We start from the raw sequence: 57,671 nt of genomic DNA on the forward strand, positions 1-57,671 counted from the left end.
GCCTCCGCGTGCAAACGATCGTAGGCGAGCTGAAGGGCGAAAAAATCGATATCGTCCGCTGGTCGGAAAATATCGACGAATACGTGGCCAACGCGCTCAGCCCTTCGAAAGTGCTGGAAGTAATTGTTTTTGAACAAGAAAAAATGGCCCGCGTTATCGTGCCGGACTACCAGTTGTCTCTTGCGATTGGCATCAAGGGCCAAAACGCGCGTCTGGCAGCCAAGCTGACCGGCTGGAAAATTGATATTAAAAGCGAAACGCAAGCCGAGCAGGAATTTGGCAGACCAAAATCAACGACCGGCATGATGCATCAAGACTCTGTCTCTATCGATTAACCGAGGGCGGCAGCAGGTCTATTCGCTGTCGGAAGAGGAGGAGATGCAGCGGTGAAGCCTAGGAAAATACCGCTTCGCAAATGCGTGGCATGTCAGGAAATGAAGCCGAAAAAAGAATTGATACGGATCGTCCGCACGCCGGACGATCAAGTGTTAATTGACTTGACCGGCAAAAAGGCCGGCCGGGGCGCTTATTTATGCGGCAAGCTCAGCTGCTTCCAGCTGGCCAAAAAAACAAAAGCATTCGACCGGGCGCTCAAGCAGCAGGTCGATGCGGCGATCTACGATCAGCTTGAACAAGATTTCATTGCAGTTGAAGAACAATTTCTGGCCGGCAAGGAGCTTGCTGATGACGAAGCAGAATAAAAGCTTGCTGCAGCTTGGAATGGCAACTCGCGCCGGTAAGCTCATTACCGGGGATGAAATTGTGCTCAAGGCTGTTCGTAAAGGTCAGGCGCACCTCGTTATTTTAGCCGGGGATGCCTCTGATAACACGAAGAAAAAATTCCGCGATAAATGCAGTACTTACGGCGTACAACTTGTAGAAGCTTTTGACCGCATTCAACTGGGCAATGCAATTGGCAAATCGGAACGAGTTGTGCTCGCGGTCACCGACGCAAAGTTTGGACAAATGATTGCTGGACATCTGAGTCAAAATTCGGAGGTGGAATATATTGAGCATGAGCAAGGACAATAAATTGCGCGTATACGAATACGCCAAATCGCTCAACATGAGCAGTAAAGAAATTATTACGATTCTTAAACGGCTTAATTTGCCCGTGAACAATCATATGAGCGTTATGGAGAATGAAATGGTATCCAAGGTGGAAGGCTTTTTCCGGGATATCAAATCGAATGCAGCAGCCAAACGCGCACAGGAATCCAGCGCGGCTGTTTCCGCGGCTGCCCAGCCGGCAAGCAAACCAACCGACCGCAATGTTCAGCAAGCTGCTACAGACAACAAAAATCTAACACAGGATAGACAGGTGCTTATGAATTCAAATAATACGAAAACCAATACTTCTACCGATCAACGATCATCCCAGTCCCAAGATAACCGCCCTGAACGTCAAGGCGGCGGCCAAAACCGCGGCCCGCAAGGCGGAACAGGCGGCGGTCAAAACCGCAGCCCGCAAGGCGGAACAGGCGGCGGCCAAAACCGCAGCTCGCAAGGCGGAACAGGCGGCGGCCAAAACCGCAGCTCGCAAGGCGGAACAGGCGGCGGCCAAAACCGCAGCTCGCAAGGCGGAACAGGCGGCGGCTACAACCGCAGCTCGCAAGGCGGAACAGGCGGCGGCTACAACCGCAGCTCGCAAGGCGGAACAGGCGGCGGCCAGAACCGCGGCCCGCAAGGCGGAGCAGGCGGCAGCCAAAACCGCGGCCCGCAAGGCGGAGCAGGCGGCGGCCAAAACCGCGGCCCGCAAGGAACGTCGCGCGCGCAATTTTCCCAGCCGTCCGGCGGCAGCCAAGGACGTTCGTTTGATTCGAAGCCGGTTGCGCCAGCCCGCAGCGGAGATGACCGCTTTGATCGCAACCGTAACGGCAGTGGCAGCAGCAATAGCGGCGGCAGAAAATCGAACCAAAACGGCCCGCAAAAGCGTTTTGACGACAACCGCACCGGCGGTAATTTCCGCGGCAACAATCGCGGCGGCAAAGGTAAAGGCAGAGGCGGCCAGCAACAGCCGCCACGCGAGAAAATCGACAATACGCCAAAGAAAATTATTGTGCGCGGCACAATGACCGTTGGCGATTTGGCTAAGCTGCTTCATAAAGACGCATCCGAAGTCATTAAGAAGCTTATCTCGCTTGGCATTATGGCGACGATCAACCAGGAAATCGAGATGGAAGCTATTCTTCTTATCGCAGCAGAGTATGGCAGCGAGGTGGAAGTGAAAATTCCGGTCGAAGAAGATGACTTCGAGAAAGACGAAGAAAAAGACGAAGAAGCGGATCTGTTGCCTCGTCCGCCAGTTGTAACCATCATGGGCCACGTTGACCATGGTAAAACGACTTTGCTTGACGCCATTCGTAAAACAAACGTAACCGGCGGAGAAGCAGGCGGCATTACGCAGCACATCGGCGCTTACCAAGTTGAAATTAACCAGAAAAAAATTACGTTCCTGGATACGCCGGGTCACGAAGCGTTTACGCTTATGCGTGCCCGCGGCGCACAGGTTACCGATATTACGATCATCGTAGTGGCTGCGGATGACGGCGTTATGCCTCAAACCGTGGAAGCAGTCAACCATGCGAAAGCGGCTGGCGTGCCAATTATCGTTGCAGTCAACAAAATTGATAAGCCGGAAGCAAATCCGGACAAAATCAAACAAGAGCTGACGGAATACGGTCTGGTGCCGGAAGAGTGGGGCGGCGACACGATTTTCGTAAATGTGTCCGCTAAACAGCGCATCGGCCTTGAAGGCTTGCTCGAAATGATTTTGCTCGTGGCAGAAGTAAACGACTATAAAGCTAACCCTGACAAACGTGCGCGCGGTACGGTAATCGAAGCCGAACTCGACAAAGGTAAAGGCCCTGTGGCTCGTATCCTTGTTCAGCACGGTACGCTCAAAATCGGCGACGCGTTTGTAGCGGGCAACTGCTTTGGCCGTGTACGCGCCATGGTGAACGACCGTGGACGCCGCATCAAAGAAGCCGGTCCTTCGACGCCGGTTGAAATTACCGGCCTTACCGAAGTGCCGCAAGCAGGCGATCCGTTTATGGCGTTTGAAGACGAGCGCAAAGCGCGCGCTATTGCAGAACGCCGCGCCATCAAGCATCGTCAATCCGAGCTTGGCGCCAATACGCGCGTTACGCTGGATGACTTGTACAAGCACATTAAAGACGGCGAAATTAAAGACTTGAACGTCATTATTAAAGCGGACGTACAAGGCTCTAACGAAGCCCTCAAAGGCTCGCTCGCCAAAATCGACATTGAAGGCGTACGTGTCAAAATTATTCATAACGGCGTAGGTGCCATCACCGAATCCGATATTATTTTGGCATCGGCATCCAATGCCATTGTCATCGGCTTTAACGTTCGTCCGGAGCCGCAAGCGATGGCAACTGCCGAGCAGGAGAAAGTGGACATTCGTCTGCACAATATTATCTACAACGTAATCGACGAAATCGAGCAAGCAATGAAAGGCATGCTGGATCCAGTCTTTAAAGAAGTAATCATCGGTCATGCCGAAGTCCGCAACATTTTCAAAGTAAGCAAAGTAGGCGCAATTGCGGGCTGCATGATTACAGACGGCAAAGTGACCCGTTCGGCTGAAGCCCGTGTAATCCGCGGCGGCATTGTTGTACATGAAGGCAAGGTCGATACGCTGAAACGGTACAAAGACGATGCCAAAGAAGTTGCGCAAGGCTACGAATGCGGCATTACGCTTCAAAGCTTTACTGACTTCAAAGAAGGCGACGTGATCGAAGCGTTCGTTATGGAATCGGTTGAGAGGTAGAGGTGATCGTAGATGGCAAAAGTTCGCGTAGGACGCGTTGGCGAGCAGATTAAAAAAGAGCTCAGCCAAATTATTCAAACGGAATTAAAAGATCCTCGCGTCGGCTTCATTACGGTGACCGGTGTTGAAGCTACAAGCGATTTATCTCAAGCACGCATCTATTTGAGCGTACTTGGCAGCGATGAACAAAAAGAGGAAACGCTGAAGGCGCTGGGCAGAGCGAACGGATTTATCCGTTCCGAGCTCGGCAAGCGGATCCGTCTTCGCCACACGCCGGAGTTGATCTTCAAGTTCGACAGCAGCATTGAGTACGGAAGCCGGATCGAATCGCTTCTGGAGCAGCTTAACCGCGGGAATGATCGCGTATGACGGCTGCCGCTTATTTGCAGCAGTTGGATGATGCCCTTGCATTTATTCGGAAGCATAACCGTTTTTTCGTTGTTTCCCATGTCCAGCCGGACGGCGACGCCATAAGCTCGACGCTCGCTGTCGGCTGGCTGCTCGGGCAGCTAGGTAAGGAGGCCGTTCTCATGAATGAGAACGTGCCTCCAAGCCGTTTAAGCTACCTGTGGGGATATGACGGCATCAAGGTGTTGGAGGGCAGTCATGCCGACGAACGGTTTGATGCCGTTATTTCCGTGGATTGCGCGGATTTTTCGCGGATCGGGAAAGTGGCTGCTCTGTTTGCGGAAGGAGCAGCTCTTCTGAATATCGACCATCATCCGACCAATGACGGATTCGGGACGGTCAATATCGTGAAGCCGGATGCCGCTGCAACGGTTCAAATTTTATATGATTTGATCCGGCAGTCAGGCGTAACGATCAATTTGGATTGTGCAACTTGTATTTATACCGGCTTGCTGACCGATACCGGCGGCTTCCGTTATTCCAATACAAGCCCGCAGGTGATGGAGATTGCTTCGGTGATGCTAGGAATCGGAGTTTCCGGGCACTGGATCGCCGATCATATGCTGGAGAAGATGAGCATGGCCAAGCTTAAATTGCTCCGGCTCAGCCTGAACCGGCTTGAATTTACCGAAGACGGACAGATCGGCTGGCTGTATATCGGCAAGGATGATATGAAGCAGACGAATGCTTCGGCGGAGGATTTGGAGGGGCTTGTCAACTATGCCTTGAATGTCGAAGGCGTAGAGGCGGGTATTTTGTTTAAGGAAACGGAAGACGGAAGCGTAAAAGCAAGCCTTAGATCCGCCGGCCGTGTGGACGTGTCAGCCATTGCGCAATCGTTTGGCGGCGGCGGGCATGTAAGGGCAGCGGGCTGCAGGCTGCAAGGTCCTGTGACGCAAGCGGCTGCTCAACTGGTGGAAGCTGTTAGAAAGGCGCTGATTTAACAGATGGACGGTATTTTGCCCGTATGGAAGCCGGCAGGCTGGACTTCACATGATGTTGTGGCTAAAGTACGGGGCATTACAAAAATAAAGCGAATCGGCCATGCGGGTACATTGGACCCTATGGTCACAGGCGTGCTGCCGCTTTGTATCGGCAGAGCTACAAGAGTTGTAGAGTATTTGCAGGATCGCCCCAAAGCGTATGAAGCGGTGCTGAAGCTTGGAATTGCGACCGATACGGAAGATATGACGGGCACTGTGCTGAAGCAAGAACCTCATATTCAAGTAACGGAAGCTGAAGTAACAGAGGCGCTGAATCGTTTTGTCGGGCAGATCGAGCAGATTCCGCCGATGTTCTCGGCCGTAAAGGTAGACGGTAAGCGGCTTTACGAGCTTGCTAGAGAAGGCAAAACCGTAGAGCGGAAATCGCGTACCGTTACCATTTACGGCATTCAGCTGCTGCAAGCTGCGCTGGATCAGGAATATCCGGAAATCCGTTTTTCCGCCGTTTGTTCCAAAGGGACGTATATCCGGACGTTATGCGTTGATATTGGACAAGCATTAGGGGTGCCCGCTGTAATGGCCGAGCTTGTTCGTACGATGTCAGGCGGCATTACGAAAGAGGACTGCTTGACGCTGGAGGAGATTGCAGATCGGCAGCAGCAAGGGACGCTTTCGGATGTTTTGCTGCCGTCCGACACGGCGCTTTCGCATATGGAACGGATTGACGTTAACGAGGAAACGGCTGACAAAGGGCTGAAGGGGCAAAAGATTTCGCTTGCACGTTTGCCGGTGAAGCTGGCCCCTGACAAACTTGTCACGCTTTATGCGCCTGACGACAAATTTGTTGGCGTTTTTCGGGCAGATCCGGCTGCCGGCGCGTTGAGGCCGGAAAAAGTATTTAATTAACTAGCAGTTGTCAATCAATAGCAAAAGCCATACTAGAAATGCAGGTGTGATCCTTGGAAATAATCTCATTAACCTATCCGCTCGATCGTATGCCCGCGTTGCTGCAGGGCAAATCGCTGGCGGTTGCTATCGGCCATTTTGACGGTGTTCATCTCGGGCATCAAGATGTGATTCGCACAGCGGTCGCAACGGCAAAGCAAGAGGGCATTTTGTCTGCAGTGATGACGTTCCACCCTCATCCAAAAGAAGTGCTGGGACAAGGGGATTACTATCACAGAAGCTTGACGCCGCTGCAGGATAAAACCGCATTGTTTGAAAGGCTGGGCGTCGATATTGCGTTTGTTGTTGCGTTTGATACTACGTTTGCCTCGGTCATGCCGGAGCAATTCGTTAACGAGATCCTAAGGCCGCTCCATGCCAAGCATGTTGTGGTAGGTTTTGATTTTACGTTTGGACACAAAGGACAAGGCAACGCGAAGCATATGCTGGAACTTTGCAAGCCGGATATCACAGTCCAAATCGTGGAACCGCTTTGCTTGAAGGGAAGTAAAGTAAGCAGTTCTTCTGTCCGTGCGGCACTCGCCGAAGGGAATGTTACGGAAGCGGCTGAGCTGCTTGGCCGTCCTTATGAGGTAACCGGGATTGTCGTAGACGGAGACAAGCGCGGCCGGACGATCGGTTTCCCGACCGCCAACGTATCGCCGTCCAGCCCGTATGTGCTGCCTGCGTATGGCGTATACGCCATATCGGTTGACCGGAATGGCGAAACTTATTACGGTGTGCTTAATTTAGGGTTTAAGCCGACCTTTAACGCACCGGGCGGGGAAGCCACGCTCGAAGCTCATCTGTTTGATTTTGCCGGCAATTTGTATGGAGAGCGCCTGACCGTCCGGTTCCATTCCTTTATCCGGAATGAACAGAAGTTTAACTCTATCCACGAGCTTGTCGAACAGATTCACCGGGATTCGGAGACAGCAAGACAGCTGTTTCAGCTGAAATCATAAGCTTTGGACGATGGGCATTTACTTTGTATCCTTCATTATGCTATAATTCATAACGTTGCTGTCCGCTATGCGCGGCGGCAAACTTAACCTCGGCTTGGCACATCGCTCTCACCGGCGTTGGCGAGGCTGCAGGCGATTATTCAGATAACAGGAGGTGAATTAGGATGGCAATGACGCAAGAACGCAAACAAGAGCTGATTGAAACGCATAAAACGCACGCGAACGATACGGGATCTCCGGAAGTTCAAATCGCTATCCTGACGGAAAACATCACGAACTTGACGCAGCATTTGCGGGAGCACAAGAAAGATCACCACTCCCGTCGCGGTCTTCTGAAGATGGTAGGCCAACGCCGTAAGCTTCTGGCATACCTCAAGAACAAAGATGTTAAACGTTATAGCGTATTGATCGAAAAACTCGGCATTCGCCGTTAAAACATGCGTAACGAGAAGCAACCTGGTCATCTGGCCGTCCGGGCGTACCGGACGCCGGAGGCGGGTTGCTTTTTGTAATAGCATTGATTTTAATAGAGGAGATTTAAAGGCCTCTAGAGAATGGTTTTTAAGAATAGGAGGGAATACATAATGACACATAGCGTTTCGATGATGCTTGGCGGCAGGCCGCTTGTATTGGAAACAGGGCGCCTGGCGAAACAAGCAAACGCAGCGGTAACGGTACGTTACGGTGAAACCGTCATCCTTTGTACGGTTACGGCGTCCAACGAGCCTAAAGATCTCGATTTTTTCCCGCTGACCGTTAACTATGAAGAGCGTTTGTACGCCGTCGGCAAAATTCCTGGCGGATTTATTAAACGGGAAGGCCGTCCAAGCGAAAAGGCGATTTTGGCGAGCCGTCTGACGGACCGTCCAATCCGTCCGTTGTTCCCGGATGGCTTCCGCAACGACGTGCAGATCGCTAACCTTGTGATGAGCGTGGATCAAGACTGCTCGCCGGAAATTGCGGCGATGATCGGCACATCCGCTGCGCTGACGATTTCCAACGTACCGTTCAACGGGCCTATCGGCGGCGTTGTAGTCGGCCGCATCAACGGGGAGTTTATTATTAACCCGACCGTTGAGCAGGAGAAGGAATCGGATATCCATCTGGTGGTTGCAGGCACAGCCGGCGCAATTATGATGGTTGAGGCTGAAGCGAACGAAGTTCCGGAAACCGTTATGCTGGAAGCGATTATGTTCGGCCATGAAGAAATTAAGAAGATCGTCCAGTCGATTGAAGAGCTGCAGTCGATTGCCGGCAAAGAAAAAATGGATGTTGTTCTGCACGCGGTAAATGCCGAAGTGAATGCAGCAGTCCGTGCTTATGCTTCGGACAAGCTGGTGGAAGCTATCCGCATTCCGGAGAAGCATGCACGCCAGGAAGCGATCGATGCGGTTAACGCCGACACGGTTGCACATTTCGAGCAAGTGTATGCTGAAACGCCTGAACTGCTTGCTGATGTCAAAGAAGTATTGTACGACATCGTGAAAGAAGAAGTCCGCCGTCTCATTACAGTTGATAAAGTCCGTCCTGACGGCCGCGCGCTGAATGAAATCCGCCCGATCGAATGCGATGTTGCTTTGCTGCCACGCACGCACGGTTCCGGTTTGTTTACACGCGGACAGACGCAAGCGCTTAGCATTTGTACGCTTGGTGCGCTTGGCGACGTTCAAATTTTGGACGGCATCGACCTGGAAGAAACGAAACGTTTCATGCACCATTACAACTTCCCGCCGTTTAGCGTAGGGGAAGCTCGTCCGCTCCGTCCTCCGGGCCGCCGCGAAATCGGTCATGGTGCGCTTGGCGAACGGGCGCTGTCGAAAGTGATTCCTTCGGAAGCGGAATTCCCGTATACGATTCGTCTCGTATCCGAGGTGCTCGAATCCAACGGTTCCACTTCCCAGGCAAGTATTTGCGCAAGCACACTGGCTATGATGGATGCCGGCGTACCGATCAAAGCTCCGGTAGCGGGTATCGCAATGGGTCTTATTAAAGACGGCGACCATTTCTCCATCTTGTCGGACATCCAAGGGATGGAAGACCATCTTGGCGATATGGACTTTAAAGTTGCAGGTACGGCGCAAGGCGTAACCGCAATCCAAATGGATATTAAAATTGACGGCATCGACCGTTCGATTTTGTCTCAAGCTTTGGAGCAGGCACGTGAAGGCCGTATGTTCATCCTCGGCAAAATGCTGGAAGTGATGAAAGAATCGCGCCCTAACTTGTCCAAATACGCTCCGAAAATTATGACGCTTCGCATCAACCCGGACAAAATCCGCGACGTTATCGGTGCAGGCGGCAAAATCATTAACAAAATCATTGAAGAAACCGGCGTAAAAATCGATATCGAGCAAGACGGTATGGTTTACATTGCTTCCAGCAATGAAGAAATGAACCAGCGTGCCCGTGCGATTATCGAAGGCATCGTCAAAGAAGTCGTGGTCGGCGAGATTTATCTCGGAACGGTCAAACGGGTTGAGAAGTTTGGCGCATTCGTCGAAATTTTGCCTAACAAAGACGGACTTGTCCACATCTCGCAGCTTTCGAACGAACGTGTTGCGAAAACGGAAGATGTGGTTAACGTTGGCGATCAAATTACGGTAAAAGTAACGGAAATCGACCAGCAGGGCAGAATCAACTTGTCCCGCAAAGCAGTTCTTGCTGAACAGGCATCGGCGCAATCTTAATGATCTCGCCGATCCTTCCTTCAGCTTCATATTTACGACCGAAGAGCCAGATTTGATCTGACTCTTTTTTTGTCTTCGCATAAACTCGTCCTGCAACTCATAGACTGGGTACAAAGGTATGCCGATGGACAAACGTTCAAATGTTATTCAGGCAGCCGTATCCGGCATCATGCAGTGGAGGCGAAAGCATGCACATTCGCAAAATAGGGCTTGCTGCTGCAACCGTGGCAGCTTTGCTGCTGTTTATCGGTTTGGGCGGTGGCGGAATTAGCTCTTACATAAACGCAATGAAGCAAAACAATATGGCCGCTTTTACAGAGGAGCTGAGTGAAAGCGACAAGCAGCAGCTGCTTGCTGCGATCAAGCTGGAGGCGGATAAACGGCGGGAGGCGCCGGTGAACGCAAGAATCGACCGGGTATGGAAGGCGATCCCCGGCTATAATGGAATCGAAGTGGACGTTGAACAGACTTATGAGAAAACGCTGCAATCCGGTTCCACCCGCGACATCCAATACGTATACAAGGAAATTCCGCCGGCTATATCGCTAAGAGATCTTGGTCCTCTGCCCATTTATAAAGGCAACCCAAACAAAAAAATGATTTCTTTTATGATTAATGTGGCGTGGGGCAATGAATATTTAGACAGCATTCTCGATACGCTCGACCGGGAACAGGTAAAAGCGACTTTTTTTCTTGACGGCAGCTGGCTGAAAAAAAATCCGGAGCTTGCTAAAAAAATACAAGAGAGAGGGCATGAGCTGTCCAATCATGCTTATTCCCATCCGAATATGAGCCAGTTGAACAGGGCACAGCAAAATGAGCAAATCATGAAGACGGAAAGCTTGCTGAAGTCAACGCTGGGCGTTACTAATCACTGGTTCGCGCCGCCATCCGGCGATTTTAATCAGCTGACCGTGCAGGTTGCCGCCGAGCAAAAGCTGATGACGGTCATGTGGACCATTGATACGGTAGATTGGAAGAAGCCGTCGCCCGAGTGGATTGTGAATAAAATTACTTCCAAGCTGGAGCCGGGTGCTTTAATACTAATGCATCCGACCGCATCCTCCAGCGCAGCGCTTCCGGCCATGATTAAAGCGGCCAAGCAAAAAGGGTATGCCATCGGCACCGTCAGTGATACATTGTCCTCCAAACGGGTGTTCCCGCCCGGTTGAGCGTGCAATGCTTTAATGTTATAGTGGTACTATTCGTGTTTACAGGAGGGATATCAGTGAACAAATATACGCTTAGCAACGGATTGCGCGTTGTGGTGGAATACATACCGCATGTCCGGTCGGTTTCCTTTGGCATTTGGGTCAAAACCGGCTCCCGAAACGAAACGCCCGATAACAACGGGATATCCCATTTCATCGAGCACATGCTTTTTAAAGGTACAGCCAAACGTTCGGCCAAAGACATTGCCGATTTGTTCGACGGGATCGGCGGCAACGTAAATGCCTTTACGGCCAAGGAATATACATGCTATTTTGCCAAAGTGCTCGACGAGCATCTCCCGATTGCAGTCGATGCCCTTTCGGATATGTTTTTCGAGTCGGTATTTGACGCGGGTGAGCTGGCAAAAGAAAAAAATGTCATTCTTGAAGAAATTTCGATGTATGAGGATACGCCCGATGACAAAGTGCATGACGAAGCGTCGCGGGCGGCATTCGGCGACCATCCGCTTGCTTATTCCATTCTCGGACTGGAAGAACGGCTGACGGCGATGACTTCTGACACGCTTCGGGGGTATATGAAGGAACGGTATACGATTGAGAATACCGTCATTAGCGTTGCCGGCAACGTAGAAGAAGCCAAGCTGCTGGAGCTGCTCGAGAAACATTTTGGCGGATTCAGCAACCACGGCATCGGAAGCCCGGTTGCGGCGCCTGATTTTAAAGGCGACTATATCTTTTTTAAGAAGAAGTCGGAGCAAAACCATCTTTGCTTATCGTTTACCGGCTGCTCCAACAACGATCCGAACCTGTATGCGATGATTTTGCTTAATAACGCGCTGGGCGGCGGCATGAGCTCGCGTTTATTCCAGGAAATCCGCGAGAAACGCGGCCTTGCGTATTCGGTTTATTCATACCATACGTCTTACGCAGACACCGGATTGTTTACGATCTATGCCGGCACAGCGCCCAAACAAACGCAAGAAGTACTGGATCTGACGATGGAACAGCTGGAGGAGCTTGCGGTCAAAGGCTTGACTGAAGAGGAAATTCACAGAGGCAAAGAGCAGCTGAAAGGCAGCTTGATTCTAAGCCTGGAAAGCACAAGCAGCCGCATGAACCGACTTGGCAAAAACGAGCTGATGCTCGGCCAGCATTATACGATGGATGATTTGCTGCAGCGGGTAGATGCGGTAACCATGGCCGATGTCCAGCAAATGGTAGAAAAAATGCTGCGGGTTCCGTTCTCCGTAGCGATGGTAGGCACAAGCGACAAGCCTGCCGCACAACTGAGGAGGGATCGTTTTGCATCACGTATTGTTTAAGCGCCTTGCAGGCAACGAAGATATTAAACTGCCCAACCGGATGTCGGAATGGGCGGCAGGCTTTGACCTGCAGGCTGCTGTTGAAGAAGCGGTTACGCTTGCGCCGGGCGAGCGCAAGCTGATTCCGACCGGTTTCGCAATGGCGATGCCGCCCGAGCTGGAAGCGCAAATCCGGCCGCGGAGCGGGCTGGCGTTCAAGCATGGCATTACATGCCTGAATTCGCCGGGTACGATTGATGCGGACTATCGCGGCGAAGTGAAGGTGCTGCTCATTAATTTGGGACAGCAGCCGTTTGTCATCGAGCGGGGCGAGCGGATTGCGCAGATGGTATTTCAGGCTGTTCCAGCCGTTACGATCGCTGAAGCGGATGAATTGCCGGATACGGTACGCGGCGCCGGCGGATTTGGCCATACCGGCGTTTAACGCCTGTTCGTTATCTAATTCATGCTCAATGATACGGGCATTTGGAATGCGCGGTAATCAACCCGTTTTCATAAGCGAATATCACAGTTGCAGCAGAACCGGAGACAATAGTCTCCGGTTCTTTTTAATTTCATTGGCTGCGGCTTTCACCCATTGTTTGCAGGAGCATAAAATGATCCTATCTGGTGCGCAGAAAGGAGTGAAGCCAGTATGCTGACAGGTGTTCAGGTGCTGCAGCTTGGGGGCGATGCAAGACAGCTGGAAGTCATCCGCAAGCTGTCGGAGATGGATGCTTCCGTTACCGTATGCGGATTTGACGGATTGCATTCTTCACTGGACGGAGCTGTCTATGCTGAATTCGAAGAGCAGCTTTTCGACAATATCGATGTGCTGCTGCTGCCGGCAGTAGGGACGGATGACCAAGGGATCGTGCCGGCCGTGTTCAGCGACCGCGAGATCAAGCTTACAGATCAGCATATCGCCCGTCTGCCGAAGCACTGCAAAGTATATACAGGTCTAGCCAAACCTTATTTGCGTCAGATTTGCGAGATGCATAGCATTGGCTTGATTGAGCTGTTTGACCGTGATGACGTAGCGATCTATAACTCGATTCCAACGGCCGAAGGCGCCGTTATGATGGCTATTCAGAATACGGACATTACATTGCACGGCTCGAGAAGCATGGTGCTTGGGTTTGGGCGGACGGGGATTACGCTTGCTCGAACATTGCAGGGGCTAGGCGCTGAAGTGCTGATGGGAGTCCATAAAAGCGAGCACTTCGCAAGGGCGCAGGAGATGCGTTTTACGCCGTTTTACACGGACCGTTTATCACAGTATGTGGGTAATATTGACTTGCTTTTTAATACAATTCCGACTATGATAGTCACAGCGCAAATTATAGCGAATTTGCCGCCGCGGGCCGTCATTATTGACCTTGCGTCAAAGCCCGGCGGAACGGATTTTCGGTTTGCAGAGAAGCGTGGCATTAAAGCGCTTCTGGCAACCTCTCTCCCTGGAATCGTCGCTCCTAAGACTGCTGGACGTATCATTGCGGATTGTCTGATTCAGCTGATTACGGACGATTTGATGACACGGGGGAATGAATCATGAATTGGTCTGGTATAACGGTTGGCTATGCGCTTACCGGTTCGCATTGCACGTTGGAAGAGGTTATGCCGCAAGTGAAAAGATTTGTGGATGCAGGAGCTAATGTCGTTCCGATTGTATCCCAATCGATTATGACGACGGATACGCGGTTCGGAACCTCGGCTCATTGGCAGGAGCAGCTTAAAGCTTTGACCGGCAACGAACTGATTTCAACGATCGTGCAGGCTGAACCGCTTGGCCCATCCAAACTGATTGATGTTTTGCTTATTTCGCCATGCACAGGAAATACGACAAGCAGGCTGGCCAATGCAATTACGGACAGTCCGGTACTGATGGCAGCCAAAGCGCAAATGCGAAACGGCAGACCTATCGTGCTTGCTATTTCCACGAATGACGGATTAGGGCTTAACGCCGCCAACATCGCAAAGCTGTTAGTGGCTAAACATATGTATTTCGTACCGTTTGGTCAGGACAATCCGGAGCAAAAGCCCAATTCACTTGTTGCCCGGATGGATCTCGCAATGGAAGCTTGCGAAGCCGCTTTGCAGGGTCGCCAGCTTCAGCCGATGTTGATTGAACGATTTAATTATTAATTATTCTCTCAAATTGTTCGATTATTCAGATGCAGGCAGCTCTTGGATGGAATTTCATTTCGGAGCCGGCGGCATTTTGAAGCAAGAGTACACGACAATCCATACAAATATAGCAACCGTTGTTCATACCGGTTGTTAACGGATATTCCGATTCGGTAACGTCGTTTGATTACAACTATGAACTGGAAGATGGTTAACGGCTGCTGTCGGACGCTCCGGGTGTTACTCTCGTTGACCATCCGGCCGATCAGAGATGTCCGCTAATGCAGCGGACGGCTCTGACAAGCCGGATGTTTTGTCGGCTGTTGCGAAGCGGTGTGAGGTGCACGCGGACGGTTTACGTTTGGGTCGCATGACATACCGCAGCGACAGTAACGCCGTAACGCATCTTTGCAGAAGTTACGGGGGAAATCATCAATATGCGTATTTTAGTTCAAAAATTTGGCGGTACTTCTCTTTCGACACCAGATGCGAGAGAGCATGTGGTCCGCCATATTATGCGGGAGAGAGAGAACGGCTATTCGCTCGTTATCGTCGTTTCCGCGATGGGCCGCAAAGGCGATCCGTACGCGACAGATACGCTGCTGCAACTTGTGTCGCAGAACGGCGGCCGTCTGCAGCCTCGGGAACAGGATATGCTGCTGAACTGCGGAGAGCTTATTTCTGCCGCTGTTTTAAGCAGCCTGCTGCAGTCGGAAGGCATTCCGACGATTGCTTTATCCGGCGGCCAAGCCGGTATTCGTACGGATGAGCAATACGGCCACGCCAGAATCAAATCCATTCGTCCGGATGTGATGCTGAATCATCTGGAGCAAGGAAAAGTCGTTATCGTTGCCGGGTTTCAAGGCATGACGGAAAACGGCGATTTTACAACGCTTGGACGAGGCGGAAGCGACACATCTGCTACTGCTCTTGGTGCGGCGTTGCAAGCGGAAATGGTTGATATTTATACGGATGTAAACGGAATATTGACGGCCGATCCGCGTTTTGTCGAAGATGCAAGACAGCTTTCTACAGTTGGCTATACCGAAATATGCAACATGGCGCGCCAAGGAGCAAAGGTCATCCATCCGCGTGCGGTAGAAATTGCCCAGCAAGCCCGGATTCCGCTGCGTGTCCGCTCGACGTTCTCGACGGATGAAGGCACGCTTGTAACGGACAACTCGCTTCTTGCGGGCGATATTCGCGTGAAAGACCGCCATGTAACCGGAATTGCTCACGTAAGCGGCGTGACGCAAATTTCCGTGCAGGCTATTGAAGGCAGCAGCGATATGCAGCTTCAAGTGTTTCAGGCGATGGCCCGCAATCATATCAGCGTTGATTTTATTAATGTCACGCCAGGCGGAGCGGTATACACCGTTTTTGACCATGACGCAGGCAGAGCAATTGAAGTTCTCAAAAACATCGGCTTTAATCCTGTAGCAACAAAAGGCTGCGCCAAAGTATCTGTCATTGGCGGCGGCATGAACGGCGTACCGGGGATTATGGCCAGAATTGTTGAAGCGTTAACGGAGCAAAGCATTACCATATTGCAGTCTGCGGACTCAAACACGACCATTTGGGTACTTGTCAAGGAACAGGATATGATTCCGGCCTTGCGCGCCCTGCACCATAAATTTGAGCTTCATCTGTAAATTATATAGGAGGATTTTAAGATGGAATTCGGAAGGCTTATTACCGCAATGGTAACCCCTTTTACCGCCGAGAATGAAATCGATTGGGAGACAACAGGCCGGTTGATTGATTATTTGATCGAGGAGCAGCAAAGCGACAGCCTTGTTGTTGCAGGCACGACAGGCGAATCGCCTACGTTAAGCGACGAGGAAAAGCTGGCATTGTTCCGTTTCGCAGTCGAACGTGCTGCGGGCCGATGCAAAATCATAGCGGGGACAGGCAGCAACAATACGGCCCATTCGATCCATCTGACCAAAGAGGCGGAAGCTGCTGGCGTTCATGGCGTGCTGCTGGTCTCGCCTTATTACAATAGGCCAAATCAGGAAGGGCTGTATCAGCATTTTAAAGCGATTGCTGAAGCAACTACGCTTCCTGTTATGCTGTATAACGTTCCGGGGCGCACAGCCGTTAATATTTCGGTAGAGACGACGCTGCGTCTGGCTGAGATTGACAATATCGTCGCGACCAAAGATTGCAACGGCGCGGATCATTTGACGGAGATTATTGCGTCTGCGCCGGCTGGCTTCAGAGTATACAGCGGCGAGGACATCTCAACCTTGACGACGCTGGCTGTCGGCGGCTATGGGATTGTTAGCGTTGCCAGCCATATCGTTGGCGCCAAAATGAAGCAAATGATCCAATCTTATTTAAGCGGCGACGTGCAGCAAGCGGCGAAGCTTCATGCGGAATGTTATCCGGTACTGAAAGGCTTATTCCATTGTCCGCATCCGGTTCCGAACCCGGTTCCGGTTAAATATGCGCTTTCGCTTAAAGGCTTGCCTGTAGGCAGCGTAAGGCTGCCGCTTGCTCCGATCTCGGAGCAGGAAGCCGAATTTGTCCGCAAGCTGGTCCAATAAGCATTTCACATGGCACTTCCTACAACCGGTGCGATTATCGCACCGGTTTTTTTTATCTCCATTCGGGAAACGATAATGTCAATTAAACGGCACGGACATCAGGATCAAGCCATGCGAAAGCACGATGCCTTCGGAACGCTTTCTTTGTTTCACTTGTGTTCCATCTTTTTCTTCATGTATAATGGTCTCAAGTGATTGGGTGCGGCAATTATTTGAAGGAAAGAATGGGTTTGGCGGAGCGGCGTCCGGCAATAACCTTTTTTATATGCAAATTGAATACAGGTTAGTTATAACTATAGGAGGATAGATCCCATTGTCTAAAAAGAACAACCAGGATAAACTGCTTATTTTTGCACTAGGCGGAGTAAGCGAGATCGGTAAAAATATGTATGTCATTCAATACGGTAATGACATTGTTGTTGTAGATTCAGGTTTGAAATTTCCAGAAGAGGACATGCTCGGCATTGATATCGTAATTCCGGATATTACTTACTTAACGGATAATCGCGATAAAGTGCGCGGAATACTTATCACCCACGGCCATGAAGACCATATCGGCGGCTTGCCGTATGTACTGAAGCATTTGAACGTGCCAGTATACGGCACGAAACTTACGCTTGGCCTGATTGAGGGCAAGCTGAAGGAAGCGGGGCTGCTTGGCGAGACGAAGCGTATTCTCATTAATGCGGATTCCGAGATTCAGCTCGGTGCGATTCGCGCAAGCTTCTTCAAAACCAACCATAGTATCCCGGACTCCGTTGGCGTTTGCCTGGATACACCGGAAGGCACAGTTGTCCATACGGGCGACTTCAAATTCGACCATACGCCGGTTAATAACCAATACGCGGACTTGCAGCGCATTGCGGAAATTGGCAAAAAAGGCGTTCTGGCGCTGCTTTCTGACAGCACGAACGCTGAGCGTCCAGGCTTTACGCCTTCCGAAGCGAATGTAGGAGATGCGCTCGAAGATATTTTCCGCAAGTCGACACAGCGTGTCGTGGTTGCTACATTTGCTTCCAATGTTCACCGGATTCAGCAAATTATTAATGCTTCGATAGCAACCCGCCGCAAAATTGCTGTCGTTGGCCGCAGTATGGTAAACGTTGTAAACATCGCATCTGAGCTGGGGTATTTGGACATTCCGGAAGGAATGATTATCGAGCCGGAAGAAGTTAATAAATTAGCTGCCGACCGTGTCGTTATCCTTTGCACAGGCAGCCAAGGCGAACCAATGTCTGCGCTTACGCGGATGGCGCGCTCGACTCACCGGAAGGTGGACATTTTGCCAGGGGATACGGTTATTATTGCCGCAACGCCAATCCCTGGAAATGAGAAATACGTTGGCCGCACCGTCGACGAACTGTATAAGCTTGGCGCCAATGTCATTTGGGGACCTGGATCTGTATCGCGCGTTCACGTATCTGGACACGGCAGCCAGGAAGAGCTGAAGCTGATGCTTAACCTGATCCGCCCGAAATATTTTATTCCGATCCACGGTGAATACCGGATGCTTCGTATGCATGCTCAGCTTGGCGAAGCCGTTGGCATCGAGAAAGAAAATATTTTCATCATTGATATCGGCGACACCGTCGAAATTCAGAACGGCGCAGCACGCAAAGGCTCGAAAGTGCCTGCAGGCAACGTCCTGATCGACGGCCTTGGCGTCGGCGATGTAGGCAACATCGTATTGAGAGACCGGAAACTGTTGTCGCAAGACGGTATTCTCGTCGTTGTCGTAACGCTCAGCAAGCAGGATGGAACGATATTGTCGGGTCCAGACATCATCTCCCGCGGTTTTGTATATGTTCGAGAGTCCGAAGGATTGCTTGATGAAGCGAACCGTATCGTTACAACAACGCTGAACAAATTGATGAACGATAACGTCAATGAATGGGCATCGCTCAAAACGAATGTTAAAGACGCGCTCGGCCGGTTCCTGTATGAACAGACCCGCCGCCGTCCAATGATTCTTCCGATCATTATGGAAGTATAAGATTCTAGGGATACGAAAGCCCGCCCGCAGCTAAACGCTGCGGGCTTTTTTTGTGCCAATCGAATGGATTTTTTCAAGTCGTACCATACTATGGTGAGCTTTAGCTTTCATTTGGAGGAGGGAATACAGATGAATATAACATCTGATCAGCAGCAGCCGGATCCGGCTGACGACGGAAACAAGAAGGCTCCTGCGGTGATGGAAGCCATTCAGCAATTAGGACAAACACAGACGCCTTCCATAGAGCCGTCCAATATTTATTGTATGACGATTATTGGGCAGGTAGAAGGACATATCGTGCTGCCGCCGCAAAATAAAACAACGAAATACGAGCACCTCATTCCGCAGCTTGTCGCCGCAGAACAAAATTCGAAAATCGAAGGCATCCTAATTGTTTTAAACACAGTTGGCGGCGATGTGGAAGCCGGCCTTGCGATTGCCGAAATGATATCCTCTTTGTCCAAACCAACTGTCACACTTGTATTGGGAGGCGGGCATTCCATCGGTGTTCCGATTGCGGTAGCAGGGAACAAGTCTTTTATAGCGGAAAGCGCCACGATGACCATTCACCCGATACGCTTGAACGGCCTTATTATCGGCGTGCCTCAAACGTTTGAGTATTTGGAGAAAATGCAGGAGCGGGTTATTCGTTTCGTCACCGCACATTCGAATGTTACGGACGAGAAGTTCAGGGAGCTTATGTTCAAAACCGGTGAACTGACAAGAGACATCGGGACGACTGTAATCGGGGAAGAGTCGGTCCGTTACGGCTTGATCGATGCGGTTGGCGGCCTTGGTGAAGCGTTGAAGGAATTGAATGCAATGATCGAAACAAGGCGCCGTCCGGCTTCGGAGGTGTATAACTGACTATGACCCTTTATACGAACATGCCGCTGGAGGTTGTGCTTGACGGCTGGCAAAATGACCGGGAGCATCCGCATGAAGTATGGGTGAACGGCATCTATATGCAGGTTGAACCGCTTTCTCCAGGAGTTGGCAAAGTGGTTCGCCTGCTCCAGTGCGAGTTGAATGATTATTTGAAACCGGAATACGCTCCGGGCGCCGTTGTGCAATATGCGCTTCTGTCTCCCGAAACCAAACGGAACAGAACAGAATAGGAACATTTGTCCACCTGTGGTATAATTTCTATCAGAGGTGACGCAAGTGGCAAAAAAAAGAAAACGAAAAAAATCGATTGCTGGCCAATTAAAATATGAAGTTTACGGAATTTTGCTCATAACGATATCCATCATTGCCTTGTCGGGTGAGGCTGCCGTAGGCCGATCCTTGTCTAAGCTGTTCGGTCTCGTTTTGGGCAAATTTTATTTTGTTATAGCCATTGTCGGCATTGTGGTCGGGTTAGCGGTTATGGTCAAACGGAAATGGCCGCGCGGCTGGACGCAAAGGAGAACGGGCGTTCTTGTATTTGTATTAGCTTTAACGCTTATGAGTTCTATGGCGGAAATCGATCACGGAATCCGCAAAGTGTCCGATTTGACCGGGAGCATCATTCTAAACGAGCTTAGCTCCAATCTGCATTCCGAACTGATTGAATCGGATCCCGGCGATTACCGGACCATCAGCGAAAAGTCGATCAGCGGCGGGTATGTAGGGGCTATCGAATATTCTCTGCTTTTTACTTTATTTGGTTATTTCGGTTCAAAGCTGATCATGTACGTCATGATGGCGATTTCAATAATGCTGATGACCGGCAAATCCTATGTGGAGCTGGCTCGCATGATAAAAAAACGCGGAGCACGCATGTACAAGCTTATTCATACGCGAATAGCGAACCGCCATGCCCTGAAGGCGGCCAGCCGTTCAGCAGCAGCGAAAAGCAGCACGGCGGCCGGCGCCGTTCACGATGATTCGGATATTGATGATGAGGAAGATACGTATACCGTACTTCCGCCGCGCCGCAAAAAATCGCTTTTTTTCTCCTGGATTACGCCTGAATCGCAAGAGAAGAAGCAAGCAGACGGAGACGCAAGCGATGAATGGGACTTGGAGGAAGAATCCAAACCGGACATGCGGTTAAACGGAAACAGCTGGAAAGCTAATCCGGAAATACCATGGGAGAAAACGGCAGACGAGGGCTATTTGGAAAACCCGCAGGTACAGTTGAACACCCATGATCAAGAGCTGCCTCCGCCATGGGAGGATGCGCATGATGCGTACGCTGCGTATGTGCCGGCGGCCGAAACCGGCCCGGAACCACCATCGTTTTATCCGGATGATGAACGGGATTCTGGTACGGAACATGGCATGGCAGAAGATAACGCGCAGCTTATGCCAGGGAATGGCATGAATGAAGATGATGCTGACTTGTTGGAAGATTTCGAGGAGAGCATACCTGAGCCCTTTGACGCAGACAAGCTTTCAGCTCATGAGGACATTGATCCGAACCGTTCTTCTGCCGGCGGAACCGATGAAGAAGAAGGCGGCCATCTTCTGAATGGCGATGCAGCAGTGCCTCCGAAGCCTAAACCGTACGCTCTGCCTTCTTTTACGCTGTTGACAAAGCCGCGCCTGACGGGCAAGGGCAGCGATAAAGCGGATATGACCGATTCAAGACGCAAGCTGGAAGCAACACTCGAAAGCTTTGGCGTCCGGGCGAGGGTGCTGGATGTTGTGCCCGGCCCTGCGGTTACACGGTACGAGGTACAGCCTGCTACCGGCGTTAAGGTAAGCCGGATTGTCGGACTGACGGATGATATAGCGCTTGCGCTTGCCGCCAAGGATATCCGGATGGAAGCTCCGATACCGGGCAAATCTGCAATCGGCATCGAAGTTCCGAACGGGGAAGTATCCGTAGTTACGATGCGTGAAGTAATGGAAACGCCGGAGTTCCAGAACGCAACTTCGAAGCTTTCCATCGCTTTTGGCAAAGATATAGCCGGCACGCCGATTATCGGAAATTTGGCCAAAATGCCTCACTTGCTTGTAGCCGGCGCGACCGGATCGGGAAAGTCCGTTTGCATCAACGGCATCATCACCAGCATATTGTACAAAGCGAAGCCGGATGAAGTGAAATTTCTGATGGTCGATCCGAAGATGGTCGAACTGAATATGTACAATGGCATTCCGCATCTGCTCGCGCCGGTTGTTACCAATCCGCGCCGGGCGTCGATGGCGCTGAAAAAAATCGTCGTTGAGATGGAAAAGCGGTATGAGCTGTTTTCCAAGTCAGGTACCCGTAATATTGAAGGCTATAACACCTTGATGGTTGATAATCCGTCCGCCGTGCTGCCTTATATCGTAGTTATCGTCGATGAGCTTGCCGACTTGATGATGGTTGCCGCCGGCGATGTAGAAGATTCGATTGCAAGGCTTGCTCAAATGGCGCGCGCAGCCGGCATTCATCTTATTATTGCGACGCAGCGCCCGTCCGTTGATGTCATTACGGGCGTAATTAAAGCTAACATTCCTTCCCGTATCGCATTTGGCGTATCATCAGCCGTCGATTCGCGGACCATTCTCGATACCGGCGGTGCAGAGAAGCTGCTTGGCCGGGGCGATATGCTTTATTTGCCGGTAGGCATGTCGAAGCCGATTCGCGTGCAAGGCGCCTTTTTGTCCGATCAGGAAGTGGAGGCGGTTGTTGCGTTTACAAGCGATCAGGCCAAAGCCGAATTTAAGGAAGATCTTGTGCCCGAGCTGGAGGAAGATAACGGCCAGCAGGACGAATTGCTGGACGAGCTGTACGACCAAGCGGTTCAAATTGTGGTGGAGGCGAAGCAAGCTTCGGTCTCCTTGCTGCAAAGAAGAATGCGTATTGGTTATACCCGGGCGGCCAGACTGGTTGACCAAATGGAAGCTCGCGGAGTTGTCGGCCCGTATGAAGGCAGCAAGCCGCGTGAGGTGCTGATGTCCGAAGAGCAATTAAATGCTAATAAGATCAGCTCTTGAGCCAGATGCAAAAATCTGCATAGAACGAGTAAGCCTTTCTCATACTATTGGCAAGTAACGCTGCAAATAGCGAACTAACTTGCAAGAGAAAGGCAGATGCAGATTCCGACATGAAAAAACGTTCGATGGTGGTCACTGCGGTGACGATTGCGTTGTTGCTCGGCCTGTTCACGTTGTACCATGCGGGCAGGAATTTGGCGAGTGAAACCTTCGGCAATACCACATTAACAATGGGATCGTCCGGCAAGGATGTCTATGAGCTGCAAGGCAGGCTTAAGTACTTAGGTTATTATGACGGCAAAGTAGACGGCCAGTTTGGCGCTACTACTAAAAATGCAGTAACTTGGTTTCAATGGAAATTTGGCATGAAAGCCGACGGCGTTGTCGGGGCGAAAACGAAGCTGAAGCTTTGGGAAGCAACCAAAAAATGGCAGCCGACTGCAGAAGAAACCGGCCAGCAGCCTTCTAGCGGTGGCGGCGCATCTGGCGGCAAAGAAGATAACGGCAGCCTGGCGAAATCCAACAATCTGGGCTTGTCAGCCAATGATTTGAAGCTGATGGCGAACGCCGTGTACGGCGAATCGCGCGGAGAGCCTTACGAAGGGCAGGTGGCGGTGGCCGCCGTTATTTTGAACCGGTTGAAATCGCCTAACTTCCCGAACACAATTTCCGGTGTTATATTTGAGCCGCTTGCTTTCACGGCTGTAGCCGACGGGCAAATTTGGCTCACGCCTAACGAAACCGCCGCCAAGGCTGTGCAGGATGCGCTTAACGGCTGGGATCCGACCGGCGGATGCACCTATTATTTTAATCCGGAAACCGCTACGTCCAAATGGATCTGGTCCAGGCCGCAAGTGAAAACAATCGGCAAACATATTTTCTGCATGTAGCCGTTTGAAGCCTGGGGATTTCTCATTATAGCAAGCCAAATCAAGCAAGAAGCAGCTGAAACTGCCTACCCCGCAGCATCGGTTGCTTCTTGTTTTTGCAAAGTTTAGAATGGGGTATAGGATAAGCAGGTTTTGGAATAAATTTGACATGAGACAACCGGCGAAAGCATGTCTAAATATGCGGCATGTCCGCATTATTTGCTGCTGCCGACGAAAGGAGCAATCGGCGTGACCTTATTCGAACGAGGACAGGTAGGAAGGATTCGGCTGCATGTGATGCCTACGAAACGGTTTAAAACGTATGCGATTTCCGTATACGCCGGCCGTCCATTAAAGGAAGCAACGATTACGGAAACAGCGCTAATTCCTTTTGTGCTTCGCAGGGGCACGTCTTCAACGCCGGAAACTAAGCAATTCAGGGAACGGCTTGACGATATGTACGGCGCAGGGTTTGGTTTCGATGTATACAAGCGGGGAGACGCCCAGATCATCCAATTTCGGATGGACGTTATTAATGACCAGTTTGTTTCATCGGAGAGCTCGCTGCTCGCTTCTTCGATGGCTTTTTTAGGAGAAGTTATAACAAGCCCGGCTTTGGAGAACGGTGTTTTTTCCGGCAAATATGTTGATGCGGAAAAACAAACGCTCCGCAAACGGCTGGAGTCGATTGTCAACGATAAAATGCGGTATGCGGCTGAACGCTGCCTCGAAGAGATGTGCGCAGATGAACCTTATCGGCTGCATCCGTTAGGCAAGCTTGCAGACATTGATGCCATAACGCCAAGCTCGCTGTACAGCGCTTATAAGCAGTGGCTGGACGAAGCGGCGCTTGATTTGTATGTCGTTGGCGATACGACGCTGGACGAAGTGCAGCAGCTCGCTGCAAGCAGCTTCCATCTGAGCGGAGGAACGCCTTCCGGCTATACGATTCCGGATGTCCAGCATCCGGTGCAAGAAGTCAAAACCGTTGTAGACCGTCTTGATGTGGGCCAAGGGAAGCTGAATTTGGGACTGCGGACGTCTACCGGCTATAGCGATCCCGATTATCCCGCCTTGCTGATGTATAACGGGATATTGGGCGGGTTTCCGCATTCCAAGCTGTTTATAAACGTGCGCGAGAAGGAAAGCTTAGCCTATTACGCCGCTACAAGGCTGGATGGCCATAAAGGTCTTCTGACCATCCAATCCGGCATTGAAATTGCCAATTACGAAAAAGCGCTTGCCATTATAAAAGAACAATTGGAGAGCATGCGGCGCGGCCAATTGACCGAACTTGAAATCAATCAGACGAAAGCGATGATCGCTAATGCGCTGCGTGAACAGCAAGATTCGGCATACGAAATGACCGCCTATGATTTCAACAGTGTGCTGACAGACAGCAATCGTTCTGCTGAGCAGCTGCTGGACAGCATTATGGCAGTTACGCCAGACGATATTGTACGGGTTGCGAACCGGATCCAGCTGGATACGATCTACTTTTTACGCGACAGGAAGGAGGCCTGAACCATGGAGAAGCTGGAAATTAAAGCTGTACAGGAAACATTGTACCGCGAGGTGCTTCCGAATGGCCTCGAGGTTATCGTGCTTCCGAAAGAAGGTTTTCAAAAAACATACGCCACCTTTTCAACCAAATACGGTTCGGTGGATAACCGTTTCTCCGTAGGCGATGAACCTGCTGTCAGCGTTCCGGACGGCATCGCTCATTTCCTGGAGCACAAAATGTTTGAAGAGCCGACAGGCGATATTTTTGCCGTATTTGCTTCGCAAGGCGCCTCGGCTAATGCGTTTACAAGCTTTGACCGGACGGTGTATTTATTTTCCGCCACGGAGCAGATTAACGCCAATCTGGAGACGCTGATCAATTTTGTGCAAAATCCTTATTTTACAGATGAGAATGTGAATAAGGAAAAAGGAATCATCGCACAGGAAATTAATATGTACCGCGATAATCCGGACTGGCGCGTTTATTTCGGGTTGTTCGATGCGATGTACCATAAACATCCGGTTCATATCGACATCGCCGGAACGGTCGAATCGATCTATCAGATTGATAAAGAAACGCTTTACCGCTGCTACAGAACGTTTTACCATCCTTCCAATATGCTGCTGTTTGTAGTTGGCGGGGTTGATCCGGACAACGTGATGGAGCTGGTGCGCAGCAACCAGGCAAATAAAACGTTCGAGCCGCAAGGCGAAATTCACCGGTATTTTGACGAAGAACCGCCTTCTGTCAAAATTCCGCGCAAAGTAACGGAGCTTCCGGTATCGCTGCCTAAAATGATGTTTGGCTTCAAGGATGCTTCTGTCGGCTTATCCGGCCGTGCGCTCCTGGAACAAGAGGTTGTTACAAAGCTGATGCTGGATGCGTTTATCGGGCCGAGCTCAGCCCTTTATCAGGAGCTGTACGAAAAGGATCTGATCTCCGATTCGTTCGGAAGCGAATTCAATTCCAGCAGCGGCTACTCGTTTACGGTGTTTGGAGGAGACACGCCAAATCCGGATGAGCTTCTTGCCGAGTTCAAGAAGGCTGCGGAAAAAGCGGTAACGGAAGGTTTGAATCCGGAATCGTTTGAACGTTCAAAGCGGAAAAAAATCGGCGGTTATTTGCGTATGCTCAATTCCCCTGAATCCATTGCCAGCGAGTATACGCGTTACCGGTTCCGGGACAGCGATTTATTTGATCTGCTCCCGCTTTACGAAAGCTGCACGCTGGAGCAGGCTAACGCCCGCCTAAGAGAGCACTTTAAGCCGGAGCAGCTGGCAATCTCCATCGTGGAGCAGCCAAGCAGCTAATATGGGCGCTTTGCAGGACATGACCGTGCTCATAACCGGGGGAAGCCGCGGCATCGGCGCTTCGATTGCGAAGCGCTTTGCTGCGGAAGGCATGAACATCGTCATCCATTATTTGCATTCTCATGAGGCAGCCAATGAAACCGCCCGCACATGCCTAAGCCTCGGCGCTAATGTCATGACCATCTCGGCCGATTTGCGCAGCAAGGAGCAGCTGATCCGGATGAAGGATAAGCTGACGGATAAAGGAATGCTTCCGGACGTGCTTGTCAACAATGCCGGGATCGCCCCTTACGGACTGTTGTCCGATGTAAGCGAAGAAGAATGGGACGATGTAATGGCGGTGAATTTAAAAGGAATGTTTTTATGCTCTCAGCTGTTTATGCCGCATATGATTTCGCGCAAATACGGCCGGATCATTAATGTATCTTCCGTATGGGGAAACGCCGGAGCGGCATGCGAGGTGTTATATTCCACCACGAAGGGCGGAATTAATGCTTTTACCAAAGCGCTTGCAAAGGAACTTGCCCCATCCGGCGTTACGGTAAATGCCGTTGCGCCGGGCGTCGTGGATACCGATATGATGGGCGGCTTTAACGAAGCGGAGCGGGAAGCGCTGGAGCAGGAAATTCCCGTTGGCCGGTTTGCGCAGCCTGACGAAATCGCTTCGCTTGTTTATTTTTTAGCATTACCCGAGTCATCTTATATAACCGGCCAAATCATTAGTCCCAATGGGGGCTGGCATACATAATTGGTTAATGATGACGGGACAAGCTTCATTGAATAAGAAGGACGCCGGCGAAGTACAATAGAACTGTTGTCGATTCATTTCTCCGCATTGCAGCAAGCGCAATAATGGACCTAAACATGATCAGGAGGCGAACAAATGTCTACAACAGTTCTTACTCGTTTTTCTACTTGGAAGCATTTTTTAGCTGAACGTGTGGAGCAAGCGAAAAAAATGGGGATGAGTGAGGATACGATTTCAAACCTGGCGTTCGAAATCGGTTCTTTCTTGGATGAAAAAGTTGACCCGAAAAACGATGAAGAACGTCTCTTGAAGGAAATTTGGGATTGCGGCGACGAAGATGAACGCAAAGTCATTTCCCGACTGATGGTAAGGCTTGCACAAAAATCGTAGTCAGCTGCAGTTCATCTGCACGAAGCGCCGAAACATTTTCTGAAGAAAAGCCTCCTTCCCGGGAGGCTTTTCTTCCATCCATACGATAAACGGTTGCTAAAGTGTGACGAAATATGTACAATTTAAATTTATGAGATAGTATTTTTCATTTTATATTTTGATCCTTTTAATCAGTCTGAGGCGGTGGCGCAGTGGAGAAAAAACAATGGTATTTTGAATATAAAATACATAAAAACCGGCCAGGGTTGCTTGGCGACATTGCTTCTATGCTGGGGATGCTGGAAGTCAACATTATGACCATCAATGGCGTCGAGGACAGAACCCGCGGTATGCTTTTGCAAACAAATGATGAAGAAAAAATCGAATTGCTTGGCAAAATGCTTCGTAAAGTGGACAATATTACGGTAAATAAGCTCCGTACGCCAACGATTGTGGACATTTTGGCTGTTCGCCACGGCCGTTATATTGAACGGGATTCCGATGACCGGAAGACGTTCCGTTTTACACGGGATGAGCTGGGCATTCTGGTCGATTTTCTGGGCGAAGTGTTTAAGCGGGACGGCAATCAGGTTATCGGATTAAGAGGGATGCCGCGCGTCGGGAAAACCGAATCCATCATTGCGGGAAGCGTCTGCTCGAATAAACGCTGGGCGTTTGTGTCCTCTACGCTTCTTCGTCAAACCGTGCGAAGCCAGCTGTCCGAGGAAGAAATGAACCCGAATAATATTTTTATTATTGACGGTATCGTCAGCACAATCCGTTCCAATGAAAAGCATTATCAGCTGCTGCAGGAGATCATGTCCATGCCTTCCACGAAAGTGATTGAGCATCCGGATATTTTCGTGAAAGAGTCTCATTTTGACTACAGCCATTTCGATATTATTATTGAGCTTCGCAATACGCCGGACGAAGAAATTTCGTACGAATTGTTTACTACCAATTACACCGATGAATTTTAAACTTAGAACGTAGGAGGCTATACAAATGTCTGATTTGGGAGCGCTGCTCCGGAAGGCGAGAGAAGAAAGCGGGCTGACGCTGGACGACATCCAAGAAATTACGAAAATCCGCAAAAGGTATTTGGAGGCTTTGGAGAGCGGCGATCATAGCGTATTGCCGGGAAGCTTCTATGTGCGGGCGTTTGTAAAAAACTACTCGGAGGCGGTGGGGCTTGATCCGGATGAAGTGCTCCGCCTTTACCAGCATGAAATACCTGCAGGCGTACCTGAGCAATCCGTTGAACCGATTGTGTCTAGGGCGTCACGCCGCGTACGGACGCGGTCCTCAGATCGGGGAGTCGGGAAAATTGGCTTTAATATTGTCATGTGGTGTTTCCTCATCTTAATTGTTGCTGTCGTTTGGATTTTTATTATTAATCAAAAGGACGACCCAACCAAAGTGGCGGATAACACGAACATCACCGACAAAGCGTCGCCGCCGGCGGAAACCGCATCCGCGGATCCTGTGGCATCTTCGACGCCAACACCGACGCCAACGCCAACGCCGCCGCAAACGACAGTTACCTTTACCGGAAAAGTCGGGAAAATCGACCATTATGATGTGGCTGGCACCAATGTGAAGGTGGAGCTTAAAGTATCGGGCGGCGTCAACTGGACGGAAGTGGACTCGGGCGGACCTAAAGGAAAACGGCTGACATACAAAAACCTGGAAGACGGTACAGTGCTGGATTATGATCTGACCGAGCCGCTGTATATTAATATCGGCCGTGCGGATTTTGTGCAAATTACGGTTGACGGCGTCCTGATTGATGATGGCGACCAAAGCACAACAAAAAGGATTCAGCTTGATCCGGTAACGGCAACCGATACGGGGACGCCATCGGATAATAATACGGCGTCGTCTCCACCGGCAGAATCGGCTGCTGCCGGCCAATAATTTGATTTTGAACGATGAGGTGAATGAATCATGAGTTCGGAAAGTTCTTTTGACATTGTATCCAAAGTGGATATGCAGGAGCTGAACAATGCGATTCAGCAAGCGGAGCGTGAAATCGAAACGCGGTTTGACCTGAAAGGCAGCAAAAGCTCCATCGAGCTGGAGAAAGAAGAGCTTGTTGTTTCTTCGGATGATGAATATAAGCTGAAAACCGTTATCGACATTTTGCAGACGAAAATGATCAAGCGCGGCGTTCCGATTAAAAATATGGATTACGGCAAAATCGAGCCGGCTTCCGCACGTTCCGTTCGCCAGCGGATTAAGCTCCGCCAAGGCGTCGATCAAGAAAACTCGAAAAAAATTAACACGCTGATCCGTGATTCGAAGCTGAAAGTGAAAAGCCAAATCCAAGGCGATCAAATCAGGGTGACCGGCAAAAGCAGAGATGATTTGCAGGCGGTTATCGCCTTGCTGCGCGGAGCGGATTTGACCATCGAGCTTCAATTTGTCAATTATCGGTAGAAGAGCAGACGGATATCCGGGTAGCCCTGTTTCATACGCTGTCGCGGCGCATGAAACAGGGCTTTTTGCATAGACAGATGATTTTGACACTTGCAAAGCGGGTGTATTATACTTATGTAGACAGTTTGACGGAATGATTTGGGGGTAGACAGATGGCAGAAAGTATGCTTGGCAGTGTTTGGCGGGAAATAATTGGGGATTGTACACCAGTGTCGTTCGGGGAGGGAATTTAATGAATCTGCCAAACAAAATTACGCTGGCGCGTATTTTTTTAGTCCCGATTATTATGGTGTTTTTGCTGGTAAAATGGGATATGGGGTCGCTTCACTTGGGTGACATTTCGATTACATATAACCAAATCATTGCCGTACTTATTTTTATTATTGCGGCGAGCACGGACGGGCTGGACGGTTACATTGCCCGTAAAAACAAGCTTGTCACCAACCTTGGCAAGCTGCTTGATCCTCTTGCTGACAAGCTCCTCGTATCCGCTGTTTTGATCTCGCTTGTCGAGATGGACAAGCTGAGCGCGATCGTTGCGATTCTAATCGTCAGCCGCGAATTCGCTGTGACGGGGCTGCGCCAAATTGCACTGCTGGATGGTACGGTTGTAGCGGCCAGCAAGTGGGGGAAATGGAAAACAGCCATTCAAATTACGATGATTATTGTATTGCTGCTGAACAATTTTCCGTTTGAATACATCTCGTTCCCGTTTGATGTTGTCGTTACCTGGATTGCCGCATTGATTACGGTATACTCAGGCATTGATTATTTTATGAAAAACAAAACGTTACTGACAGCGAAATAATAGAAGCGGAGGCGTCGTGATGAAAGCAGAAATTATTGCGGTCGGAACAGAGCTGCTGCTCGGGCAAATCGTAAATACAAATGCCCAGTTCCTATCCCAGGAACTGGCATCTCTTGGCGTGGATGTTTATTTTCAAACCGTAGTCGGAGATAATGCGGCACGTTTGCGCCAAGCGATTGAAGTGGCGCGCAACCGCGCCGATCTGCTTGTATTCACCGGCGGTCTTGGGCCAACGCAGGATGACCTGACGAAAGATGTGCTGGCTGCGTATTTAAATCGCAACCTTCTTCTGCATGAGCCGTCCATGGCCAAAATCGAAGAATTGTTCAGTTCACGCGGCTCCCATATGGTTGAAAGCAACCGCCGCCAAGCGCTTATGATTGAAGGCGGCGAGCCGCTCGAGAATACGGCCGGGCTTGCTGTAGGCAATGGGCTTGAAGCGGACGGCACCTATTATATGCTGCTTCCAGGACCGCCGCGTGAAATGAAACCGATGATGGAAGGCCCAGGGAAAAACTGGATTATGCAAATTACCGGCCAGTCAGACCCGCTTTATTCGCGCCAGCTGAAGTTTGCGGGCATTGGCGAATCGAACTTGGAAGCGAAGCTGATCGATCTGATCGACGGGCAAGTTGATCCAACGATTGCTCCTTATGCGAAAGAAGGCGAAGTTGCAGTACGCGTCTCGACCAAAGCGCCGACGCAAGCGGAAGCTAACCGCAAAATCGACGAAACCGTTGATAAAATTAAAGCAATTGTAGGCGAGTTTCTATACGCGCAAGAGGACATCCCGCTTGAAGAAACAGTCGTACGGCTGCTTCGCGCTTCGAGGCGCAAGCTGGCGAGCGCAGAAAGCTTAAGCGGCGGGCTGTTTGCAGAATCGATTACAAGCATCCCGGGCAGCAGCGGCGAGTTTTGCGGCGGAGTTGTTACGTATACCAATGAGATGAAGCATAAGCTGCTTGGCATTCCGATGGCTCAGCTGCAGGGTGAAGGCGCTCCGGGGCAATCAGCGAATCGACAGCGAAGCTGATGGCGGAGCGGGTGCGCGAGATTGCCGATGCGGACTTTGGCGTATCGCTGACGGGGGTCGCAGGGCCGGCGCCGTCCGAAGGCAAGCCGGTGGGACTTGTTTATTACGCGATTGCCGAACGCGGCAAAGAAACTGTTGTTTATACCGGACAGTTTGCCGGCAACCGTGAAATTATCCGGGTACGTTCAGTAAAAGCGGCTTTATACCGTTTGTGGCAAGCATTAACAGCGAATGTGGAATAAAATAGTCGAACTTTGACGTTTGATGGCTTGTCAATCGTTAAGATTGGCGGTATAATACATGCTAGACGGAAGAACCGTGGCGAAGAATACTTTGCTGCGGTTTTTTTTCGTCCTGTTTTAGCCCTTGCATCAAAAAAAACGAATGTATGTTCGAAAAAATGCTTGGCAAGGGGTATGAAAAAAGGTATCATACTAATATAAATGATGAAGGATGTGAGTTGATTGTCGGATCGTCGCGCAGCATTGGAAATGGCATTGCGCCAAATCGAGAAACAATTCGGTAAAGGCTCGATTATGAAATTGGGCGAAACAGCAGGTATGCAAGTGGAAACAGTATCAAGCGGTTCGCTTGCTTTAGATATTGCATTAGGGATCGGCGGTTTTCCAAAAGGACGGATTATTGAAGTGTATGGACCGGAGTCATCCGGTAAAACAACGGTTGCGCTTCATGCGATTGCGGAAGTGCAGCGTACAGGCGGCCAAGCTGCGTTTATTGATGCGGAGCATGCGCTTGACCCGCTGTATGCAAGCAAACTGGGCGTCAATATTGACGAGTTGCTGCTTTCCCAGCCGGATACAGGCGAGCAAGCGCTTGAAATTGCAGAGGCGCTTGTACGCAGCGGCGCCGTTGATATTATCGTTATCGACTCGGTAGCTGCACTTGTGCCTAAAGCGGAAATCGAAGGCGAAATGGGCGATTCGCATGTTGGTTTGCAGGCTCGTCTCATGTCTCAAGCACTTCGCAAGCTGTCTGGCGCCATCAGTAAATCGAAGACGATTGCGATCTTTATTAACCAGCTGCGCGAGAAGGTTGGCGTAATGTTCGGCAACCCGGAAACGACGCCTGGCGGCCGCGCTTTGAAATTCTACTCCAGCGTTCGTCTGGATGTACGCCGCGTGGAAACGATCAAGCAAGGCAACGATATGGTCGGCAACCGCACCCGGATCAAAGTCGTGAAAAATAAAGTAGCTCCTCCATTCAAACAAGCGGAAATCGATATTATGTACGGTGAAGGCATTTCGAAGGAAGGCAGCATCGTTGATATCGGCACGGAGATGGATATCGTACAGAAGAGCGGAGCATGGTTCTCTTATAACGGCGAGCGCCTCGGCCAAGGCCGCGAGAATGCGAAGCAATATTTGAAGGATCATCAAGAAATTTCACATGCCATTGAAATGAAAATCCGCGAGGAAAGCAATTTGCAGACGGAAGCGGCAATGGCCAAAGGCGCTGCTGTCTCCGTCGATGAAGAAGAAGAGCCGGAATTTGATCTTAATTAATGAAATGGAGACGCCGTCCCAGCCGGGGCGGCGTAGCTTTTTTATAAACCGGAATAAAGGAGGCGCGGCGGCATGACGGAAGACCAACAAGCGGATAATGGGTTGTTTATAACGCTGGTGGAGCAGGATCGTTCGGAACGCCGCAGATACCGTATTTACGCAGGCGGAGAAGAACCGATTTTATTCGTTCATGAAGACTTGCTTATCCGCTACAGGCTGCTGAAGGGACAATTTGTTGACCCGGCGCTGCTTCCGGTAATTCAGGAAGAAGACGACCGGCACCGGGCATACACGCTTGCGTGTGTCTATTTAGGAGCAAAGCCGCGGACGAGCAAGCAGATCGAACAATATTTGCGCCGCAAGGAGCTTGGTGAAAGCCATATTGCTTATGCGCTCCAACGTTTAGAAACAGAGCATTATGTGGATGATGAAGAATATGCCCGGCAATTTGCCAAACAGCGGATTCGTACCGCGCAAAAGGGCAGCCGCCTTGTAAAGCAGGAGCTTCAGCAGCGCGGCATATCTCGCCAAGCGGCGGAAGAAGCCGTAAATGCCATAGATGCCGGTGCCGAGCTCGCGGCAGCCAAAGCAGCCGCTGCCAAACGGTGGCGGGGGCTGAAAGGGGAACTGCCGGACCGCAAGCGAAAGCTGACCGCTTTTTTGATGCGGAGGGGTTTCGCCGGCGATTTGATTCGAGAAGCAGTAAGGTCGGCCGCAGCAGACGGCATCGACAGCGATGAAGACGCAGAAGATGGGCTAATGCTTGACAATTGAATTTGGCAAAAGATAAAATGAATTTGTATTCCTTTCACAAAGAATCGATTTTCCTTCCAAAAATTGATTCGTAATGATTATTTTCGCCAAAAAGTTAAACTGTTAGAACGGTTTGGAACCGGCTGAAAACCTAATAACATCCCAAGTAGTCCTTGGTGCATGCAGCAAGGAGGTGAACAAGATGCAAGAAATATGGTGGATCTTGATCTGTCTCTTTGTTGGCGCAATTTTCTTTGGGGTTGGTTATTTTATTCGTAAATCGATCGCAGAGGCGAAAATTTCCAGCGCTGAGCAAGCTGCAGCCCAAATCGTTGAAAATGCGAAAAAGGAAGCGGAAGCACAGAAGAAGGAAACGGTACTCGAAGCGAAAGATGAAGTCCATAAACTCCGGACTGAAGCAGAGAAAGATATTCGCGAGCGACGGAATGAAGCACAACGTCAAGAAAGACGTTTGGTTCAGAAAGAGGAGTCGCTGGATAAGAAGTTAGAGGCGCTAGAACGCAAAGAAGAATCTGTAGCCAACAAAGAAAAAAGGATCGACGAAACACAGCAGCAAATCGATTCTCTGTACAAGCAACAGCTCAGCGAGCTGGAGCGCATCTCCAATCTGACGATGGAAGATGCAAGATCGATCATTTTGTCTAATGTAGAGCAGGAAGTTCGCCATGAGACGGCTCAGATGATTAAGGAAATCGAACAGCAAGCGAAGGAAGAAGCTGACAAGAAAGCGAGAGACATTATCTCTCTTGCCATCCAGCGTTGTGCTGCGGATCACGTAGCGGAAACGACGGTTTCGGTCGTAGCTTTGCCGAACGAAGAAATGAAAGGCCGCATTATCGGACGCGAAGGCCGCAATATTCGCGCCCTGGAAACATTGACCGGTATCGATCTCATTATCGACGATACACCGGAAGCGGTCATTTTATCCGGATTTGATCCGATTAGGCGTGAAATTGCCCGAACATCTCTTGAGAAGCTCGTAGCTGACGGACGTATCCACCCTGCCCGCATTGAGGAAATGGTTGAGAAATCCCGTAAGGAAGTAGATGAGCGAATCCGTGAATACGGTGAGCAAGCTACGTTTGAAGTAGGCGTACATGGATTGCACCCAGACCTTATTAAAATTCTTGGAAGATTGAAGTATCGGACAAGTTACGGTCAGAACGTTCTGAAACACTCCATGGAGGTTGCTTACTTGACAGGTCTAATGGCTGCAGAGCTTGGCGAAGATATTACGCTGGCCAAGCGCGCAGGCTTGCTGCATGACATCGGCAAAGCCCTTGACCATGAAGTGGAGGGCTCGCACGTTGAAATCGGCGTAGAGCTGGCGAAGAAATACAAAGAGCATCCGGTTGTGATCAACAGTATTGCATCTCACCACGGCGACGTGGAGGCAACTTCGGTTATCGCGATGCTGGTAGGCGCGGCAGACGCGTTGTCAGCAGCTCGTCCGGGAGCTCGGCGTGAGACGCTCGAGACGTACATTAAACGTCTGGAGAAGCTGGAAAACATTTCGGAATCGTTCGAAGGCGTTGAGAAATCGTACGCCATCCAAGCTGGCCGCGAAGTTCGCGTTATGGTTCAGCCTGAGAAAATCGACGATACGGAAGCGTTCCGCTTGGCACGGGATATTACGAAAAAAATCGAGAGTGAACTTGATTATCCGGGACATATTAAAGTTACGGTTATCCGTGAAACTCGTGCCGTTGAGTACGCGAAGTAATAATCGAATGTTGACTTGCGGAAGTGGCTGCTGTAGCAGCCACTTTTCTCGTCTGCATGGATAAAAGGATGAGGACAATTTGATGAACGTATTGTTTGTAGGCGATATCGTTGGAAGCGTTGGCAGAGAGGCTTTGAAGCGTGTATTGCCTGCATTAAAAAGCAAATATAACCCGCATATCATTATTGTGAACGGCGAGAACTCGGCAGCCGGCAGAGGAATTACCGGTGCCATTGCCCGCGACTTTTTTTCGTGGGGGTTCATGGCATTACAATGGGCAACCATACGTGGGATAATAAAGATATTTTCGAATGGATCGATGATGAACCGCGAATAGTACGTCCGGCCAATTATCCGGAAGGTACGCCGGGAAGAGGCATGGCTTTTATAAAGGGAACTGGAAAAGAACTTGCGATCATTAATCTGCAAGGACGTACTTATTTGCCGGCCATTGATTGCCCGTTTAATAAAGCGGATGAACTGGTAGCCGAAGCGCGCAGCCGTACCAGAAATATTTTGGTTGATTTCCATGCGGAAGTCACATCGGAAAAAATCGCGATGGGATGGCATTTGGACGGCAGAGCTTCCATTGTGGTAGGCACGCATACCCATGTGCAAACGAATGATGACCGGATATTGCCGGGCGGAACGGCGTATTTGACCGATGTTGGCATGGTCGGGCCGCGGGATGGCGTATTAGGGATGGAACGGTCGGCTGTTATCCGCAAATTCCAGACGCAGCTTCCGACAAGATTCGTTGTGGATGAAGGCGCATGGCATCTGCATGCGGTATCCGTCCAAATCGACGAGGCGACCGGACAAGCGAAGAAATTGGAAAAAATCCGTTTAACGGAAGATGAGTGGCTGCTAATGTAGCCTCTCTAAATCTTGTAAAATTACAGAAAATTCGAAATGATTCGTAAAGTCATACAATAAAAGCAGGAATTTTTTAACCTTTCTCGAATACTATTTAATAGTGACATCCATCCATCAGTTCCCGAGGAGGTACTTTTTCATGGAAGTATTAAAGGTTTCAGCAAAGTCCAATCCAAATTCCGTTGCAGGCGCGCTGGCTGGCGTGCTTCGTGAACGCGGCGCAGCTGAGTTGCAAGCAATCGGGCTGGTGCTCTTAACCAAGCAATTAAGGCTGTGGCGATTGCCAGGGGGTTCGTAGCTCCCAGCGGAGTGGATCTGATCTGCGTGCCGGCGTTTACCGATATTGTCATTGATGGAGAGGACAGGACAGCGATCAAGCTGATCGTTGAACCGAGATAACCGATAATGTTATGAGTGGACCACAGTTCACCCCACCTTTTTAAAACCTGTTTACGGTACGATGTAAACGGGTTTTTTGCTTTTTTTGCAGGAAATGAATTTTTACGGGAAGGAATACAGGGGAACGTTGAAGGCTGGCGCTCAGATGCAGTGCGGCCGCACAAATCGAAAATAAAGGGGAAACGGTGAAATGAATATACCGGTTGCCGATTTTCATTGCGATGTATTGATGAAGCTGCTGGAAGATAACAAGCTGAGTTTTCAAGAGGATGCAACAGGGCAGCTGGACGTTACTTTACAAAAGTTGAAACAATCGGGTGCTGTTTTTCAGACGTTTGCGATTTTCACTTCGCTTACCCAAAGGGCAGGCATCGAGCCGGTCTTGGAAAGCATTGATTTATTCCACCGGCAGGTGCTGACGAATCCGGAAATACAATGGGTTCGCAGTAAGGAGGATTTGAAGGCAAGCATCAGCGGCGGCCGGATTGGCGCTATGTTATCAATTGAAGGGATGGACCGGCTGAACGGCAATCCGGCTATGCTGAGAAGCTTGTACGAGCTTGGCGTGCGTGCTGCCGGTTTCACCTGGAACAATGCCAACTGGGCGGCTGATGGGGCAATGGAGGAGCGCGGAGCCGGGCTGACGGCCAAAGGGAAGGAATTCGTGCGGCTGTGCGACGAGCTTGGCATCCTGCTGGATGTTTCGCACTTGTCGGAGCGGGCATTCTGGGATATGGCGGATACAGCTTCCCGGACGATACTTGCGTCCCATTCGAATGCTTCTTCCATACTTCCGCATAAGCGCAATTTGTCCGACGATCAGATTAAGGCGATTATTGCGCTGCAAGGGGTTATAGGCGTCACGTACGTGCCTTATTTTGTGAGCGGCCATTCGCCCGTGACGATCGAAGATCTGCTCCGGCATATCGAGCGTATTTGCGAGCTTGGCGGAGAGCAGCATGTGATGCTGGGATCGGATTTTGACGGCATTGAAGTTTATATTGACCAGTTGACTGGTCCGCAGGACGTGCAGCATCTGCAGGACGCGCTTCTTAAACGGTATTCGGAAGAGCAGGTGCGGCGGTTTATGAGCGGCAATGCGATTCGGTTTTTGCTCCAGCACCTTCCGGATGGCCGTTCCTGAATCCATCAATTTCGATGCGGTAACCGATTATCGAAAACTATTATATTCCAAGCCAGCGGTTTTATCTTGCATTTTCATAGGTTCAATCATAAAATTACTGATGGCTGTTACTATACAATGATCACATTTTTTTATAGCGGTGACCGTTTATTGAAAAGAGGAGTTGGGCATTTTGATCAGTCAATTGTCTTGGAAGATCGGCGGGCAGCAAGGGGAAGGCGTTGAAAGTACGGACCGGATTTTCTCCACAGCCTTAAACCGGCTGGGGTATTATTTGTATGGATACCGTCATTTCTCATCCCGGATTAAGGGTGGACATACCAACAATAAAATTAGAATCAGTACGGAGCCGATTCGTGCGATTTCGGATGATCTCGACATTCTGGTTGCATTCGACCAAGAAAGCATTGATTTGAATGCAGGCGAGCTGCGTGCCGGAGGCGTTATTGTCGCCGATGCGAAATTTAATCCAACCGTTCCTGAGCATATCGACGCTACGTTGTTTGCGGTGCCGATTACGAAGCTGGCGGAGGAGCTTGGCACGTCACTGATGAAAAACATGGTGGCTTCCGGCGCTTCCTGGGCGCTGCTCGGCTTGCCGCTGGAAGTGTTCAACAAAGCGGTGGAGCAGGAATTTGGACGCAAGGGGCCAGCGGTTGTCGAAAAAAATATCGAAGCTGTCAAATGCGGCGCCGAATTTGTGCTGGAGCAAGCGGGCGGACCTCTGGAAGCGTTCAAGCTCGCGCCTGCGGACGGCAAGCAGAAGCTGTTTATGATCGGCAATGAAGCAATTGGCCTTGGCGCAATTGCAGCAGGCTGCCGGCTTATGTCGGCCTACCCGATTACGCCTGCATCGGAGATTATGGAATATTTGATTAAGAAGCTTCCGAAATTCGGCGGCACCGTTATTCAGACGGAAGATGAAATCGCAGCGGTTACGATGGCTATCGGGGCTAACTATTCCGGTGTGCGTACGATGACGGCATCCGCCGGCCCGGGCCTTTCCTTGATGATGGAAGCGATCGGTCTGGCAGGCATGACTGAGCAGCCGCTCGTTATTGTTGATACGCAGCGCGGCGGTCCGTCAACCGGCTTGCCAACGAAGCAGGAACAGTCTGATTTGAACGCGATGGTGTACGGCACGCACGGCGAGATTCCGAAGATCGTCATTGCGCCTGCGTCAATTGAAGACTGTTTTTACGATATGATTGAAGCTTTTAACTTGTCCGAGCAATATCAGGTACCGGTTATCGTCATGACCGACCTGCAGCTTTCCCTCGGCAAGCAGTCTTGCGAACCGCTTGATTTGAATCAAGTGGCGATTAACCGCGGCAAGCTGGTCACCGAAGCTCCGGAGCTGGAAGCGGGCCAGCTGTTCAAACGGTATGAATTTACGGAAGACGGCGTCTCGCCGCGTGTACTGCCCGGCGATAAATACGGGCTTCACCATGTGACCGGCGTTGAGCATGATGAAACCGGACGCCCGTCGGAATCCGCGGTTAACCGTAAAAAAATGATGGACAAACGGCTCTCTAAGCTGAACGGGCTATATATCCGCGAAGGGCTGCGCATTGATGCGCCTCACGAGACGCCGGATTTGCTCATTATTGGCATGGGTTCCACCGGCGGCACCATTGATCAAGCCCGCCAAAAGCTGGAGAAGGACGGATTGACTACGAACCATATTACGATTCGCCAAATTCATCCGTTCCCTGCCGAACAGCTTCTGCCTTTTGTGCAGCAAGCAGGCAAAGTGGTTGTGCTTGAAAACAATGCGACGGCTCAGCTAGCTAATCAGCTGAAAATGCATCTTGGCCATGGCGACAAAATAGGGCATGTACTGAAATATGACGGAACGCCGTTCTTACCGGCTGAAGTCTATGAAGCTTGCAAGGAGCTGAACTAATTATGGCTACATTTAAAGACTTTAGAAATAATGTCAAACCGAACTGGTGCCCGGGCTGCGGAGATTTCTCCATTCAAGCCGCGATCCAGCGGGCGGCTGCCAATGTCGGTCTGGAGCCGGAACAGCTTGCCGTCATATCGGGCATCGGCTGCTCCGGCCGTATTTCCGGTTATATTAATGCATACGGCTTGCACGGCATCCACGGCCGCGCGCTGCCGATTGCCCAAGGGGTCAAGCTGGCGAACCGCGAGCTGACCGTCATCGCCTCCGGCGGCGACGGCGACGGCTTTGCGATCGGGATGGGCCATACCATCCATGCGATTCGCCGCAACTTGAATATTACGTACATCGTCATGGACAATCAGATTTACGGCCTTACTAAAGGCCAAACGTCGCCGCGCAGCGCGGAAGGTTTTGTAACGAAATCTACGCCGGAAGGCTCGATCGAGTCGACGCTTTCGCCGCTTGAAATCGCAATGTCGGCTGGCGCGACGTTTGTGGCACAATCGTTTTCGAGTGATTTGAAGCAGCTGACAGCTTTAATTGAAGCCGGAATTAAGCACGAAGGCTTTTCGCTCATCAACGTGTTTAGTCCTTGCGTTACGTTTAATAAGATCAACACGTACGACTGGTTTAAGGAGCGTGTCGTTAATTTGGAGCAGTTTCCGGATTATGATGCGACGAACCGGATTGCGGCCATGAATAAAATTATGGAGACGGAAGGCATGCTGACCGGCTTGATCTACCAGAACACGGAACGGAAATCGTACGAGGACATGATTCCGGGCTTCCAGCCTGAGGCGTTGGCGAAACAGGATTTGGCGCTTTCGCAGGACCAATTCGACAGTCTTCTGGCGGAATTTAAGTAATTAGTATATGATAAATAGGCATGCGGCCAAATCGGTCGTGTGCCTATTTTGTCCATTTTCAAGTTACGATGAAACAGGGGGCAGTTTTCCATGGTACATAAAATCGTTCCGGTGGGCGTATCCGCCAGACATATTCATTTATCGCAACAACATGTTGAACTCTTGTTTGGAGAAGGCTATCAGCTGACGGAAGCGAAACCGCTCTCTCAGCCCGGCCAATATGCGGCGAATGAAACGGTGGCTGTAACCGGGCCAAAAGGCAGCTTCCCGAAAGTCCGTATTTTGGGTCCGGCGCGTAAAGCAACGCAGCTGGAAGTTTCACGTACGGATGCATTTGCGCTGGGTATCAATCCGCCGGTACGCGAGTCGGGCAATATTGCCGGTTCGGCAGGAATTACCATTAAAGGGCCGGCGGGCGAGCTGACGATCGAGGAAGGCGTCATTGTTGCCGCCAGACATATTCATTTTCATACGACCGATGCAGAGAAGTGGGGCATTCAGGATAAACAGCTGCTGAAAGTCCGTTTTGAAGGCGAACGCGGCGTTGTGTTTGAAAATGTTATTGCGCGGGTATCGCCTGATTTTGCGCTGGATATGCATATTGATACGGACGAAGCGAATGCGGCAGGCATCAGCAACGGCGATAAAGCGCAAATCATTGAGTAGCTCGCGCCTCTAATGGATATAGGCGGCTAACAATGATATAATGAAACACTGAGCTTGTAATTTAGCATTGTTCGGGTAAAGGAAGTGAATGCTGCATGAAGGAGAGCGTCAACTCACCGGATTCTGCTTCCGGCAAAGCAAAGGACTACTCCAAATATTTTGATTTTTCGGATGCGAAAGTGATCAGCCAGGAAGAAGGAAAAACGACTTACCGGATTAAAGGACGCACCATTCAAGTGAATTCCGCGCCAAACCATAAGGATGAGAAGCGGCGGGGCAAGCAGGATGTTGCGGTCTATTATGATTTTTCCATTCCGGAAGAGCTGCGAACGATCGGCATCGGCAAATTTTATTTAATACAAACCTACGGCTGCCAAATGAATGAGCATGACACCGAAGTGATGAAGGGCATGTTCGAGCAAATGGGCTATACAGCCACGGAAGACCGGATGGTTGCGGACGTTATTTTGCTGAATACATGTGCCATACGCGAAAATGCGGAGGATAAAGTATTCGGCGAGCTTGGCCATCTGAAAACGTTAAAGCAGGAGCGCCCGGGGCTGCTGCTTGGCGTATGCGGCTGCATGTCGCAGGAAGAAACGGTCGTTTCCCGCATTATGCGCAAGCATGCCCATGTCGACATGATTTTTGGCACGCACAATATCCATCGCCTGCCGCAGCTGCTGCAGGATGCCTACTTCAACAAGGAAATGGTCGTTGAAGTATGGTCGAAGGAAGGCGACATTATTGAGAATGTGCCGAAAAAACGCGAAGGCATGCGCGCGTGGGTGAACATCATGTACGGCTGCGACAAATTTTGCACGTACTGCATCGTGCCTTATACGCGCGGCAAAGAGCGCAGCAGGCGTCCGCAGGACGTTATTGACGAAGTGCGCCAACTGGCGCGCCAAGGGTTTCAAGAAATTACGCTGCTGGGGCAAAATGTTAACGCCTACGGCAAAGATTTTGAAGATATGGATTACCGGTTTGGCGATCTTATGAAAGACATTTCGCAAATCGACATTCCGCGTATCCGCTTTACGACCAGCCATCCGCGCGATTTCGACGATCATTTGATCGAAGTGCTGGCAGGACGCGGCAATCTGGTGGAGCATATCCATTTGCCGGTTCAGTCGGGCAGTACGCAAACGCTGAAAATCATGAACCGCAAGTATACGCGCGAATCGTACCTCGAGCTGGTTCGCAAAATTAAAGCGGCCATTCCTGACGTCAATCTGACAACCGATATTATTGTTGGTTTCCCTGGCGAAACGGATGAGCAGTTCGAAGAAACGATGTCGCTTGTTCGCGAGGTCGGCTTCAGTATGGCGTATACATTTATTTATTCGGCGCGCGAAGGCACGCCGGCCGCCGGCATGGAGGACAACGTTCCTCTCGAGGTGAAGAAACAACGCCTCGCCCGCCTCAATGCGCTGATGGCAGAGCTTAGCCTGGCAAGCAACCGGAAGCTGCTTGGTGAAACCATTGAAGTTCTGGTTGAGGGAGAAAGCAAAAACAATGCCAGCGTATTGTCAGGACGTACGCGTACGAACAAGCTGGTCCATTTTGAAGGACCAAAGGAATGGATCGGGCAATTTGTACATGTACAAGTAACGGATGTGTTAACCTGGTATATTAAAGCGGAAGCGATCAGCGGACCGGTTAAAGCTGAAGCCGTATCCTAACCGGCTTTGCACTGGTCGGGGAAAATTGAACCTATAGGAGAGATCTACATGGCCGAGCATCATGCATCAGCTCATTCATCTCAACAAGACCAACACCACGACCATAACTGTTCATCCGATTTTAACGGGATTCCGGAATTCGATACCCGCGATCTTCTCGTACGGGAAGATATTATGAAGAAAGCAAAAGAACTCGCAAGCCTTATTTCGACTTCCGATGAGGTGCAGTTTTATCAGCGGGCGGAGAAACAAATTCAGACCAATGATCGTGTTCAGAAGCTGATCACCCAAATTAAAAAGAAGCAAAAAGAGCTGGTTGCGTTTGAAACGACGTTTAAAAATGAGCAAATGGTTAAAAAAATAGAAGGGGAAATGGAGAAGCTCCAAGATGAGCTCGACGGGATCCCTATCGTATCCGAATTTCAACAAAGCCAAGCGGATATTAACTATTTGCTGCAGCTGGTCGTGTCGATCGTAAGAGACACCGTAGCGGAGAAAATAAACGTTGAAGCGGCGCAGCAAGCAGAAGAACCTGATCAGTGCGATTAAACCATATTGAACTATACAGATAGAAACGAGGGACCATACAATGCGTGCATTTACTTTCAACAATCCTACCCGGCTTCATTTTGGCGCTGGCATGCTAGAGAAGCTGACCGCGGAGATTGACAGATACGGCAAAAACGTGCTCCTGTTATACGGCGGGGCAGCATTAAACGAAATGGCCTCTACGACCAAGTGATAGCCAAGCTGAACAGCGCAGGCTGCAACGTTACCGAGCTTGGCGGCGTTGAGCCAAATCCGCGCATCACGACGGTTTACCGCGGCGCCGAGCTGTGCAGAGCAAACAACATCGACTTGGTGCTCGCAGTTGGCGGCGGCAGCACGCTTGATTGCGGCAAAGCGATTGCCGCGGCGGCGAAATTTGACGGCGACTTCTGGGACGTTGTTACGAAAAAAGCGCAGGTAACGGATGCGCTGCCGCTTGGCACGGTTTTGACGCATGCTGCGACAGGCTCGGAAATGAACGGCGCATCGGTTATTTCCAACACGGAGACGCTGGAGAAGTACGGATGGGGAAGCCCTTACGTGTATCCGGCATTTTCGATTTTGGACCCGGCGTTTACGGTAACCGCGCCAAAAGATCAAACGGTGTACGGCATGGTTGACATGATGGCGCATGTATTCGAATCGTATTTCCATCAAGACCGGACCACTCCGGTGCAAGACGGATTTTGCGAGTCGATTTTGCGTGCCGTTATCGAGACGGCTCCTAAGCTCGTTAATGATCTGACGAATCTGCAATACCGCGAAACGATTTTGTACTGCGGTACGATGGCGCTGAACGGCACGCTGTCGATGGGCATCGTCGGCGACTGGGCGAACCACGACATGGAGCATGCCGTGTCCGCGGTGTACGACATTCCGCATGGCGGCGGCCTGGCGATCCTGTTCCCGAACTGGATGAGCTATGTGCTGGAAGATAATGTGGATCGTTTCCGCCAATTTGCGGTTAATGTATTTGGCATTAGCGAAGCAGGACGCAGCGACATCGAAATCGCGAAAGCGGGCATTCAGGCGCTTCGCGACTTCTGGAATTCGATCGGCGCGCCTTCGCGTTTGAGCGATTACGGCATTGATGACAGCCGCCTGGAAGAAATGGCGCTGAAAGTGACCGGTGAAAACGGTACGCGCGGCAACTTCTTCAAGCTGAGCAAAGAAGATGTTGTTGCGATTTATAAAATGTCGCTGTAAAGCATGGAATGACAAAAAGGCTAGACCTCCCGGCGGGAAGTCTAGCCTTTTTTTGATGTTCATCGGTGACCGGTGCGCAGCCGGTTATTTTTTGTTTTTGAGCTTTTGAGGCTGGCCGACGTAACTTTCAACCGGCGCGCATATTAACATTTAAAGGAAAAATAACGGGGGTTGTCGAATATATAGAGCTTATAATCTCATGGCGAAGGAGCGGTTGGATGCGAATAAGGGCGGCTACGGCAAATGACATCATATCAATCTCGGAAGTTCATGTCGACAGCTGGAGAACAACCTACAAAGGCATTGTACCAGACCCTTTTTTGGCGAACTTAAATATAGAACAACGGAAACGTTATTGGGATTACTTTTTTGAACAAAAGCAGCCGGAAGATCCGGTTTGGGTTGCCGAAACGGACGACGGTCAAATCGTAGGCTTTGCGAACGGAGGCAAATCGCGGTAAAACGAATTTCCTTATGAATCCGAGCTTTATTGCTTATATTTGCTGCAGGCCTACCAGCGGATTGGCTTGGGGCGCCAACTGTTAGAGGCAGTGTCGCTTCAGTTGCAATCGAGCGGGTATTCCTCCATGATGGCGTGGGTCATCGAACAAAATAAAGCGGTTCGTTTCTATTTGCATATGGGAGGAGTCCCGTTTGCTCAAATGAACAAAACCATTGGCGGGGCGGAGCTGTCCGAAATCGCAATTGGGTGGACATGGAACTGATTATTGGCACACCAATTACTGGAGGTTATCGCATGTTGAAGTTGTTTCAGTACAACTGGCAAGTCCGTAATGATTGGTTTGACTGGTGTGAGCCGGTGAGTATGGAAGAGCTGATGAAAAAACGCACCGGTGGAATCGGCTATATTCTGCCCACGCTGTACCACATTATTGCTGTCGAATACGGCTGGATATGCGGCACGATTCAAGGGAAACCGATTCATATTCCTTCGTTTGGAGAAGTGACCGGCTTACGACAAATGAAACAATTGTCCGAACGCTGTCATGCGGAGCTTGCTCCATTCGTGTATAATTGGAACGACAGCCTGGAGGACCGGATCGTAATCGACATTACCGATGAGGGGGAGCATGTGCCGCATAAATGCGGCGAAGTGATGCGGCATGTGCTAGCCCACGAAATTCATCATATAGGGCAATTGTCGATATGGTCCCGTGAGATGGGCAGGAAGCCGGTAACGGCAAACTTGATTGGCAGAGGGCTATACGAAATCTAGGTGCAACGAAACATATATCGTTATTCATAACATGACAAAAGCAGCGGCCGTCTAGGCGAATGGATTCCTAGTCTGCCGCTGCTTTTTTGGTATAAAATAAAAATCGAATTACACGCTTGGCATTAACCGATAACGGTGCCGGTTGTCTCCAGCTTCCGTGTGCCGGTCGTCTCCCGCAGCTTCAAAATAGACGGGCGCAAAGACACGCCGATTGCGGCTGCGAGAACCGATTTAAGCGCATCGCCGATCAGAAACGGGTAACAGCCGGCGCTCATCGCTTTTTGGAAGGAGAAGCCAAGGGAATGCATCATCCAAGGCACGCCAAACAGATAAACAAACAACGAACCAAACAGCTCCATAACGATAAACAAGGTGATAAAAGCTGCGATTTTGCTGCGCCAGATCGTTTCATTCCGCAGCAAAGGCCCGCTTATGTAGCCGATAATTAACGAAGACCATAGGAAGCTGAACAAGTAGCCGCCGGTGTATCCGTATAAAATGGCAACGCCGCCTTCGCCGTGAATCATAGGGAGACCAATGGCAGTTAAGACCAGCACAAGCAAAATGCTTAATAATCCGTTGCGTGCGCCTAAAAATAATCCGGACAGGCAGACCGCCAGCGTCTGGAGTGTGATCGGAACTTGCGAGATGCTCAGCTTAAACGATATCGCGCTCATGACGACAAATAATGCCGCAAATAAGGCGATAAATACATAGCTCCGGATGTTATAATTTTTGTTCACAAGAAAAGCTCCTCTCCTACTTTAGGGTTGCAAATTATATGTTAACCAAATATATTTGATAAAGGTTAACAAACCGGATTCTAGCATAAACAACCGTTCAGGGGAAGAGGTTAGGTGAATTTTTTTGGAAAACTTTTTTTTAAATCCATATTTAATCGAGCTGGTCAACGTCTCAGCCGTGCAGCCTTCGCCGGAAGGGCGTCCGTTTCGGCTAAGGAATATCCATTTGTCCATTAAACGCGGCGAATGGATCACCGTTCTTGGCCGAAATGGCAGCGGAAAAAGCACGCTGGTCCGCCTGTTGGCCGGTGCGCGTTTTGCTGCGGCAGAAGGAAAGCTGATCCGAGATCCGATGTTACATATAGACGGCCGTCCTATCCCTATCGTGATGCAGCATCCGGAGGCATCTGTTATAGGAACCACACCTTGGGAAGATATGATGCTGATGCTGGAGCAGCACGGTTATCCGGGTGAACGGATTGCTGAAGCAGCTGAAGACGCGTTCCGGCAAACCGGATTATCCGAAATACAACATCATCCGGTCGAAACATTGTCCGGCGGGCAAAAGCAGCTGACGGCCATTGCATCTTGCCTGGCGGCTCAAGCCCCTCTATTGCTGCTTGATGAGCCTACGGCCAATCTGGATCCGGATGCGTCAAAGCTTGTGCTTGAACGAGTGAAAGCAGCCAACCGGGAAGGCATGGCAGTCGTATGGGTGACTCAGCGGCTCGATGAGCTGCGCGAAGGAGACCGGGTTGTAGCGATGAATAACGGAGAGGTTTATTTTGATGGTTCCGCTGAGCGTTTTTTTGAACGCTCGTCCGATTCCGGCCCGAGCGCGACAAGCGTGTGTGAGCAGCTTGGCTTCCCGGCTCCGTATGTGATTGAGACGGCGTGGGAGCTGGAAGCGCAGGGGATCCGGCTTGATCCGCTGCCATTAACGGCGGAAGCGCTTGTTGAGGCGGTGATCCGAAATGGCTGACTGGCTGCTTGATCAAGTTGTTGTGAAGTCAGGGGAAGGCCATACACTGCTTCAAACAGATAAGGTGACGATACGCGCGGGCGGGATCACCCTTATTACCGGGCCTAATGGAGCGGGAAAAACAACGCTGCTGGAGGCTATGGCCGGTCTTCGTTTATTAACGGAAGGGCGGATTTGGCTTGGTGAAGCTCCATTATGGCTTCCGGAGAAAAGAAACCGGCTGAACCGGGAAGTGCTGCTAGGCTTCGGCATTGCCATGCAGCATTCTGATGCCCAGTGGTTTCATGGAACGGTCCGGGAAGAATTGAGTTATTCTGCAAAACCTTACCGCAAGGCAGAAAAGGATTGGGATATGCGCATGGAAGCCACTTTGCTGCATACAGGTTTGTCCTTAGACATGTTGGAACGCGACCCATGGTCATTAAGCGGAGGCGAACAAAAGCGGTTGTCGATCGCATGTTTGCTCGTCTGCGAGCCGGAATGGCTGCTGCTGGATGAACCTGCAGCGGGGCTTGATGCGGAAGGGATCAGCCGCCTTGCCGGGCTGCTTGCCGCCCATAAAGCGGCTGGGGGCGGGGCGGTTGTCATTACGCATGACCTTGACGCTTTGCTGCCGGTTGCAGACACGGTTATCGCTGTAGATGGCGGCACCGTCTGCGAAGCGGCTTCAGCTGCAGATTGGGCGGCTGCCCATCCTGCAGCTGCGCCTCAGGCGCTTCGCGCGCTGGCACAGCTGCGCGCGGCTGGTCTGCTGCCGCCGCAGCCGGAAGGCGCGAGCGGCGTACCGCTGTGGCCGGCGCCGCGCGAGCTGGCGGCGGCATTGGCCGGGCGGCTGGCGCAGCGCCCGGCAGCGGCGCTTGCACCGCCGGCGCGCGGCGCGCGAGCCGCTGCTGGCGCCGAAGGCGCATATGCTGCGCCGCCGGCAGCGGCGCCCCGCGCCACGCGCGGCATGGCTGCCCTGCCTGCGGCAGCCGCGCATAGCGCCGAAGGCGCTCGCGCAGCAGTGCGGGGCGTTGCCCGCGCCCGCGCGCCGATCGCGGAGCGATTCGATCCGCGCACGCTGGTTGCCTCGCTGCTGCTGTTTTCAACAGCGCTGTTAACCGGAAACGGCTGGCTGACGACCGCTGCGGGAGCAGCGGCAGTGCTTGCGGCGCTTGTGCCGCTGCGGGCGGCGGTAAAGCCGTGGCTTGGCGTTATCCGCGCCTATGTATTGCTTGTGCTCATTATGGGACTTATAGCCGGCATTCATTTCATGCCGTTAAGCTTTGATATGGATCGTGCGTTATCAAGCGTGCATCAAATGGTCAAGCTGCTGCTTGTTATGATGCTGGGGATGCCGTTTATGTCGTTAATGACGCCGTTTCGGCTGCAGCGGGCGATTGAGCAAACCTTTGGGCGGCTGGCCTGGTACGGCTTCCCGGTAACGCCGATTGCATTAACGGTTACGTTAATGTTTCGGTTTATCCCTCTCCTTTCCCGGGAATGGGGCCGTTTTACCCTTATTGCTCATGCCAGAGGCAAACACGGAGGCAAGCCGGGCAGTATGCCGCTTAAACAAATCGCGCCTGCCTTTATCCCGTATTTGCGTTCCATTCTCCGCATGGCGGAACAGCTGGCCGATGCGCTCGAAGCCCGCGGCATCGGGCATCCGAACGCCCGTCCTACACAAGGATTTAAGCTGGCCTTTACTAGGCAAGACGGTTATTTGTTTGCGGCTTCAGCTATAGCAAGCATCATCCTGGTCTTATTCGAACAGCTGTAAGCAGCCTGTTTGGTTGCACTGCGGAGACAGAACCCATAAAATAGAAATCGGGCAACTAGTCAAGTTCCAGCCTGCAGCTGCATAAAATGCATGACCCATGCATTTATGCAGTATTCGCTCCTGTATAAATGCATGACCCATGCATTTATGCAGTATCCGCTTCTGTATAAATGCATTCCTATGCATTTTACGCAGAACGGAGTGGTCGAATGGAAACAGAGGATGCTGCCCGTGTTTGGAGGACCGTGCTGGAGTGGCTGCTGGCAGGAGTCGCCGCAGCGATTATTGCATGGTCTGTGAAGCATTATATGTACGCCCAGCTGGAAATCCACAATATTTCGATGCAAAATACGCTGTATGACGGACAACGTTTGATTGAGGATAAGTGGAGTTATCATTTTCATCAACCGCACAGAGGGGATATAGTCATTATTGACGGGCCGGAGTCCGACATTCGGTTAATTAAACGGGTTATCGGGCTTCCCGGTGATGAATTGGACATTCGGGACGGACAGGTATTTATTAACGGAACCGCGTTGCCGGAGCCTTATGCGAAAGGGCGGACGGAGCCTAACGGGATTACGGTTCCTTTTGTTATCGGTCAAGGCGAGCTGTTTGTAATGGGAGATAACCGTGAAAACAGTATGGATAGCCGTACGCTTGGCCCTATTGCTTTCACTAGTATTGAAGGCAAAGCCGTATTTCGCATGTGGCCCTTCCGGCAATTCGGATTTATTGATTAACAACGGAAGGAGCTTTACAATGCCTTTTACTTTGTCGCATCCGCTTTATGCCGTACCGCTTCGCAAGCTGGCTCCTGCTTTAAGCGCAACCGGGCTTGCGCTCGGCAGCATGGCGCCGGATATGGAATATTTTATCGCCATGCAGCCTTACCGCTCGACCGGCCATACGTTTATCGGATTTTTGGCGATGGGGCTGCCCCTATGCACCGCGTTTGCTTACGCTTTTCACCGCATTATTATGCCATCGCTTCCTGTATTGTTGCCTCCGGCGTTAGGCATGAACCGTTTCGCCGCACTGCATCAGCGCGCCTGGTCACTCCGCGGCATCTCCCCGTTTATTTTGTTTTATATTTCGCTTTATATCGGTTTTCTTTCCCATTTATTTGTAGATAACTGGACGCATCGTTTAGGCTATTTTGTGGAAAAATTTCCAGAGCTGTCAAAGCTGCAGCTTGGCCAGCCGATCTATTTTTGGCTGCAGCAGGGGTTGTCTGTAATCGGTCTCGGTTTGCCTGCGCTTTACTTGGCTTACCGCTGGCTTTCCTGGTACAGCAAGGATAAAGGGGCGGCTGTTCCGGACAATATTCAGGTGAAAAACAGCCTCATTTATTCAGGAGCGGCGCTTATAACCGCCGGTTTTCTGTTTGCAGCCAAACTCGCAGCCGCAGCCAATCCGTGGCTGCTGAATCTATGGTTTGTTGCGCCGTTTTCATCGGTTTTGTTTGGCCTGTTTGCTGCCTGCCTGCTCATCTCAGCCCGCAGATCGAACCAGACTGCCGCAGCTTTGTGCGGGCTTGCCGGGTTTGCCGTCATCTATTTGTTGTTCAAAAAAGGCGGAATCGGGGAGCATCTTTCCGTGCAGCATGCTTGGTATGTTTATATTTGGCTGTTTTCGTTGCTCGTCTTCACATTGTCCAAAACGATCGGCAAACCGTCGGGCGCACAACTTCCGCTATCGAGCGAATGTTGAAGCAGCTTTTGAATGGGTTGCCTTAATAATTATACGTTTCGTAATAATTTTGTAATATTTCCTTCCTGAATCGTTTAGAATTGCTGGTTATGATTGACGATAGGAAACAGAATAAAGGAAGGCGGCGCGAGCAGTGTGACCATTCGACGAAAGCTGTATTTGTCTTATATTGCGATGGTGTTTGTGCCGATGTTTGCAATCGTCGTGTTCTCGCTGGCGTTTCTGTATGTCAGCGGCCAGACCGACTTCCGTGCTTACTGGCGGGGGGAGAAAAACTTGCCATACCGGCAGGCGTTTACGATCGGGGAGCTGAATGAAGCGCTGCAGCATCGACCCGACACGCTTGAGAAGCCCGATGAGTGGACAGAAATGTTCGCCAAGCTTGGCGAAGTGTCCGCAGGGGTCATCGTGATGCGCGGAGGACAGGTGATACAGGTTTCGCCTTACTTAAAGCAGCTGGGTCCGCATCATGACTGGGCGCGATTGGCGGAGGAGAGGCCCGAATACGTCAACCTGAGGCTGTACCGGTTCAAAACCGAGTCGCTTCCGTTCCATTACTCAGACGGCACAGCTGGACAAGCGGTTATTGTATGGAGGTATGACAGTGTTCCATTTTTTTGGCACCCAATCTTCGGCATGGCCGTATGTATACTTATTGGGTTAACGATGGCGCTGATGACCTACATGATGTCTAGAAGTATTATTCGCCCGATCCAGTCGCTCAACCGGTCTGCACTGCTGATGAAGGAAGGTGATTTGACCCGAAGGATCGATACGAGGGCAAAAGGCGAAATCGGCGAGCTTGGCAAAACGCTGGAGGAAATGCGTGTCCGATTGAAAGCTTCCATTGACCAGACGCTGCAGTATGAAGAAAACCGTAAAATGCTGTTATCCAATATCTCGCATGATTTAAAAACGCCGATATCGGCAATTAGAGGTTATGTGGAAGGCATAAGCGACGGTATTGCCAATACGGAGGAAATGCGCGGACGTTACATGGAGACGATCAAACGGAAGGCCGCCGATATGGACAAGCTGATTGACGAGCTTTTTTTGTATTCCAAGCTTGATCTGCATGCGCTGCCGTTTGATTGGAAGACGGTGGATTTGATGCGTTATTTGATCCATTTGGCGGAGGAGTCGCGGTTTGACTTGGAAGCTTCCGGCATTTCGCTTCATGTCGAACAGCTGGCAGACCGGAAGGAGCCGCTGTATGTAACGGCGGATCCGCAATATTTAAGCCGCGTATTTTCTAACATTTTTGACAACAGCGTCAAGTATATGACCGCCCGCCCGTCTGCGGAGGCTAATCCGGAGATTCGCGTTAGCGTGTATGACCACGGCACTCAAGCGCTGATCATTATTCAGGATAACGGACCGGGCATCGAAGAGGAAGCTTTGCCGCATATATTTGACCGCTTTTATCGGGCGGAGAAATCCCGCAATTCCGATCTGGGCGGCAGCGGCCTGGGGCTTGCGATTGTCAAACAAATCGTAGAAGGGCTTGGCGGTTCGGTATGGGCGGAGAATGGCGTGGATGGAGGCGCCCGCTTTTGCATATCGCTGCCTGCGGCATCTGGGAAAGACGGTGACTCGCATTGAAGCGCATTTTAATAATCGAAGATGAGAGAGCGATTGCAGAGCTGGAGCGCGATTATTTGGAAAGCTACGGCTTTGAGGTTCATATTGAAACGAGGGGAGACACGGGACTGCAAGAAGCGCAGGAGCAGCCTTATGATTTAATTATTCTCGACATTATGCTTCCGAACCTGGACGGATTTGACATTTGCCGACAACTCCGGCAGACGTTAAACATTCCGATCCTGGTAGTGACAGCCAAGCGTGAGGATATAGACAAAATCAGAGGGCTTGGGCTGGGCGCTGACGATTATATTACGAAGCCGTTCAGCCCAAGCGAGCTTGTAGCCCGCGTCAAAGCGCATCTGTCCCGGTATGAACGGCTGACGGGGCAGCATTCGGTTTCGAACGACATGATTCAAATCCGCGGGCTTATGATTGACAAGCCTGCCAGACGGGTGATGATTCACGACAAAGAAACCCAGCTTACGTCAAAAGAATATGAACTGCTGTTACTGCTTGCCTCGCACCCAAACCGCGTTTTTGAGAAAGAAGAGCTGTTCGAGCGCATTTGGGGGCTTGAATCGCATGGCGATGCGGCAACCGTAACAGTCCATATCCGGAGGCTCCGCGAAAAAATCGAACACGATCCGTCTAACCCGCAGTATATCGAGACCATTTGGGGCATCGGGTACCGGTTTAAAGTTTGATGGAAGAAGATGGAGAAGGAGAGGAATTGGTTGAAAAGTATTATCAAGTTTTCAATTAACAATAAGTTTGCTTTATGGATTATGACTTTAATCGTATTGGTTGCGGGTCTGTATTCCGGCACCAGAATGAAAATGGAGACATTGCCGGACATTACGATCCCGATTGTCAGTGTTTCGACCGTCTACACAGGAGCATCGCCGGAGCAAGTGGCGGATGAGCTGACGAAACCGATCGAGCAGCGCACGCGTAATTTGACGGGGGTCAAATCCGTCAGCTCGACGTCGTATGAGAATGCATCTTCTGTAATTATTGAATACGATTTTGGCGTTGACATGGAGAAAGCGCAGGATGAAGTCAAAGCGGCTTTAAGCGATATGACGCTGCCGGAAGGCGTAAAAACGCCGGATGTGTCCCGCATCAGCCTGAACGCTTTCCCTGTTATTTCGCTGAGTGTTTCAAGCAGCAATGACAGCTTGAGCGAACTGACGCAAAAGGTCGAGCAGGATCTTGTGCCTCAGCTTCAAGGCCTCGACGGCGTATCCGGCGTTCAAGTGTCCGGCCAGAATGTCGTTGAAGGCGAGCTTGCATTTAAAGCGGACAAGCTGGCGCAATACGGCTTGACTGAAGATACGGTTAAACAAATTATTCAAGGCTCGGCGATGAAAGCGCCGCTGGGCATCTTTGAATTTAACGACTCGGAAAAGTCAATTCTAGTCGACGGCAACATTATGTCGGAAGATGATTTGAAAAACTTGAAAATTCCTTATACGCCTGCCGGCGGATTGCAAGGCGGAGCTCTTTCGACCGTTTCGTTAAGCGAGCTGGCTGATATTTCGATCGTAGGGAAAGCGGAGTCCGTATCCCGCACCAATGGCAAGGAATCGATCGGCATTTCCGTTGTGAAAGCCGCTGATGCCAACACCGTTGACGTTGTAAACAAAGTGAAAGATGAAGTTAAGCAGCTGCAGAAGGACCATGCTGGCCTTGAAATTGTAACGACGCTCGACCAAGGCCAGCCGATTGAGGATTCCGTTCATACGATGATCAGCAAAGCGTTGTTTGGCGGATTGATTGCGGTATTGATCATTCTTATCTTCCTTCGCAACATCCGTTCGACGATTATTGCAGTCGTATCGATTCCGTTATCCATTCTGATTGCGCTTCTGCTGCTGAATCAGATGGACATTACGCTGAACGTTATGACGCTTGGCGCGATGACGGTAGCGATCGGGCGTGTTATCGACGACTCGATTGTTGTCGTCGAGAATATATACCGGCGCATGGGCCTCGCCGGCGAACAGTTGAAAGGCAAAGCTTTGATTGTCGATGCAACACGCGAAATGTTTATTCCGATCATGTCTTCGACAATCGTAACGATTGCGGTCTTTTTGCCGATGGGGCTTGTATCCGGCATGATTGGCGAAATTTTCAAACCGTTTGCTTATACGATGGTGTTCGCACTGCTTGCCTCGCTGCTTGTTGCGATCACGGTCGTCCCGATGATGGCGCATCTCTTGTTCCGCAATGGCATTAAAGGCGGCAAGCCGCATGTAGAGAAACCGGGCCGGGTCGCCGAATGGTATAAAGGCGTCTTGCGCTGGGCGCTGAATCACAAAGCCGTCACGTTTGGACTGGCTGTGCTTCTGCTGATCGGCAGCTTGTTCCTGGTTCCGGTGATCGGGGTAAGCTTCCTGCCGTCGGATGAGCAGAAATCAATGATCGTCACCTATAATCCGGCGCCGGGCGAAACGCTTGAGCAAGTGCAGGATATGGCGCTTAAAGCGGAAGACGAGCTGCTGAAACGGAAAGGCATCGATATCGTTCAATATTCGGTAGGCGGCGGCAATCCGATGAATCCTGCAGCTACGAAGCAAGCCTTGTTTAATTTAAATTATGATAAAGATACAAAAAACTTCGAGCAGGAAAAAGATGACGTCATTACGTTATTGCAAAGCCTGGGCGGAAAAGGGGAATTCAAGCAACAGGACTTTGGCGGCGGCGGTTTAGGCGGCTCGAAGATTACGATGGAAGTATACGGCCCGGATATGGAAGCCATCCAGCCGGTCGTTACCGATTTGACAGCCAAGCTGAATGCCAACAAAGATCTGAAAAGCGTAGATACCAGCTTGTCGAAAGCATACGATCAATACCGCATTGTAGCGAACCAGCAGAAGCTGAGCGAATATGGGCTTACAGCAGGCCAAGTCGCCATGGCATTAAGCCCGGTGCAGTCCAGCCCTGTGCTGACTTCCATCGAGAAGGACGGCCAGAAAGTGGATATCCGCGTCAAAGTGGAGCCTAAATCATACAATTCGAAGGCAGATTTGGAAAATGTCACATTGACATCGCCGCTTGGCAAGCAAGTAGCGCTTAAAGATGTGGTTACGATCGAGGAAGGAACTACGCCGGATACGATTACCCGCTTAAACGACCGCACCTACGCGGAAGTGTCCGCTGAAGTCGTATCGGCGAAGGTAGGGGATGTTTCAAGCGATCTGCAGAAGCAAATCGACGGGATGAAGCTGCCGGACGGCGTCAGCATCGAGCTTGGCGGTGTTACGCAAGATATTAACGATTCGTTTACGCAGCTTGGTTTGGCTATGCTTGCAGCAATCGCCATTGTATACCTGGTGCTTGTTATTACATTTGGCGGCGCGCTTACACCGCTTGTCATCTTGTTCTCGCTGCCGTTTACGGTCATTGGCGCTTTGCTGGGCTTGCTTATTGCCGGCGAAACGCTTAGCGTAACGGCAATGATAGGCGCGCTTATGCTGATCGGTATCGTAGTTACCAACGCTATCGTGCTGATCGACCGCGTCATTCATAAACAGCGTGAAGGCTTGTCCGTACGCGAAGCGCTGCTTGAAGCAGCCGGCACACGCCTCAGACCGATCCTGATGACGGCTATCGCTACCGTCGGCGCGATGCTTCCGCTTGCGCTTGGTTTTGAATCAGGAGGCCTGATCTCCAAAGGGATGGCCATCACCGTTATCGGGGGTTTGATCAGCTCGACGCTGCTGACGCTTCTCATTGTACCAATCGTATATGAGGTGCTGAACCGCAAGAAAAAAGCCCGTACGGCCGAACAATAAGAAACGTCTTTATTCAAGCGGGACTGTTTTATATAATGGAACAGTCCCTTGTAAAAAAAAGGTTATTCCAATATGAGGAGGAATGAAACATGCTTATTACAACAACTCCAACCGTTGAAGGCCGTCCGATCCGTGAATATTCCGGTGTCGTGACAGGCGAAGCCATTATGGGCGCCAACGTCGTTCGCGACTTCTTCGCTTCGATTACCGACATCGTCGGCGGGCGCTCCGGCTCCTATGAAAGCAAGCTGAAAGAAGCGCGGGACATTGCCATTGAAGAGATGAAAAACCAGGCTGCGCGACTGGGCGCTAATGCCATTGTCGCCATCGACATCGACTATGAAGTGGTGCGGGACGGCATGCTTATGGTTGCGGTCAGCGGAACTGCCGTTGTGTTGTCATAAGCTTGCTTTCTCCGTCTGGACAGCTTCTCTCCCAAAAGCTACAATTTGATAGAACCGTTATTGAAATAAAGGAGCTGACCAGCATGTACCCGGAAATAACAACAGAAGAATTGCAAGAACGGCTTGAAAACGGCGAAAAGCTCAATTTGGTTGACGTTCGCGAGCAGGATGAATGGGAGGCCGGCCATATTGGCGAAGCCCGCCTTATTCCGCTCTCTGAAATTCAAGAGCGCGCAGACGAATTCAGCCGTGACGG

General features: G+C 50.8%; 52 protein-coding genes and 5 pseudogenes (2 of these 57 cut by a window edge). 56 read left to right on the forward strand and 1 reads right to left on the reverse strand.

Going from position 1 to position 57,671, the window contains the following annotated elements:
• The 47 genes and pseudogenes from nusA to ET464_RS04015 form a co-directional block, all read left to right on the forward strand.
• Positions 1-335, forward strand: partial view of a transcription termination factor NusA gene (nusA, locus tag ET464_RS03790; RefSeq protein WP_129438382.1) — the end only. Its footprint begins 763 nt before the window's first position; 335 of the gene's 1,098 nt are visible here — the last part of the coding sequence; its start codon lies beyond the left edge, outside the window; its stop codon occupies positions 333-335.
• A gap of 51 nt (positions 336-386) precedes the next feature.
• Positions 387-701 carry an RNase P modulator RnpM gene (gene rnpM / locus ET464_RS03795; RefSeq protein ID WP_129438384.1) on the forward strand — a complete coding sequence of 105 codons (315 nt, stop codon included), beginning with the start codon at positions 387-389 and terminating at the stop codon, positions 699-701.
• Positions 685-1,032, forward strand: coding sequence for a L7Ae/L30e/S12e/Gadd45 family ribosomal protein (locus ET464_RS03800; RefSeq protein ID WP_129438386.1), 348 nt, complete (start codon positions 685-687; stop codon positions 1,030-1,032). Before rnpM ends, ET464_RS03800 begins: the two co-directional genes overlap by 17 nt.
• On the forward strand, positions 1,016-3,793 hold the full coding sequence (infB, locus tag ET464_RS03805) for a translation initiation factor IF-2 (protein WP_129444051.1): 2,778 nt from the start codon (positions 1,016-1,018) through the stop codon (positions 3,791-3,793). Before ET464_RS03800 ends, infB begins: the two co-directional genes overlap by 17 nt.
• A 12-nt stretch (positions 3,794-3,805) precedes the next feature.
• Positions 3,806-4,162, forward strand: a complete 357-nt coding sequence (rbfA, locus tag ET464_RS03810) for a 30S ribosome-binding factor RbfA (RefSeq protein WP_129438388.1) — start codon at positions 3,806-3,808, stop codon at positions 4,160-4,162.
• A complete protein-coding gene (locus tag ET464_RS03815) occupies positions 4,159-5,145 on the forward strand; it encodes a DHH family phosphoesterase (RefSeq protein WP_129438390.1) in 987 nt (328 codons plus the stop codon). Before rbfA ends, ET464_RS03815 begins: the two co-directional genes overlap by 4 nt.
• Positions 5,146-5,148: 3 nt before the next feature.
• On the forward strand, positions 5,149-6,051 hold the full coding sequence (truB, locus tag ET464_RS03820; RefSeq protein ID WP_129438391.1) for a tRNA pseudouridine(55) synthase TruB: 903 nt from the start codon (positions 5,149-5,151) through the stop codon (positions 6,049-6,051).
• A 53-nt stretch (positions 6,052-6,104) separates the two neighbouring features.
• Positions 6,105-7,055 (forward strand): bifunctional riboflavin kinase/FAD synthetase, encoded by a 951-nt coding sequence (locus ET464_RS03825; RefSeq protein WP_129438393.1) that lies wholly within the window; start codon positions 6,105-6,107, stop codon positions 7,053-7,055.
• A gap of 164 nt (positions 7,056-7,219) precedes the next feature.
• The gene (rpsO, locus tag ET464_RS03830; RefSeq protein WP_129438394.1) at positions 7,220-7,489 is read left to right on the forward strand and encodes a 30S ribosomal protein S15; all 270 of its coding nucleotides are present in this window, start codon (positions 7,220-7,222) and stop codon (positions 7,487-7,489) included.
• A 150-nt stretch (positions 7,490-7,639) separates the two neighbouring features.
• Entirely contained in the window at positions 7,640-9,742 is a 2,103-nt protein-coding gene (pnp, locus tag ET464_RS03835) for a polyribonucleotide nucleotidyltransferase (RefSeq protein ID WP_129438396.1), read from the forward strand.
• Positions 9,743-9,930: 188 nt separating this feature from the next.
• The gene (locus ET464_RS03840) at positions 9,931-10,914 is read left to right on the forward strand and encodes a polysaccharide deacetylase family protein (RefSeq protein ID WP_129438398.1); all 984 of its coding nucleotides are present in this window, start codon (positions 9,931-9,933) and stop codon (positions 10,912-10,914) included.
• A gap of 56 nt (positions 10,915-10,970) precedes the next feature.
• Entirely contained in the window at positions 10,971-12,236 is a 1,266-nt protein-coding gene (locus ET464_RS03845; RefSeq protein ID WP_129438400.1) for a M16 family metallopeptidase, read from the forward strand.
• Positions 12,237-12,276: 40 nt separating this feature from the next.
• Positions 12,277-12,660 (forward strand): dUTP diphosphatase, encoded by a 384-nt coding sequence (dut, locus tag ET464_RS03850; protein ID WP_425271755.1) that lies wholly within the window; start codon positions 12,277-12,279, stop codon positions 12,658-12,660.
• A gap of 210 nt (positions 12,661-12,870) precedes the next feature.
• Positions 12,871-13,770: a dipicolinate synthase subunit DpsA gene (dpsA, locus tag ET464_RS03855; protein ID WP_129438404.1), complete on the forward strand. Its 900-nt coding sequence runs from the start codon at positions 12,871-12,873 to the stop codon at positions 13,768-13,770.
• Positions 13,767-14,360 carry a dipicolinate synthase subunit B gene (locus ET464_RS03860; RefSeq protein ID WP_129438406.1) on the forward strand — a complete coding sequence of 198 codons (594 nt, stop codon included), beginning with the start codon at positions 13,767-13,769 and terminating at the stop codon, positions 14,358-14,360. The genes dpsA and ET464_RS03860 overlap by 4 nt, the downstream gene beginning before the upstream one ends.
• A 419-nt stretch (positions 14,361-14,779) precedes the next feature.
• Positions 14,780-15,994, forward strand: coding sequence for an aspartate kinase (dapG, locus tag ET464_RS03865; protein WP_129438408.1), 1,215 nt, complete (start codon positions 14,780-14,782; stop codon positions 15,992-15,994).
• A 21-nt stretch (positions 15,995-16,015) separates the two neighbouring features.
• Positions 16,016-16,891, forward strand: coding sequence for a 4-hydroxy-tetrahydrodipicolinate synthase (dapA, locus tag ET464_RS03870; RefSeq protein WP_129438410.1), 876 nt, complete (start codon positions 16,016-16,018; stop codon positions 16,889-16,891).
• 313 nt (positions 16,892-17,204) lie between these two features.
• Positions 17,205-18,884 (forward strand): ribonuclease J, encoded by a 1,680-nt coding sequence (locus ET464_RS03875; RefSeq protein ID WP_129438412.1) that lies wholly within the window; start codon positions 17,205-17,207, stop codon positions 18,882-18,884.
• A 129-nt stretch (positions 18,885-19,013) separates the two neighbouring features.
• On the forward strand, positions 19,014-19,751 hold the full coding sequence (locus tag ET464_RS03880) for a ClpP family protease (RefSeq protein WP_129438414.1): 738 nt from the start codon (positions 19,014-19,016) through the stop codon (positions 19,749-19,751).
• Between the two features lie 2 nt (positions 19,752-19,753).
• On the forward strand, positions 19,754-20,002 hold the full coding sequence (locus ET464_RS03885) for a YlzJ-like family protein (protein WP_129438416.1): 249 nt from the start codon (positions 19,754-19,756) through the stop codon (positions 20,000-20,002).
• A gap of 46 nt (positions 20,003-20,048) precedes the next feature.
• Complete coding sequence (locus tag ET464_RS03890) at positions 20,049-22,793, forward strand: FtsK/SpoIIIE family DNA translocase (protein WP_129438418.1); 2,745 nt, start codon at positions 20,049-20,051, stop codon at positions 22,791-22,793.
• 110 nt (positions 22,794-22,903) lie between these two features.
• Positions 22,904-23,683 (forward strand): spore cortex-lytic enzyme, encoded by a 780-nt coding sequence (sleB, locus tag ET464_RS03895; protein ID WP_129438420.1) that lies wholly within the window; start codon positions 22,904-22,906, stop codon positions 23,681-23,683.
• Positions 23,684-23,851: 168 nt separating this feature from the next.
• A complete protein-coding gene (gene yfmF / locus ET464_RS03900) occupies positions 23,852-25,186 on the forward strand; it encodes an EF-P 5-aminopentanol modification-associated protein YfmF (RefSeq protein WP_129438422.1) in 1,335 nt (444 codons plus the stop codon).
• A gap of 3 nt (positions 25,187-25,189) precedes the next feature.
• Positions 25,190-26,476 (forward strand): EF-P 5-aminopentanol modification-associated protein YfmH, encoded by a 1,287-nt coding sequence (gene yfmH / locus ET464_RS03905; protein WP_129438424.1) that lies wholly within the window; start codon positions 25,190-25,192, stop codon positions 26,474-26,476.
• 1 nt (position 26,477) lies between these two features.
• Complete coding sequence (gene ymfI, locus ET464_RS03910) at positions 26,478-27,224, forward strand: elongation factor P 5-aminopentanone reductase (RefSeq protein ID WP_129438426.1); 747 nt, start codon at positions 26,478-26,480, stop codon at positions 27,222-27,224.
• A 135-nt stretch (positions 27,225-27,359) separates the two neighbouring features.
• A complete protein-coding gene (locus ET464_RS03915) occupies positions 27,360-27,614 on the forward strand; it encodes a DUF3243 domain-containing protein (RefSeq protein WP_129438428.1) in 255 nt (84 codons plus the stop codon).
• A gap of 191 nt (positions 27,615-27,805) precedes the next feature.
• Positions 27,806-28,573 carry a DUF3388 domain-containing protein gene (locus ET464_RS03920; RefSeq protein ID WP_129438430.1) on the forward strand — a complete coding sequence of 256 codons (768 nt, stop codon included), beginning with the start codon at positions 27,806-27,808 and terminating at the stop codon, positions 28,571-28,573.
• A gap of 25 nt (positions 28,574-28,598) precedes the next feature.
• Positions 28,599-29,510 carry a helix-turn-helix domain-containing protein gene (locus ET464_RS03925; protein WP_129438432.1) on the forward strand — a complete coding sequence of 304 codons (912 nt, stop codon included), beginning with the start codon at positions 28,599-28,601 and terminating at the stop codon, positions 29,508-29,510.
• Positions 29,511-29,540: 30 nt separating this feature from the next.
• Complete coding sequence (locus ET464_RS03930; protein ID WP_129438434.1) at positions 29,541-30,032, forward strand: YajQ family cyclic di-GMP-binding protein; 492 nt, start codon at positions 29,541-29,543, stop codon at positions 30,030-30,032.
• 232 nt (positions 30,033-30,264) lie between these two features.
• Positions 30,265-30,840 (forward strand): CDP-diacylglycerol--glycerol-3-phosphate 3-phosphatidyltransferase, encoded by a 576-nt coding sequence (gene pgsA, locus ET464_RS03935; RefSeq protein ID WP_129438436.1) that lies wholly within the window; start codon positions 30,265-30,267, stop codon positions 30,838-30,840.
• Positions 30,841-30,859: 19 nt separating this feature from the next.
• Positions 30,860-32,115: pseudogene (locus ET464_RS03940) on the forward strand (competence/damage-inducible protein A).
• 222 nt (positions 32,116-32,337) lie between these two features.
• Positions 32,338-33,396 (forward strand): recombinase RecA, encoded by a 1,059-nt coding sequence (recA, locus tag ET464_RS03945; protein ID WP_129438438.1) that lies wholly within the window; start codon positions 32,338-32,340, stop codon positions 33,394-33,396.
• Positions 33,397-33,468: 72 nt separating this feature from the next.
• Positions 33,469-34,170 (forward strand): RecX family transcriptional regulator, encoded by a 702-nt coding sequence (locus tag ET464_RS03950; RefSeq protein ID WP_129438440.1) that lies wholly within the window; start codon positions 33,469-33,471, stop codon positions 34,168-34,170.
• 181 nt (positions 34,171-34,351) lie between these two features.
• Complete coding sequence (rny, locus tag ET464_RS03955) at positions 34,352-35,893, forward strand: ribonuclease Y (protein WP_129438442.1); 1,542 nt, start codon at positions 34,352-34,354, stop codon at positions 35,891-35,893.
• 82 nt (positions 35,894-35,975) lie between these two features.
• Positions 35,976-36,769 (forward strand): annotated as a pseudogene (locus ET464_RS03960) (TIGR00282 family metallophosphoesterase).
• A 139-nt stretch (positions 36,770-36,908) separates the two neighbouring features.
• Positions 36,909-37,168: pseudogene (locus tag ET464_RS03965) on the forward strand (stage V sporulation protein S).
• A 190-nt stretch (positions 37,169-37,358) separates the two neighbouring features.
• Positions 37,359-38,312, forward strand: a complete 954-nt coding sequence (locus tag ET464_RS03970; protein WP_129438444.1) for a dipeptidase — start codon at positions 37,359-37,361, stop codon at positions 38,310-38,312.
• A 172-nt stretch (positions 38,313-38,484) separates the two neighbouring features.
• Positions 38,485-40,218, forward strand: coding sequence for a 2-oxoacid:acceptor oxidoreductase subunit alpha (locus tag ET464_RS03975; protein WP_129438446.1), 1,734 nt, complete (start codon positions 38,485-38,487; stop codon positions 40,216-40,218).
• A gap of 2 nt (positions 40,219-40,220) precedes the next feature.
• On the forward strand, positions 40,221-41,087 hold the full coding sequence (locus tag ET464_RS03980; RefSeq protein WP_129438448.1) for a 2-oxoacid:ferredoxin oxidoreductase subunit beta: 867 nt from the start codon (positions 40,221-40,223) through the stop codon (positions 41,085-41,087).
• Between the two features lie 90 nt (positions 41,088-41,177).
• Positions 41,178-41,753 (forward strand): phosphate propanoyltransferase, encoded by a 576-nt coding sequence (gene pduL, locus ET464_RS03985; protein ID WP_129438450.1) that lies wholly within the window; start codon positions 41,178-41,180, stop codon positions 41,751-41,753.
• A gap of 95 nt (positions 41,754-41,848) precedes the next feature.
• The gene (gene miaB, locus ET464_RS03990) at positions 41,849-43,438 is read left to right on the forward strand and encodes a tRNA (N6-isopentenyl adenosine(37)-C2)-methylthiotransferase MiaB (protein WP_129438452.1); all 1,590 of its coding nucleotides are present in this window, start codon (positions 41,849-41,851) and stop codon (positions 43,436-43,438) included.
• Positions 43,439-43,486: 48 nt separating this feature from the next.
• On the forward strand, positions 43,487-43,987 hold the full coding sequence (locus ET464_RS03995; RefSeq protein WP_129438453.1) for a YlbF/YmcA family competence regulator: 501 nt from the start codon (positions 43,487-43,489) through the stop codon (positions 43,985-43,987).
• A 40-nt stretch (positions 43,988-44,027) separates the two neighbouring features.
• Positions 44,028-45,193: pseudogene (locus ET464_RS04000) on the forward strand (iron-containing alcohol dehydrogenase).
• Positions 45,194-45,411: 218 nt separating this feature from the next.
• Complete coding sequence (locus ET464_RS04005; protein WP_129438455.1) at positions 45,412-45,654, forward strand: GNAT family N-acetyltransferase; 243 nt, start codon at positions 45,412-45,414, stop codon at positions 45,652-45,654.
• Between the two features lie 66 nt (positions 45,655-45,720).
• A pseudogene (locus ET464_RS20805) lies at positions 45,721-45,780 on the forward strand (hypothetical protein); the annotation flags it as partial.
• The gene (locus ET464_RS20190) at positions 45,781-45,918 is read left to right on the forward strand and encodes a hypothetical protein (protein WP_244226648.1); all 138 of its coding nucleotides are present in this window, start codon (positions 45,781-45,783) and stop codon (positions 45,916-45,918) included. It begins immediately after the preceding pseudogene.
• 32 nt (positions 45,919-45,950) lie between these two features.
• Positions 45,951-46,430, forward strand: a complete 480-nt coding sequence (locus tag ET464_RS04015) for a DinB family protein (RefSeq protein ID WP_129438459.1) — start codon at positions 45,951-45,953, stop codon at positions 46,428-46,430.
• A 122-nt stretch (positions 46,431-46,552) separates the two neighbouring features.
• On the opposite strand, the gene ET464_RS04020 is transcribed toward ET464_RS04015, so the two are convergent.
• Positions 46,553-47,173 carry a biotin transporter BioY gene (locus tag ET464_RS04020; RefSeq protein WP_129438460.1) on the reverse strand — a complete coding sequence of 207 codons (621 nt, stop codon included), beginning with the start codon at positions 47,171-47,173 and terminating at the stop codon, positions 46,553-46,555.
• Positions 47,174-47,297: 124 nt separating this feature from the next.
• Between ET464_RS04020 and ET464_RS04025 the strand changes: the two genes are divergently transcribed.
• The 9 genes from ET464_RS04025 to ET464_RS04065 all read left to right on the forward strand — a co-directional run.
• Positions 47,298-48,155, forward strand: coding sequence for an energy-coupling factor ABC transporter ATP-binding protein (locus ET464_RS04025; protein ID WP_165279885.1), 858 nt, complete (start codon positions 47,298-47,300; stop codon positions 48,153-48,155).
• Positions 48,148-49,917 carry an ATP-binding cassette domain-containing protein gene (locus ET464_RS04030; protein WP_129438463.1) on the forward strand — a complete coding sequence of 590 codons (1,770 nt, stop codon included), beginning with the start codon at positions 48,148-48,150 and terminating at the stop codon, positions 49,915-49,917. Before ET464_RS04025 ends, ET464_RS04030 begins: the two co-directional genes overlap by 8 nt.
• Positions 49,918-50,126: 209 nt before the next feature.
• A complete protein-coding gene (lepB, locus tag ET464_RS04035; RefSeq protein ID WP_129438465.1) occupies positions 50,127-50,660 on the forward strand; it encodes a signal peptidase I in 534 nt (177 codons plus the stop codon).
• A 19-nt stretch (positions 50,661-50,679) separates the two neighbouring features.
• Positions 50,680-51,630 (forward strand): DUF4184 family protein, encoded by a 951-nt coding sequence (locus tag ET464_RS04040; protein WP_129438467.1) that lies wholly within the window; start codon positions 50,680-50,682, stop codon positions 51,628-51,630.
• 135 nt (positions 51,631-51,765) lie between these two features.
• The gene (locus tag ET464_RS04045) at positions 51,766-53,232 is read left to right on the forward strand and encodes a sensor histidine kinase (protein ID WP_129438469.1); all 1,467 of its coding nucleotides are present in this window, start codon (positions 51,766-51,768) and stop codon (positions 53,230-53,232) included.
• Positions 53,229-53,918, forward strand: a complete 690-nt coding sequence (locus ET464_RS04050; RefSeq protein ID WP_129438471.1) for a response regulator transcription factor — start codon at positions 53,229-53,231, stop codon at positions 53,916-53,918. The genes ET464_RS04045 and ET464_RS04050 overlap by 4 nt, the downstream gene beginning before the upstream one ends.
• Positions 53,919-53,948: 30 nt before the next feature.
• Positions 53,949-57,011, forward strand: a complete 3,063-nt coding sequence (locus ET464_RS04055) for an efflux RND transporter permease subunit (RefSeq protein ID WP_129438473.1) — start codon at positions 53,949-53,951, stop codon at positions 57,009-57,011.
• An 89-nt stretch (positions 57,012-57,100) separates the two neighbouring features.
• On the forward strand, positions 57,101-57,415 hold the full coding sequence (locus ET464_RS04060; protein ID WP_129438475.1) for a YbjQ family protein: 315 nt from the start codon (positions 57,101-57,103) through the stop codon (positions 57,413-57,415).
• An 83-nt stretch (positions 57,416-57,498) separates the two neighbouring features.
• Positions 57,499-57,671, forward strand: partial view of a rhodanese-like domain-containing protein gene (locus tag ET464_RS04065; protein ID WP_129438477.1) — the 5' portion only. It continues 139 nt past the right edge of the window; the window shows 173 of its 312 coding nt (coding positions 1-173); it begins with the start codon at positions 57,499-57,501; the stop codon falls past the right edge of the window.

The sequence above is a fragment of the Paenibacillus protaetiae genome (assembly GCF_004135365.1).
GTDB classification, from domain to species: Bacteria; Bacillota; Bacilli; order Paenibacillales; family Paenibacillaceae; genus Paenibacillus_AP; species Paenibacillus_AP protaetiae.

Bases quoted from the DNA above. Each gene is read 5' to 3' on its own strand.
- ET464_RS03800 (WP_129438386.1), top strand. From the start codon at position 685: ATGACGAAGCAGAATAAAAGCTTGCTGCAGCTTGGAATGGCAACTCGC.
- infB (WP_129444051.1), top strand. From the start codon at position 1,016: ATGAGCAAGGACAATAAATTGCGCGTATACGAATACGCCAAATCGCTC.
- rbfA (WP_129438388.1), top strand. From the start codon at position 3,806: ATGGCAAAAGTTCGCGTAGGACGCGTTGGCGAGCAGATTAAAAAAGAG.
- ET464_RS03815 (WP_129438390.1), top strand. From the start codon at position 4,159: ATGACGGCTGCCGCTTATTTGCAGCAGTTGGATGATGCCCTTGCATTT.
- truB (WP_129438391.1), top strand. From the start codon at position 5,149: ATGGACGGTATTTTGCCCGTATGGAAGCCGGCAGGCTGGACTTCACAT.
- rpsO (WP_129438394.1), top strand. From the start codon at position 7,220: ATGGCAATGACGCAAGAACGCAAACAAGAGCTGATTGAAACGCATAAA.
- pnp (WP_129438396.1), top strand. From the start codon at position 7,640: ATGACACATAGCGTTTCGATGATGCTTGGCGGCAGGCCGCTTGTATTG.
- ET464_RS03840 (WP_129438398.1), top strand. From the start codon at position 9,931: ATGCACATTCGCAAAATAGGGCTTGCTGCTGCAACCGTGGCAGCTTTG.
- dut (WP_425271755.1), top strand. From the start codon at position 12,277: ATGTCGGAATGGGCGGCAGGCTTTGACCTGCAGGCTGCTGTTGAAGAA.
- dpsA (WP_129438404.1), top strand. From the start codon at position 12,871: ATGCTGACAGGTGTTCAGGTGCTGCAGCTTGGGGGCGATGCAAGACAG.
- ET464_RS03860 (WP_129438406.1), top strand. From the start codon at position 13,767: ATGAATTGGTCTGGTATAACGGTTGGCTATGCGCTTACCGGTTCGCAT.
- dapG (WP_129438408.1), top strand. From the start codon at position 14,780: ATGCGTATTTTAGTTCAAAAATTTGGCGGTACTTCTCTTTCGACACCA.
- dapA (WP_129438410.1), top strand. From the start codon at position 16,016: ATGGAATTCGGAAGGCTTATTACCGCAATGGTAACCCCTTTTACCGCC.
- ET464_RS03880 (WP_129438414.1), top strand. From the start codon at position 19,014: ATGAATATAACATCTGATCAGCAGCAGCCGGATCCGGCTGACGACGGA.
- ET464_RS03885 (WP_129438416.1), top strand. From the start codon at position 19,754: ATGACCCTTTATACGAACATGCCGCTGGAGGTTGTGCTTGACGGCTGG.
- sleB (WP_129438420.1), top strand. From the start codon at position 22,904: ATGAAAAAACGTTCGATGGTGGTCACTGCGGTGACGATTGCGTTGTTG.
- yfmF (WP_129438422.1), top strand. From the start codon at position 23,852: ATGTCTAAATATGCGGCATGTCCGCATTATTTGCTGCTGCCGACGAAA.
- yfmH (WP_129438424.1), top strand. From the start codon at position 25,190: ATGGAGAAGCTGGAAATTAAAGCTGTACAGGAAACATTGTACCGCGAG.
- ymfI (WP_129438426.1), top strand. From the start codon at position 26,478: ATGGGCGCTTTGCAGGACATGACCGTGCTCATAACCGGGGGAAGCCGC.
- ET464_RS03915 (WP_129438428.1), top strand. From the start codon at position 27,360: ATGTCTACAACAGTTCTTACTCGTTTTTCTACTTGGAAGCATTTTTTA.
- ET464_RS03925 (WP_129438432.1), top strand. From the start codon at position 28,599: ATGTCTGATTTGGGAGCGCTGCTCCGGAAGGCGAGAGAAGAAAGCGGG.
- ET464_RS03930 (WP_129438434.1), top strand. From the start codon at position 29,541: ATGAGTTCGGAAAGTTCTTTTGACATTGTATCCAAAGTGGATATGCAG.
- pgsA (WP_129438436.1), top strand. From the start codon at position 30,265: ATGAATCTGCCAAACAAAATTACGCTGGCGCGTATTTTTTTAGTCCCG.
- ET464_RS03950 (WP_129438440.1), top strand. From the start codon at position 33,469: ATGACGGAAGACCAACAAGCGGATAATGGGTTGTTTATAACGCTGGTG.
- rny (WP_129438442.1), top strand. From the start codon at position 34,352: ATGCAAGAAATATGGTGGATCTTGATCTGTCTCTTTGTTGGCGCAATT.
- ET464_RS03970 (WP_129438444.1), top strand. From the start codon at position 37,359: ATGAATATACCGGTTGCCGATTTTCATTGCGATGTATTGATGAAGCTG.
- ET464_RS03980 (WP_129438448.1), top strand. From the start codon at position 40,221: ATGGCTACATTTAAAGACTTTAGAAATAATGTCAAACCGAACTGGTGC.
- pduL (WP_129438450.1), top strand. From the start codon at position 41,178: ATGGTACATAAAATCGTTCCGGTGGGCGTATCCGCCAGACATATTCAT.
- miaB (WP_129438452.1), top strand. From the start codon at position 41,849: ATGAAGGAGAGCGTCAACTCACCGGATTCTGCTTCCGGCAAAGCAAAG.
- ET464_RS03995 (WP_129438453.1), top strand. From the start codon at position 43,487: ATGGCCGAGCATCATGCATCAGCTCATTCATCTCAACAAGACCAACAC.
- ET464_RS04005 (WP_129438455.1), top strand. From the start codon at position 45,412: ATGCGAATAAGGGCGGCTACGGCAAATGACATCATATCAATCTCGGAA.
- ET464_RS20190 (WP_244226648.1), top strand. From the start codon at position 45,781: ATGATGGCGTGGGTCATCGAACAAAATAAAGCGGTTCGTTTCTATTTG.
- ET464_RS04015 (WP_129438459.1), top strand. From the start codon at position 45,951: ATGTTGAAGTTGTTTCAGTACAACTGGCAAGTCCGTAATGATTGGTTT.
- ET464_RS04030 (WP_129438463.1), top strand. From the start codon at position 48,148: ATGGCTGACTGGCTGCTTGATCAAGTTGTTGTGAAGTCAGGGGAAGGC.
- lepB (WP_129438465.1), top strand. From the start codon at position 50,127: ATGGAAACAGAGGATGCTGCCCGTGTTTGGAGGACCGTGCTGGAGTGG.
- ET464_RS04040 (WP_129438467.1), top strand. From the start codon at position 50,680: ATGCCTTTTACTTTGTCGCATCCGCTTTATGCCGTACCGCTTCGCAAG.
- ET464_RS04060 (WP_129438475.1), top strand. From the start codon at position 57,101: ATGCTTATTACAACAACTCCAACCGTTGAAGGCCGTCCGATCCGTGAA.